Here is a 44,944-nt window from a genome sequence, read left to right on the forward strand (position 1 = left end):
GGAATTTGATACTTCATAACATCAAAAGATAGCCAGGATTTCAGGGTTAGAGATAGAGATTTTTCTCCAGCGAAAGTAGCTGAAGATTTTCTTTTTCTGTGAATATTATGAGTCCGTTTACGAACCTGCTATGGATATTGTCGTGTAATCGTCGGGAATAGCTGGGGAAACAGAGGTTAAGTTTTGGCAACTCCATTTAGTGGATAAAGTAGTAGTCAAAGTTGCCAAAACAATTAATTTCTGAGTTTGCCGAAGACCTTGCTATCCGTGGACATCAGTTGTCAAAATAATTAAAGTCCTCCACCAATTTGGCTCACCGCATAGTAACAAACTCCTCAGCGGAGGTTGGGTGAATGGCAACGGTGTCATCAAACTGAGCCTTGGTAGCTCCCATCTTTAAAGCCACAGCAAAACCCTGGAGCATTTCATCCGCACCGTGTCCAATCGCATGGATACCGACGATCTTTTCTTCTGCACCGACAGTTATCAGCTTCATTCGTGATGGCTGGCGATGACGGGTCAATGCGCTGTACATGGCCGTAAACTGGCTGGTATACACTTTGACATTATCATCACCATAAGCTTCACGGGCAGCCAGTTCCGTAAAACCCACTGTACCGATCGGGGGGTGGCTGAAGACAACCGTGGCCACGTTGTCGTAGTTCAAATGCTCATCCGGTTTATTATTGAACAGACGCTCTGACAGGCGACGACCCGCAGCAACAGCAACCGGGGTCAATTCAACCTTGCCGATGTTGTCACCCACGGCATAAATGCCAGCGACATTGGTATTCTGGTATTTATCAACCGGAATGTAACCCCGGGCGTCCACCGTAACACCTGCTGCATCAAGATTAATACCCGCAGTATGTGGCTTACGGCCTACAGCCCAGATCACCGTATCAACATTTAATAAGTTACCGTTTTCCAAATGAACGGTCAGACTTCCATCGTCTTCTTTTACCACTTCTTTTGGTACTGAATGGGTATGAAGCTGAGGACCTTCGGACGCCATCACTTCTACCAGCGTATCCGACAGCATCGCTTCAAAATTACGCAATGGCTTGTGTTTACGAACCAGCAAATGTGTTTCACTGCCCAGGGCGTGTAGCACACCGGCCAGTTCAACAGCTATGTAACCCGCACCCAATACAGCCACCCGGCCAGGGCGCTCAGTCAACTCAAAGAAGCCATCCGAGTCGATACCGTATTCGGCTCCGGGAACATCTGGGATCAGAGGCTCACCACCGGTTGCAATGGTGATATGGTCCGCTGTGTAATGCTCACCATTTACTTCTACTGTTCTGGCATCAACAAATCGTCCATAGCCGTTTATTACGGTAATTTCATTATTGCCCAGAACCCGTTCATAAGAAGCATGTATACGACTGATGTAAGCCTCTCGGCTGTCGACGAGCTTGCTCCAGCTAAATGACTGCAATTGCTGGTCAATGCTGATATCAAAGCCGTAGTCAGGCCCATAACGACAGGCATCAGCAATTTGCCCGGCAAACCACATGGCTTTCTTGGGAACACACCCTACGTTTACGCAGGTTCCTCCCAGATACTTAGCCTCTACCAGCGCCACTTTTTTACCGTACATAGCTGCACGATTTGCGGAAGCGATACCACCGCTTCCGCCGCCGATTACCAGATAATCAAAGTGGTTTGATGTCGTCATTTTATTGTCCTGATCATTGCAGAGCCGACACAAGCCTGCCCTGTGAAAGTCTCTGATTACTATAAGGTCAAACTGCCCGATTTAAAGTATTAATGTGCATTTGATACCTATGGCACAACATGAGCAACCTTATTCACCATCTGAAATGGCTGGCCAACTGAGCCAGTTCATATTTGTTACGTCTATTCCGAAGGTTACATCCAGGGGGTAAACGCAGTAACAGGAAAACTGCACCAGACATCTGGCGATACAATATGAATGGCCTGTTTACCCCTTATTTACCAAGGCCTGCAGAGATATTTATAAAAGCTGGCACACCACTTGTATTATGTCAGGCGAGAACAAAAATCGTCAGAACATAACAACAATAACAACGACGATTCCCAGCCTACAAAAATAATAATATCAGGCCGGGCCACTCAAGCAGACAGGTTTGCACGGTACCTTAAGGTAGCCGACAAACAGGGATAAGAAAGCCGAGAAGACTGACTGAGTCTGGTAACAGGCGACAAAAGGCAGCGCGGGCATTCGACAGGGAAGAAATAAAGAGCTTCTGCGTATCTGTAAACCTGTCTGTTTGTTTATTTTTTCATTCTATAAACTTCTCCCCCCCCCTTTACTTATTTAATTCTCTTCTTTACTCCCTGGAATCCAACCTGTGACAACTTGAAGCAGGTCGATATGTCGGGTTAGTGCTATCTTGTGAATTTTGGGTATCCACTCACAAACCATTGGCATCTCAAATTATGACCAACGATGAACAAATCGAAGCCGCCAGAGCCTATATTGCTCTGTCCAATGCGCACAGGCTGGACTGGATATCTCAAATGTTTGATGAAAGTGCCAGCTACTACTCTGCCTTTCTTGGTGACTTCCAGGGAAAGGCCGCGATTCTTGATATGATGACGGCTTTTTTTTCAAAAATCCCTGATGTGAACTGGCATGTTAACAGCTACCGCAGCCTGGATGGCTGTTGTGTAGAACTTGAGTTTGTCAGATCGGGCACTGATATTGCATCAGATGAATCTTTGAACGTACCAGGGGTAGAAAGGATTTTTTTCTCCAAAGAAGGTTTGATCAGTCGTATAGAAGTGCATAAACCCTGAACCATGTTCGTCTGTTACCCGGGTTACACTCTTCACAACCCAGTACTCAACAAGTAACAGTTCACCCTTTTTCCATGGCATGGCCTGAACGGTGCAGAAAAAATTTTCCCATTAAATATCAACAAGTTAAAAACTAACAAAGGTTATTGGCACACCCTTTGTATATGACCAGTCGCAAACCAAAAAATGCCAAATAATAACAACTAAATGGCAAATCCTGCCCACCAATAATAAAAACAACAGGTCGGTGATTAAAGCAGATAAGTTTGCAGGATACTGAAGGACATCAACTGGCAAATTGCTGGAATGTTAATAAGATTGCCGCAGATTTTTTAAAGACTGCAACACTAGGCAACGGAACATACCAGACATCTGTCAGTCAATAACAACAATAAAGATGCCTGGTAGTTTGTAAACTTATCTGCTTATCCTTTTCTACGCTGTAACGTAAATCCTGGTACTACTTTCAAGAATCAGACAGATGGACTCTGCAATATTCAGGGCTCCAGCGCTTGTTCCTGACTCTGGCTTCCAGTGTAGTTTGTTCACATTTAGGTGCCAGCCCCTCTTCCTGCGCCTTTCTGGCTACGGCAATCGCTATATCACAGGTCACCTGGTGAATACGGTTCAATTCAGGCAGAAGAGCAGCGTCCGGATTCATAACCGCTGGCGAGGCCATGGCCAGTGTTTCCACCGCCGCATCCAGCATGTTGTCAGATACTCTTTCAGCATCACTGGCCAGGACACCAAGACCCAGCCCCGGGAAGATATAGATATTGTTACATTGGGCGACAGGGTAACGGTTACCATTGTACTCAACCGGATCAAATGGGCTACCAGTAGCAATCAACGCCCGCCCCTTACTCCACTGAATAATATCGTTTGGCGTGGCTTCAACCTGGCTGATGGGGTTAGACAGTGGGAAGACAATGGGGCGCTCATGGTTCTCAGCCATTTTTTCAATGACTTCCCGGGTGAACAGGCCTGGCTGACCTGATACCCCAATGATAGCGTCTGGTCTGGCATGGGTGACGACGTCTGACAATCCGGGATTCTCATCACAACCCCATTGACGAAGTTCTTCACAACTTTGTACCAGCCTCTGCTGGAATGGCCGCAGGTCTGCCATCTGGTCATTCAGCACGCCATGGCGGTCAACCATGAAGATTCGCTGACGGGCTTCTTCTTCACTGAGTCCCCGGCCAACCATCAGGCGGATCAGCTGCTCGGCAATACCGCAACCGGCTGAGCCGGCACCAAGGAAGGCAATGGTCATCTCCTCAATGGACTTGCCTGCGGCTTTGGCCGCTGCCAGCAGTGATGCGGCAGTCACACCGGCTGTGCCCTGAATATCATCATTGAAAGAACAGAGTTCATCCCGGTATTTTTCCAGCAGTGGTGTTGCATGGTCGATGGCAAAGTCTTCAAACTGTAACAGTGCTTTTGGCCAGCGACGTTTCAGTGCACGAATAAAGTCGTCCACGAACGCATAGTATTCATCGTCTGCAATGCGCTCATGACGCCAGCCCAGGTAATTCGGGTCATTCAGCAACTGTCGGTTATTGGTGCCGCAATCCAGGACGATAGGCAGTGTTTTGTTCGGTGCGATGCCACCCACCGCACTGTAGAGAGACAGCTTGCCAATACAGATCCCCATACCGCCAATACCCTGGTCGCCCAGGCCCAGAATACGCTCACCATCCGTGACAACAATCACTTCAATATTGCGCTTGAAGTTGGCCAGCATGGCTGAGATATGTTCACGCTGGGGATAGGAAATGTAGATGCCTCTTGGTCGACGGTAGAGGTCACTGAAGCGCTGACAGGCCTGCCCTACAACCGGCGTGTAGATGATAGGCAGCATTTCCTGAAGATGACGTTGCAGGAGAGCATAAAACAGTGTTTCGTTGGTATCCTGCAATGCACGCAGGTAGATGTGCTTCAGTATCGGCGTAGGCTTGACGGAGAAAGACTTATAAGCTCGACGACATTGTTCTTCCATCGACTCTACCCTTGGCGGCAGAAGACCATGAAGATCCAGCTCACTCCGCTCCTCCATAGAAAAAGCGGTCCCTTTGTTCAACAGGGAGTTTTCCAGCAACAAACGGCCTGTGAGGCCAGTATGGATGCTTTGGTCGTGTTCGCTCATTGTTTTCCTACGTTTTTTCAGCCGATGTGTCAGCCGTTTTTTCAACAAAAGTGTAACCGGAACTGCTGATATAACAGTCAGTGTCAGCAGGGGCACAAAGGATAATCCTTAGTGCAGGAGTAGAACAAACGGAATAACCGAAATAATCAAACATGTATAACGTCGGCAGCAACTGTCTGAAAAACAGACTGTCTCAACGATTTGGTGGATTTTGCCCTGAGGCCAAGACTGGTATTTGTTACCTTGCGGGAGCATTGTCACATTTTGTGGGGGGCCAGGTAACAAATCACAACCGATGAACTGTGCATTATTTAATCATAAAAAAACACGCCATCATTCGGAAACTACGTACAGCAAGGCATAAGGGAATTATCTCTATTTTTGGCACAGCAGTTGTATTAGTTAAAGCAACAAGAACAAAACACCCACCATAAAAACAATAACAGGGTTTGGTGCCGACTCATCAGAGCGTTTTATAACAAGAACAATAAAGAGTCGGCAGTAACAAGCAGATGGGTTTACAAGGTGCTTTTTTGCGGACGCAGCACCAACAGGGATACCAGGGCGCTTAGAAGATCAGCTAAATCCGGAGTAATATCGGAAAGGCGGCCGGGCAAAACTGGAAATATGGAAGTTAAATAAAGCTATTTTCCACACAGCTTGCAAACCCATCTGTTTGTTTTCCTTTAATCCTTGGAGCGTCTAAGCTGCGACAGTAGCATCCCGGTCATCATCAGGCCGCACCCTGAAAAACCTCTCAGTCCAAGCTGCTCGTCCAGCAATAGCCAGCCTCCCAGTACCGCAAAAACAGCTTCCAGACTCATAATGATAGCCGCATGAGAAGAAGCTGCATCTCTCTGGGCTATGATTTGAATCGTAAAGGCGACACCGGTAGAAAGAACGCCGGCGAACAGCAGAGGCCCTGCACTTTTTAGAATGGCATCAAGGCTGATGGGTTCCAGATAAAGAGCAACCATCATGCTGCATAAAGCGGTCATAAAAAACTGTATTAATGACAGCCTCAGCGGATGAACATGCCGGGAAAGCCAGCCAATCAGCAGTATTTGAATGGCATACATAAGGGCAGAGCCTAACGTCAGCACGTCACCTTTATTGAAATTCAGGCCATCCTGTACGGTCAGGAAATACAGGCCCGCCAGCGCAATGGCTCCCCCCAGCCAGGTTGCAGGTCGGGTACTGTGCCCAAACCAGATCCCCAGTATTGGCACCAGAATGATATAAAAACCGGTGATAAAGCCAGAGTTACCCGCTGTGGTATACAACAGACCAACCTGTTGAAAGGATGAAGCAAGAAAAAGTACTACACCGGTCAACGGCCCCCATTTCAGCAGTAATTGACTGTCGTATTGCGTTTTATGGCCGGAGACTTTCTTTCCGGAGATGTTTTCCAATAGAAAATAAACCGGTAATAACGAGATAAAGCCCAGAGCAAAACGGCAGGCATTAAACAGAAATGGTCCAAGATGCTCCATGCCTTTGATCTGGGCAACAAAGGCAAATCCCCATATGGCAGACACCCCCAGTAGTAGAATATCTGCTCGAAGCGCTTTGGTTTTCACAGTGCATAACCCGGCTTGTTGTGGCCATCCTTTCGCCAGGCTGGCCCGATTATTATTGATGAAGGCTTATACCGCTATCAGCGGCTTATCATTGTCGCCTGCTTTTTTGCTGAGAGCATTTTGCCACCAGCAGCAAGGCTCGAAAAGTGTTTATCGACGGATGATGCAAACCCAGGAAAATAGACTATGCCCTCATGGCGCAATACCATTACCAATAATTATTTTCTTAAGGTTCGGACAAGCCTATGGTCGATATGCATCAAACCTGTTGTTCTCTGCTGCCTGAGCTGTCTGAACAGGACATGGGGCGACTGGCAAAAATTTTCCAGCTGCTGGGAGACACCAAAAGACTGCAGCTGGTCATTGCCTGTCTTGAAGAGCCACAGCCTGTATGCTGTCTATCGGAAATTTCGGGCATGTCGCAACCTTTAACCAGCCATCATCTGCGCAGTTTGCGGGAAGCCCGAATCCTGCGATCAACCCGCAAAGGAAAGCAGGTACTCTATGAGTTGGATGACCACCATATCCGTCATGTCATTCTCGATATGGCGAATCATGTTAAAGAGCGTTGATAAAATAGTACGGGTTATTGCTTGAGTTTATTTTCCTGGATGCTGAAAACCGCTTCGATATGAGGTCGAAGGATGGGTCTGTTTTCATGTAAAGCCATAGATAAGGCAATATCCACTTTGGAAAACTCACTGAGCTTGTTTTCCTGATTTTGCATCTCTTTGATGTGGTCGAATGCATTTTCAAGGTGGACTCTTGCCCCATGGGTAATTGCACCCTCGGCAGGGGTCGTATCCACGCAATGAAAGCCATAAAAATCGTATGCTTCCATTCTTTCACCACTGGCATGGTTTATAGAGTTGAAGGCAGATGTTACCGAGCTGCTGGCAGCAGTGGCAGGGTTTTTATTAGACGCGCCGTTTTGTACGCCATGCAAACTGAAAGCCTCAGAATCCTCTATCAATTTGCCAATCGTTTTTAAGTGGATCATTTCGTCAATTCTGGCCTGAAAATCATCCGCTGTGGCAATGTCTGAACTATGCTCTATCTTTCGCTCCGCCAGTGAGGTTGATGGTTTGGAGTTCTCCCCCGGGGCTTCTGGTATCTGCTTGATGGCCTCAGTGGTAGTCACCTGTTTATTGTCAGCGGTTTTACCCGGGGAATCGGACACAATGTCATTATTTGGAATAGTTGGTTGCGATGATGAAGGACCTGCGGGGATAGCGCTCATTATTCTTTCTCCTGATAACCATTCAGCCTGATTCAAAAATCCATTATTTCTGACATTCAGCTTAGCAGTGGATTTCTCCGCAGAGTGGTTACAGCAATACTCTTGGCAAATCGAACACGGGTGTAGGCTCCGGTTCATATTAAGAAAGTATTAATCGAACAGACCTTGATAATTGCACAATGCACTTAACAATATTCATTTTCATGGCTTGACGCGCCACAAATATAAAATTATTTTTATATAAACATTTTTTTATATTATTACGAGTGAAGCCATGTCATCCTGCTCAGCAACCCACAGTGACAGCCCACAGAGTGACACAATGAAAAGTAGCTGTGCTGCATCTTCGTGTTGCGGCAATAACACTCATTCAGAAGCTTCTACAATAGAAAGTCAGACTTCTTCGGTTTCCGGTAGTATGCAGCTAAGCTGGATCATCACTGGCATGGACTGCCCGGGCTGTGCCGCCAAAATTGAGAATGCCGTAAAGGGGCTGAACGGTGTTACTCAGGCTCGGGTCACCTTTGCAACGGAGCGCCTGCTGGTAGAGGGTGAAAATCGAGTCGGCATCAGTGATGACATCCTTAAGACTCTCAAAGAACTGGGCTTTTCAGTTAAGGACGACGCCGCTTCAGAAACGGCAGCTGACAGTATCCTGAAAAAATACTGGCGCATTATGTCACTGGCTACGTTTATGCTGGTCGCGGTATTGATTCAGGGCACCTTTCCCGTTGCTGGCAACGTGTTTTTTTACCTGGCGACACTCTGGGGGCTCTACCCTGTTGCGACCAAAGCATGGCAATTAACCAGAAGTGGCTCTCCCTTTTCCATCGAAACCCTGATGAGCATCGCGGCCATTGGTGCCCTGTTTCTGGGTGAAACCGTTGAAGCAGCCATGGTGCTTCTGCTGTTTATGATCGGTGAGCATCTGGAGGCATTTGCAGCAGGGCGGGCTCGACAGGGTGTCCAGAAGCTGATGGCGCTGACACCAGAAACGGCTTACCGTATTGACCGCAATGGGTATAAAACAGAGGTTTCTGCCCATACGCTGACACCCGGAGACATCATCGAAATATTACCGGGCAGCCGTCTGCCAGTTGATGGTGAACTCTTAACGCCTAACGTTAGCTTTGATGAAAGCGCACTGACCGGCGAATCCGTCCCTGTTGAACATAACCCCGGTGAGAGTGTGATGGCTGGCTCGTTATCTGTGGATCGGGTTGCCCGACTCAGGGTGATTTCAAAGCCCGGAGAAAGTGCGGTTGACCGTATCATCCGTCTGATCGAAGAAGCAGAAGAGCGAAAAGCGCCAGTTGAACGTTTTATTGATGCATTTAGCCGCTGGTACACACCATTAATGATGTTTCTGGCGGCACTGGTAGCTATTGTTCCGCCGCTGGTATTTGCCGGGTCCTGGGTAGAATGGATCTACAAGGCACTGGCACTGTTACTGATCGCCTGCCCATGTGCACTGGTGATTTCAACGCCTGCTGCTGTTACCTCGGCCCTGGCCAGAGCGTCTCGCAACGGTGCACTGGTCAAGGGTGGTGCAGCCCTTGAGCTATTGGGTTCGGTCACAACGGTCGCCTTTGATAAAACCGGCACACTGACGGAAGGAAAGCCTGCCGTCACTCACATAGCATCATTTGACCGCTCAACATTCAATCCAGAGCCCAACCCAGAGCAGGAACTCCTGCGACTGGCTGCAGCCGTCGAGTCAGGTTCAACACATCCACTGGCCAAAGCCATCGTCGCCAAGGCTGATGAGATGAATATCAAACTCCCTCCCGCCGCGGACATTGTGGCCAAAGCCGGACTGGGTGTGCAAGGTCAGGTTGAAGGCAAAGCGGTGGTCGTTGGCTCACCACGACACTTACAGGACAGTATTGATCTGATTACAGGCGCTCAACAAAAACTTGAACAGCTTGAAGAGCAGGGTAATACCATCGCAGTAGTGACGGTTGGAGGGCATTTGGTGGGTTTTATTGCCCTGCGGGATGAACCAAAAGCCGAGGCTCCGAATGCCATCGCAGCCCTTAAAGCCATGGGTATCAACAGTATCATGCTCACTGGTGATAACCCACGGGCTGCGAAAGCCGTCGCCAGCCAATTGGGAATGGAGTATCGTGCGGATCTCCTGCCCGGAGATAAATCTGCTGAAATAGAGTCGCTACGAAAACAAGGCCGGGTTGCCATGATCGGTGACGGCATCAATGACGCCCCTGCACTGAAGACGGCAGATATCGGCATTGCCATGGGATCGGGTGCCGACATTGCTCTTGAAACCGCCGACTGTGCGCTGACCCATAACCGTGTGGCAGAACTTGCGGACCTTATTGGTCTTTCCCGCGCCACCATGTCCATTATCCGCCAGAACATTTTTCTGGCCGTGGGCAGTAAAGCCTTCTTCCTGGTCACAACCCTGCTGGGCATAACCGGACTCTGGGTTGCTGTCCTTGCCGACACAGGTGCCACAGCCCTGGTCACCGCCAATGCCCTCAGGCTATTGCGAAATAAAAAAGTGAGCACGTTTATGAAATATCCGGGCTAAACCTTTAACCTATCCGGGCGACTCAGAATGAAACGAGTTTGTCCGGAGATTTCCACCTGTGCCACAGAAACAACGCCCATCATCGAAGTCTTCAGAACAGAAGTCTTCACCAAAAAAGAAGGTTTCAACAACGTCGGGTAACCACAACATTCTGGATACCGATGGGCTCAAAACCTCTGGCTTAAGAGCCAATAACAGCATTCTGGTCAACAAAGAGGTTGGCAAGTATCAGGTCCAACAGACATCAGGGCTGGCTTCTCAATTTGAGCAGGAAAAAGAGAAGGCTGCGCGGCAACGGGCATTGCTGGAAAGTCTTCACCCCGGATGGACCGCCCCGGATCAATCCGACTTCACAGGGCTATCTCTGAACCATCGGGATCTGGAGCGCATGCGCTTTAAAAACAGCCTGATGCAGCGCTGTAAATTCCGGTCCGGCAAACTGCGTGGCGTTTATTGGAAAAACTGTGACCTGCGTGGTGCCGATTTTCGCCATACCGATCTGCGGGACTGCATTCTGGATGGCTGTAATTTGAATGGGGCCGACCTTCGTCACGCCAACCTGGACAATGCCAGAGTCATTGACTCCGACCTCTCAGCAGCGAATTTTGATCATGCCATGCTGGATAAAGCGGTAATTGAGAACTGTGATATGACCGCACAAACCTTCCACAACAGCTCCTGCCGGGAAATACGTTTATACAACAGTCATATCATCCACGGATTCTTTGATAATACAGATTTCTCACAGGCAGAGATTGAGGATATGGAGTTTCGTCACTGTACCCTGACCAAAACCTCATTCAACAATGCGGCGATCCAAAACGCATCATTCAAAGGGTGTGAAAGTTTTGATGAAGGCCCCTCTTTTTCCGGGGCAACAATGAATGAAGTAACCATGGCTGACTGTGAACTACAGTCTGTGAGTCTGGCCAATACTGAAATATCTCAGTGTGTCTGGGAGCGTGTCAGCCTAACCAGCGCCCAATTGGATAATGCCGTATTCAACAAGGTCAGCTTCAATGAAGGCGTTTTCACCGACTGCTTCAGTGTGGAAAAGGCACCCACCTTTACCCACTGCCATCTGAATCATTTACTGATCGAGCATACCGACCTGACCGATGCACACTTCAGCCAGAGTTGTTTTATCGGAACCATTATCAAAGACTCAGATATTGAACAGTGGCAACTGCACAATACCCGAATCGCACCGGATACAATGATTGAGTAAGGCTGGAAATACCGCTGCTTCAGTGGCTATGATCACATCGGAAAACCAGCCTCATCCTGTTTATCTTTCTGTCAACGCATTCTGCTTGGCCCTGAGAATAGGCTTAAGCAGATAGGCCATCAGCGTCTTATCTCCGGTGATAATGTCCACATTGGTTCTCATACCGGGAATAATCATAAGCGGTTTATCTTCTGAGCCGACGAAGTTATTTTTGGTCCGGATTCGGACAATATAAAAGCTCTCGCCTTGCTCATCCTTGATGGTATCAGCACTGATGTGCTCAACCTCACCTTCAAGCCCACCATAAATCGCAAAGTCATAGGCCGTTAGCTTAACCACCGCTTTCATCCCCAGACGCAGAAAACCGATGTCTTTGGGCTGAATTTGCGCCTCAATCATCAGGTTATCTTCCAGTGGCACAATCTCCAGCAGACTCATGCCGGGCTGAACGACCCCACCCAGCGTGGTGATATGGATTTTCTTAACAATGCCATCCATGGGTGATTTGATCAGAGTCCGGTCTACCTGGTCTTCAAGGGCATGATTAGACTCACCTAACTGATCCAGATGAACTTCCGTTTCCTTGAGTTCCTGAACAATATCAGCACGGTATTCCTGAAAAACCTCTTCTTTACGGGACAGCGCCTCCTGATAGGCCGCCTGTAACTTTGGAATACTCAGCTCAGTTCTTCGCATTTGTGACTCAAGGTCATTCACCCGCTGTCTTAACTGAATCAGCTCAACCCTGGAGACAACACCCTGCTCTGCCAGAGGCACGGTCAATTCAAGTTCATCCTGTCCCAGTTCAAAGCTGGTGGTCAAAAATATCAGCTGATCTTCTGTGGTGGCTAACTCATGCTCAGCCTGGACAGCCTGCTCCCGGGCAACATTGAGCTCTGCAATGAAGCGGTCGGCACGCTGATAAAAAATTTCCCGCTCTCGCTCCATATAAGCCGGATAGTCGTCCAACTCAGCCGGGAAGTTCAATGTTTCCCCCGACAACTCGGCTCTCAGTCTGGCCGCTTTGGCAAGCTCGCTGTAATACTCAATGGCACTTTCCCGAAAGGTGGAAGAGAAACGGGTATCATCCAGCTGCATCAACGGTTGCCCGGAGTGCACCTGTTGACCTTCTGCAACAAAAATCTGTTCCAGAATCCCACCTTCCAGATTTTGCACCACCTGCAACCGCGAGGATGGAATGACGATCCCCAGGCCCCTGGTAATTTCATCCAGTCGGGCAACACTGGCCCAGACGATGGAAGAGAACAGCGCCAGCAGCATGGTGTATATCAGTAAACGGCCACCTTTTGGCGTTCTTATCAGCATGGCGACATTGGTATCAGAGATATATTCCATATCATCTGGTAGCACTGTGTCTTCTATCTTTTCTAAAGAGTTCTCTGAAGAGTTCTCTGAAGAAGTCTCTAAGGAGTTTTCCGGAGAATCCTCCCCTTTGCCATCCTCAGAAGCACTCTGCTCCTGGCCATCAGGAACATTAATTGCCTGGCCTGACACTTCCTGTTCTGACTCAGCCGACTCTGAAGCGTTCTCTGAAGAAGTCTCTAAAGAGTTCTCCGAAGAATCCACTCCTTTGCCATCCTCAGAAGCACTCTGCTCCTGGCCATCAGCAACACTAAATGCCAGGCTTGGCATCAACTGTTCTGACTCAGCCGACTTGGTAATGTGGCCTTCTGACGGTTCAGTCTGATTCACAGGAGCCTCTGTCGAGCCCTTTACGTCCTTATCATCGCTGCTACTCATTCCAGCCTATCCTATTTTGAGTTTGCCCTGCCTTAACGCCGCATGTACCTGATCCTTGGGTCCATCCGCAACAATACGTCCACTGTCCATTACGATCAGTCGATCCACCAGATCCAGCATTGAGGCCTTATGGGTAACCAATATCAACGTCTTGCCGCTGCACCGGGTCTTTAGCTGTTCCTTCATTCGCAGCTCTGTGGTGTTGTCCATAGAACTGGATGGCTCATCCATCACCAGAATCGGTGGATTCATCAGCAGGGCACGGGCCAGGGCAATACTTTGTCGCTGCCCCCCGGACAGGTTTTGTCCGCGCTCACCCACGATCATATCCAGCCCGTTAGGGTGCTTATTGGCAAACTCCGTTACTCCGGCAATCTCAGCAGCCTCAAGCAACTGGCTGTCGTCAACATGGTTTGCCCCCAAGGTGATATTGTCTTTAATGGAGCCATAAAACAGTGTGATATCCTGGCTAACGCAGCCAATACTGGAGCGCAGGTCAGTGGGATTGATCTGTCGTAAATCAACACCGTCAACCCGAACTGCACCTTCTCCCGGTTCATAAAGTCCCAGTATCAGCTTTTCGATGGTTGTCTTGCCGGAACCAATTCGCCCGATAATCCCAACCTTTTCACCGGCTTTAATACTCAGGCTGACATCTCTTAAGGCCTGAATTTCCTGCTCGGGATAGGAAAAGTGAACCCCATCAAAGTCAATACTGCCTTTCAGGTCCGGACGATTAACGTAATCCCTGTCTTCATGACGTTCGGTTGGCATGTCCATAATCTGATTCAGGCCATCCAGAGCCGATTTGGCCTGGTTATAGCGAGTTGCCAGCCCGGCAATCTGAGCCATGGGTGCCAGACAGCGGCCAGACAGCATGACCGAGGCAATCAGCCCCCCCATACTCAACTCACCTTCAGCGATCAGATAAACCCCAAGAATAACCATGCCTATATTGGCCATTTGTTGAACATAGGCGCTGAAACTGGTGGCAGAAGAAGTGAGCAGTTTGGTTTTAATGCTCCAGGTGGCAATATGGCTAACGGCTTTTTCCCAACGGTACTGAATATCACTCTCGGCCTGGGCAATTTTCAGGGCTTCCATGCCTGAGAGGCTTTCAATCAATGTGGCATTTTTCTGCTGACTGGAACGGAGTGTTTTTTCAACGGAATTTTTGAGAGGCTCCTGAATAAAGAAACTGTAGAGGCCAATGATGAGCATGGCGACCAAAGGTACAACTGCCGTCGGCCCACCGAGCATAAATATCACGAAAAGAATGATACAGGTGAACGGCAGGTCAACCAGCGCAGTAACCGTTGAAGAGGTAATAAATTCCCGAATACTTTCGAAGTCCTGAAGGTTTTTCGCGAAGGAACCCACTGAAGCGGGCCTGGCCTTCATGCTCAACCCCAGAACCTGCTCCATGATGGCAGAAGAGAGCAGAATATCGGACTTTTTACCGGCCAGATCAATAAAATAGCTGCGCACCATTTTCAGAATAAAATCAAAACTGAAAACAATAAACGCACCAACGGCCAGAACCCAGAGTGTATCAAACGCCTGGTTGGGAACCACCCGGTCATACACATTCATGACAAACAGCGGGCTGGCAACGACAAAGATGTTGATCAACAGTGATGCCAATAAAACATCACGGTAAATTCTCCATGAACCGAGAATAGTTCCCCAGAACCAGTGTCTGGATTTAACCGTTAATTTCTGCGGGGTCCGACGATCATAACGATGCTTTTCACGGACATAGATAACATAGCCACTGTAAAATTCATTTAATTCTTCAATACTGATTGTTGTCGTGCCCTCACCGGTTTCCGGCATAATAATCCGGGCAGTGCCTTTTGCATGGTCAATATCCGACAAAATGCAGGCTTTGCGTTTATTCAGTAACAACACGGCAGGAACAACCAGTGAAGATATTTCGGCAATCTCCCGCTTATGAACTTTACAGGCCAGACCCGCTCTTTCGGACGATCGAATAAATACTTCTGCAGTAAATTTGCCTTTCTCAAGGGGCATTCCAGCTTTTAAAGATTCCCGTGAATACGGATTACCATAATGGCGGGTTAACAAGGCGAGGCATTCAAGAAGGTCATCGCTGCTGACGGGGTGTTCATCAGGGATATCCCAGCCGTCATGAAGGGTACTGGAGTAATTCATAGCTACCTGCTGATTGTTTCATCCGTGTTTTCTTACAAGAGATTGATTCAGAAACAAACAGCGTGATTGCCTGAAAGGTATTAATAACTAAAGATTAGCGCAAAATACCAAACAGCTAATTGAAAAATAAAAAATTGAAAACCACATCTTTAAATGTGTGTTCATATCAGAAATAAAAAAACGGGGAATTGAATTCCCCTAAACCATTTCGATTAAATTAAAAGACAGTACTTTTTCAATCATCCAGCTGCTGATCAAACACCTCTTCCTGCATCCGTTTAAGACCAATGTGTCTGACATCCTTGCCCTTGACCAGATAAATAACGTACTCGGCAATATTTCTGGCATGATCACCAATCCGCTCCAGGGAGCGTAATACCCACATAATATTCAACACCCGGGTAATGGAGCGGGGATCTTCCATCATATAAGTCACCAGTTCACGGGTGGCACTTTTGTATTCCCGATCCACCGCTTTATCCTCTTTGGCCACCGCAAGGGCCTGCTCTGCATCAAACCGGGCAAAGGCATTCAGGGCATCCTGAGTCATCTGCCGGACATGGCTGCCAATATGACGGGTTTCAATATAGCCTTTGGGGGCTTCCCCCTGTTCTGACAATTTTATGGCAAATCGGGCAATTTTGGCCGCTTCATCACCAATGCGCTCCAGGTCCGTGGCCACTTTGGTGCATGCCAGAACCAGACGCAAGTCGCTGGCCGCAGGCTGGCGGCGGGCCAGAATTCTGGAACACTCCTGATCAATGGACGTTTCCATAAAGTTGATGTCGGTGTCTTTTTCACAAACAACGATGGCCAGGTCACTGTCGGCATTGATCAGTGACTCAATGGCATCACTGACCTGCTTCTCAACCATGCCGCCCATGGACAACAGGTTATTGCGCAGCTCTTCCAGTTCATGGTTGAACTGCTGGGAAATATGGTGGGTCAGCAAATCGCTTTGGTTAGGCATGGATAATCCTTGGAGGCTGCCAGAAGCTGTTGAGATTCAGGAAAGCATTTCAGCCATAACGGCCAGTAATGTAGTCTTCAGTCTGTTTCTTGCGGGGGTTGGTGAACAGTCTGTCGGTGTCGCCATACTCAATCATCCGCCCCATATACATAAATGCGGTGTAATCCGACACCCGTGCCGCCTGCTGCATGTTATGGGTGACAATCACAATGGTAAATCTGGACTTCAACTCATTGATCAACTCTTCAATCTTCAAAGTGGAGATAGGGTCGAGTGCGGATGCAGGCTCATCCAGAAGCAATACTTCGGGTTCCACCGCAATGGTCCGGGCAATAACCAGACGCTGCTGCTGCCCACCGGACAGGCCCAGTGCGCTTTCATGGAGGCGATCCTTCACTTCATTCCAGAGCGCAGCCCCTTTCAGCGCCCACTCCACAACGTCATCCAGTACCCGCTTTTTATTGATGCCCTGAATTCTCAGGCCATAGGCAACATTTTCATAAATACTTTTTGGGAATGGGTTCGGCTTTTGGAACACCATCCCTACCCGACGACGAAGATCAGCCACATTGACGGATTTCTCGTAGATATTTTGCTGCACACCGGAAGTATCCGTGAGCCGTATCTGCCCATCCACACGACAGCCATCCACCAGATCATTCATCCGGTTCATACTGCGCAGCAGCGTGGATTTACCACAGCCCGAAGGTCCGATAAACGCTGTTACCCGCTGTTGCGGTATCTTCATGGAGATATCAAACAGTGCCTGTTTTTCGCCATAGAACAGGTTCAGCCCAGACACCTCCATACTGGTCGTTTCAAGCTCAAGGTTCAGTACAGAACGACCACGCCCAAGGGACTCAGGATTAACAGCGCCGTAAAATGCAGAGGGCGGTTCAGCACGACCATCAGCGGTAACACTGGCGTACTTCTCAGGGCTGTTTTCAGGATACGTTATGGCGGTTTTCACAGTAAGAGCCTCACTCAAAGTCTTGTTCAGGCTTTCATCCTTTTTTTCATCCCCTTCCGGCTTTCTATCGATGACGTTATAAAGCTCTTCCGCAGACATCGTGTTCAGTCCTCAAGGCTCTTGTATTTTTCCCGTAACCGGTTGCGAATCGCAACGGCGGACAGATTCAGCACAGCAATAACCATCACCAGCAGCAACGCAGTGGCATACACCAGCGGCCTGGCGGCTTCCACGTTCGGGCTCTGGAAACCCACATCAAAAATATGAAAGCCCAGATGCATGAACTTCTGATCAAGATGCAGATAGGGGTAGTTGCCATCCAGCGGCAAGCTGGGAGCCAGCTTAACAACCCCCACCAGCATCAGTGGTGCTACTTCCCCTGCCGCACGGGCAACCGCCAGAATCAAACCGGTCATCATGGCCGGGCTGGCCATGGGCAGCACCACCCGCCACAACGTTTCCGCCTTGGTGGCACCGAGAGCCAGACTCCCTTCCCGAACGGAGCGGGGAATACGGGACAGCCCCTCTTCCGTGGCGACAATCACCACCGGCAGGGTCAACAGAGCCAGGGTGATGGATGCCCACAGCAGCCCCGGAGTACCAAAGGTGGGTGATGGCAGGGCTTCGGCAAAAAACAGATTATCGATTTTTGCCCCGGCAAAGTAGATGAAAAAACCAAGACCAAAAACCCCGTAAACGATGGAGGGAACCCCCGCCAGGTTATTAACTGCCACCCGGATAGCCCGGGTCATCCAGCCCTGACTGGCGTACTCTCGCAGATAGACGGCAGCGATAACACCGAAAGGGGTCACCATAATGGACATCAGAATTACCATCATCACTGTGCCAAAGATGGCGGGGAAGACACCGCCTTCGGTATTGGCCTCCCTGGGATCATCAAGAATGAACTCACCGACCTTGTCAAAGTAGAAACCTATTTTATCGGTCAGTGACAGGGTATTGGGCTGATAGGCACGAACCACCTTACTGATTGGCTGTTCCAGGGTTTGACCCGCAACGGTTCTGGCCACAAAGCTGTCACGGTTGAACGCCCGGTAAAGATCGCCCAGCTGGGTTTCCAGTTGCTGATATTCCTGATTCAGCTGTTTTCGCTCAGCCTGAATCTCTGCCTGACGGACAGGGTCCCTATCACCGCTCAGCTCCAGACGACGCTCGGCCAGTCGCAGCTGCTCTATTGCGGCGTTTATTGAGCCAATGTCGTGCTTTTCAATCTGGTAGATTGCCTGATAAATCGTGAGTGCCCGATCCAAACGCTCATTGAAAACGATCCAGGCCGATTCACCACTGGCAACGGTGATACCATCTTCCTGAACAGACTCCAGGAAGCCGTAGAAATTGCCCCATTCACGACGCTCAAGCACCATGATGTCTTCAGGGTACTGCCGGTTACTCAGCCATTCATCGACGATCCAGACAAAGTCAGCACCACTCAGATCCCGATTGCCCTGCTTCAACAGATCACGGGTATATAGCTCCTGGCCGTTGACCACCTCAAGGCCGGACGACTCCAAACGAGCCGCAGGGACTTCTTCACTGTCAGTAATCTCTCCGGCAACCATTCGGACGGCCTGCCCCGGAGGCTGGTAATCGGCCACCATAATCTGGCCCGGCCAGAAGTGCCCCAGCCCGCGCACAGCGATCAACCCCAGCAGCCCGATCACCAGAACCAGACTGATGGCAACCGCACCGGCATTTAGCCAGACCCAGGGAGCACCGCTGTTAATCCATGCACCGACAGAGCGTTTTCCGGGGCTTTGAAGGGAATTATTCATAGTCATTTCTTATCCTCTTTCCCTTCTTAGAGCGAGCTGTATTTCTTACGAAGTCGATGACGCACCATCTCCGCCGCCGTGTTCACCACAAAGGTAAACAGGAACAGCACCAGGGCGGCCAGAAAGAGAATTCGGTAATGGCTACTGCCCACTTCAGACTCTGGCATTTCAACCGCAATATTGGCCGCCAGCGTCCGCATACCCTCAAAGATATTGGCATCCATAATGGGCGTATTCCCGGTGGCCATCAGCACGATCATGGTTTCACCTACTGCCCTTCCCATACCGATCATCAGCGCAGAGAAAATACCCGGGCTGGCGGTCAGAAGAACCACCCGGATCAGGGTCTGCCAGGGTGTTGCTCCCAGCGCCAGAGAACCATAGGTCAGGTGCCTGGGTACGCTGAATATCGCATCCTCCGCGATGGAAAATATGGTTGGAATAACGGCAAAACCCATGGCCAGTCCTACCACCAGGGCATTACGCTGGTCGTAGGGAATGCCCAGCTCGGTGGTCAACCAGGTGCGCATATCACCGTCAAACAGCCAGAGTTCCAGACTGGAACTGAGCGACATGGCCAGGGCACCACTGAGCAACACCACGGGCACCAGCAATCCGGCCTGCATACCGTCAGGAATCCGGTGACGTATCGTTGCAGGCAAGCCATCCCAGGCAAAAGCAAACATCAGGATGCCCGCTGGCACAAAGAGCAACAGGGCAAAAATACCCACCAGCTGATTTTCAATCAGCGGGGCCAGCCAGAGCCCGGCAAGAAAACCAAGAATGACCGTAGGCAGAGCCTCCATCAGCTCGATCACCGGCTTTACCTTTCTGCGCATGCCCGGAGCCATAAAGTAGGCGGTGTAAATAGCCGCACAAATGGCCAGTGGCGCTGCCAGCAACATGGCGTAAAACGCCGCCTTGAGCGTCCCGAACGACAGTGGCATCAGGCTCAGCTTGGGCTCGAAATCATTGTTTGATGCCGAGGACTGCCAGATGTAATCCGGCTGATGGTAAGACTCATACCAGACTTTACCCCACAGGGCAGACCAGGATATTTCCGGGTGCTCATTGTCGATTTTCAGGAATTGCGTCTCACCCTGGCTGGCCAGAATCAGATAATTGCCTCTTGGCGCTACGGCCATTTGATCTATTCGACCCGCAGCCAATGGCTCCACCAGCAGAGAACGGTTTGCCGTGGTGTAATACAGACCGACCTGCCCCTTCACATCCGACGCCAGAAAGCCCTTGCGCCGATGCTCCGGAACAATCTTGTCGATGGGATCATTGCCGAGGCTGAAAGAACGAATATTGTGCAAATTCAGACGGCCATCTTCACGAACCATAAACCACTGGGCGATATTGCCTTCTGAGTCACCCACCAGCAGGGACACCCCGCCCAAAAGAAACGTCATCGCGGTAACGTCTACTCCCTTAGCGGTCAGGTTGAGCGTCTCATGGATATAGGGACGGTCAATATCGCTGATATTGATCACCGTCAGTTGATTGCTGCCACTGAGGACATAAAGCCAGGTTTGTTCCGGATCAATCAGCAACTGGCGGATATCCAGGCCACCCTGCGCAGAAAGTCCGCTGATCACCGGCAGGGCGACGGACTGCTGCTCAACAGTGACGGACTCGGTTAAAAAATCCGCTTCCTTATGAACAACCTCCATCACCAGCTGGTTATTGCTGCTGGCAGCCATCAACAGCTTTTCCTCACCGTCACTGATGGCCAGTTGCGCAACCGGAGCCGAAAAGTCCTTGATGGCAAAGGGCTGCCGCTCATAGGGGTAGCTGACTTCCGGTGTGATCTTCCTGCGGTCATCTGGCCAGGTAATCCTATAGCCCTGATCGAACAGTATGACCTCACCGTTGGTAAGACCGGCCGCCATCAGATTGGAACCAGCAGCATCCCTGACCACCCTGACCACCTCACTGCCCGCAGGTATTGGCAGCAACTCATTCTGTAACCATTCACCGGTTTGGGAGGAGAAAAAACGCAGATTACCGGAAGCCTCTGATTGCATGGCCACTTCGGCCTGCTCTTCAACAGCGAGAAATATCGGTGCTTTTTTCGTAGCAACTGGCTCATCAACAAAAGTCAGGGCCGATGGGTATGAAGCAACCCGGGTAATCTCAGCGCGGTTAAATAGCGGCAGGACCTCATAGAGGAGGTAAAAGAAAATCAGAAGAATCGCCACAATCACGCCAAGACCTCCGGAGGCAACCCCCCAACGGGCGAGACGGTCTTTCAAGAAGCGCAGGGAACGATATTTTTTTAGTGCCGGTGTATTGAAATCAATACCCGGGCTGTTATCCATCGAATTTTGATACATGGCGCAAGTCTGATTAAATCATGCCCGTAACTTACAGAATCAATATGACAGTAATGTGACACCGGGAAAAAATCATTGCCCGGACCGACAGATCATTGTAATTTAGTGGCTGCCAATGACGGCTGTAAGCCTGAATTGCCACGCTTACAGACCTGTTGAAAGTGCATCATGATCAGAGAAAATAACGATGTTACCCAGAAACCTGCTAACAATACCCGGTACTGACACCCAATCAGAACAATGCAGCTCTGCCCTTTCCATGATCCCTTCCCTGCATGCCCACCGACACCATCATCACCATTGAACGACTGATTCGACCCTGATCGAATACATTTACTTTTATCGCCTGAGCTTCTAGCCTCAATGTGTAATATATTAATTTACAACTAGAAAAAAGAGCTCAAGGCACAACCAACCAATGAATGCGACAGCTCCTGACGAGCTCTGCACTGATCTGCTATAGACTGATCTGTTATAGATCGTGCTTTGGATAATGCTGTGGATTGAAGTATCGCAAACCGCTTATAACTCAAAAGAACACAAACTGGATTATTATGAACGCTGTCATTTTGGCTGTTGCCATCATGCTGACCTTGAGTGTCTTGCGTGTAAACGTTGTACTTGCCCTTTTTATAGGGGCTACTGGTGGAGGTCTTGCCGGTGGACTGGGGTTTGATGCAACACTGTCCGCTTTTGCCGAAGGATTGGGGGGTGGTGCCAGCATCGCCATCAGCTACGGTATGCTGGGTGCCTTTGCCATGGCTATATCCGCATCCGGGATTCCCCAGTGGCTGGCCGATCGAATTATTCAGAGGGTAGCCCGGACCCACAAAACTGCTGGCCTGAGGATCTCGATCCTGGGAAGCATTCTGCTGATGGCCTCTGCCTCCCAGAATGTAGTCCCCGTCCATATCGCCTTTATTCCTATTCTGATCCCACCGCTACTGGGTGTTTTCAGCTCTTTACAGCTGGACCGCAGGGCGGTAGCAAGCACTCTGTCGTTTGGTCTGATCGCCACCTATATGCTGGTTCCCATTGGTTTCGGCAATATCTACCTGACCCAGATCCTGGCGGGCAACCTCAACGATAATGGCTTGAACATTGACCCTGACCTGATGCCATCGGCCATGGCTCTACCGGTACTGGGCATGTTTATTGGTCTGCTGGTGGCTGTGTTCTGGACTTACCGTAAGCCCCGCCACTACCACATTGCAGAGAGCGCCCTGAAAACCGCTAAGGAAGAGCAGCCATCCATGGAGCCAAAGGCCGTGCTGATTACCCTGGTATCCATTGCGGCGGCACTCGGCGTGCAACTGTTCACCGACTCCATGGCCATGGGTGCAGCCACAGGCTTTATGATGATGATCCTCGGCGGCATTGTACACTGGCGGGAAGCGGATGATGTCTTTGCCCGGGGTGTAAGAATGATGGCCCTGTGTGGATTTATCATGATCTCTGCCTCTGGCTTTGCCGAAGTACTCAGGACAACCGGGGATATTCCTGTCCTGGTGGCCATGGTTGAAGAGCTGGTTTATGGCAGCAAGGCACTGGCCGCATTTCTGATGCTGGCTGTTGGATTGATGATCACCATGGGCATTGGTTCTTCCTTCTCAACCATTCCCATTATTGCCACACTTTATGTCCCACTGGCGCTGGCCCTTGGCTTTTCACCTCTGGCAACCGCAGCGCTTGTTGGTGCATCCGGCGCGCTGGGTGATGCAGGCTCTCCAGCCTCCGACTCCACCATTGGCCCAACCGCCGGGCTGGATGTGGATGGCCAGCACGACCATATCCGTGACACCGTTATTCCAACGTTTATGCACTACAACATTCCCATGATCCTGTTTGCCTGGATCGCGGCGATGATCCTGTAGTCAAGAATCAAGGCCAGTAAAGCCACTGAAGACAGTGGCTTTATCTCCACTCAGCAATCACATTACTTGCTGGCAATCGTCGTATTATCCAGTCCGAGCTTAGCCAGGTATTTATCAACCACCTTGCCTGGCAGTGGGATATAGCCATCCTTCACAACCACTTCCTGCCCCTGTTTCGAGAGCAGCAACTTAACAAATTCGCGCTCAAGGGGAGACAGTGGCTTGTTAGGCTGCTTGTTCACATACACGTACAGAAAACGTGACAGAGGATAGCTGCCATCAACCGCATTCAGTGGCGTCGCCTCAACAAAAGACTGGCCTTCTTTCTTCGCCAGTGCAACGGTTCTCACACTGGAGGTTTTGTAACCAATACCGGAATAGCCAATACCGTTCAGCGATGCAGAAACCGACTGAACCACCGAGGCGGAACCTGGCTGCTCATTTACACTGTTTTTAAAGTCCCCCTTGCACAGAGCCTTCTTCTTGAAGTAGCCATAAGTGCCGGATACCGAGTTACGTCCGTACAGCTGCACAGAGCGGTTCTGCCAGGATCCACTCAGGCCAATATCACCCCAGGTCTTCACTTCACTGTCTGCGCCACACTTGCGGGTTGACGAGAAAATCGCATCCACTTCGGCCATGGTCAGGCCTTTGATGGGATTATCTTTGTTAACAAAGACTGCCAGCGCATCAATCGCCACAGGAATGGCCGTTGGCTTGTAACCATGCCTTTTCTCAAATGCTTCCAGCTCCTTGTCCTTCATTTTCCGACTCATGGGTCCGAAGTTTGAGGTACTTTCGGTCAGAGCGGGAGGTGCAGTAGAAGAACCCGCCGCCTGAATCTGAACATTCACATTGGGATAAATACGCTTGAAATCTTCAGCCCAGAGCGTCATCAGATTTGCCAGCGTGTCTGAACCCACGGAGGACAGGTTACCGGACACGCCACTGGACTTACTGTACTTTGGCAGGGATGGATCCAGCTGGCTGGCCATGGCAGAACCACTGGCCAACGCCAGCGCTGCGGTAGCAGACACAGCCAGGACTCGCTTAAATGCCGTTACGTGTGTTGTTATTTTCATCATTTGCTCTCCAGGATTTACGCGCCCTGTTCGATTAACAGCACCTTCTCATCATTAAGGGCTATCAAAGGTTGATCTGAGGCGTGAGCCTCCTTGCTTGACTTCCGGGAATCAAATATAGAGCTTGAATATGACAATTCTATGAAAAGAAAAAGGGAAAAGAAAAAGGACACCCACTTTTTAAAAAGTGAAGAGAGCAAACCGTGGCCGGGTCTTTCATTTTTTAAGAGGTTTAAGACGGTAGCTTTACGGGGAGCAGGAGGCGTTCCTCAGTCACTCCCAACTTGCTCCTTTACCAGCGTGGTGACGATGGATAAAGCCCCCAGCTTTTTGCGGCTTTCAAAGCTGTAGAGCGTTTGGGTGCCTTTGCTGGTGGCACGTCGGGCAATCAGACAATCAGAGAAATCCACTTTGGGAGTTTCGCTGTAATCCATAAGCGCGCTCTGCAGGGCACTCCAGTCTTCAAAAATGAACCGGGTGTTACTGGCGAGCTGTTTGAGAACGGAGTGTATTTCTGCTTTGGTTAATTCAAAGACGGTTTCCAGCACCCACTCGGTTTCGGCCAGGACAATGTCTGAGAGGTAAACGGAGTCAGCAGAATTAATGGTTTCAGCCGCCACTCTCGCTTGCCAGGGCGGGTTACGGGCATCGACCGGCGCTATCAGATAACGCAACAGCACATTTGTATCAACAGCAATCATGATTCGCCCGCGAATTTTCTGGCGGTTTTGTTTTTGATGGCCTTCCTGGTGTCCTCTCGCGTTAGGTCTTGATGGGTATCACCAGGTAATTTGATGGTGCCAGAAAGGTCATCGGAGGTCATCTTTACCAAATGTGCCACACCATCGCGCTCGAAAACCTGTATAAAGTCGCCGGGTTTTAGCCCGAGCTTTTGGCAGATACTTTGAGGAATAGTCACTTGCCTTTTGGTCGTTAATTTATGCACGTCACACCTCTTTCTGTATTACTATATTGAAATAGTAATACTATCGTAGGCAAAGGTTGTACACAGGGCAAGAAAGGTTGTGGCTAAACTGCCAAAGCGGTTTTCGGTCAGCCTCCCAGACGAACATTCCGATTGCTGTGAACTTTTGCCCGGCAACCCCATCCAAGATATCTGAGTGGCAACCACCTGAAGATCACAATTCACAATGGAACCTCCCATTACCGTTAACACCAGCGGCAATTATGGCGATAACCCGGACTGCGCCGGAGTAACACCTGAGATATCCCGTTATGTGTGGAACAGCAACGGTATGTCGGTTGTACCCTGCCAGGACCAATGTTCATTACTGCATTTGCCTGAGCCTCCCTTGCTCAGGTTGTTGGGCTATTTATCTTTCCGGGAGATACTCGCCACCGCAAAAACGTGTACGTATTTAAACCAGGTAATCACCGATGAACATCTGCTGGCCAGATCGTGGTTTGCAAAATTGGCAACACACCAGCAGAACCAGTTCAAGGAGATTGCCCGTGACATCAGTGATCGTGACCTGCAGCACTGGCTGAGGCAATTTACCCCGGATACAACGCTAGCCGGTAAGCTTTGCAGCCAATACCTTGCAGAGCAAACAACAGACGACGGTCGTAAAACCGGTGAAACACAAAAAAAGAAATACTTCCCCCAGGTCCTGTTTTACACGGTGAGTAAACTGATGGCTGACTGTCGACAATTTAAACCGGTTCTGGCAAAGGAAATTCTTGATACTCCTGGTTATGCCATCAGCTTGAGCACCCATGGCGACCATTTAGTGATCTTGAGCAACCATCATACCGGGACAATCTTTGGCTGCACAGCAAACAGCCCATGGCATAAACAAGCCAGTTTTAGCTTCGATTACTGGCTCACCGCAGATCTTCCTATCTCCAACTTTGAGACCCACGGCCGTCATGTGTTGGCCTGTGATAAACATACCGCAACAATCTTGGCATATAACGCAGATAACAGCTGCACGGAGCAACTCACCATTTTCCATGAAGGCAGGATCAGCTCAGCTGATTTAAGTTGTGATGGTCATCAGGCAGTCATTACCTGTGATGATGGCAGCGCCAGAATCCACAGCTGGAACGACGCTGGTCACTGGACGCTGGCAGCGGATATTACTGATGTCAGGCGGCGCTTGAAGGCTCGCTTCAGCCCGGATGGCAGCCGGGTATTGACCCACTCAAACTCGTGCACAAAAATCCACAGACGGAACGAGGAGGGTGGCTGGACATTAGAGGCCACCAGTGACTTCTATGCCGAATCAGTCACCTTCAGTCCCGATGGCAGCCATGTGCTGATGTACAGTTGCTATCGGGGGATCATCGCAAAGATCGCAAAAATCCTCAGCCTGAACAAAGATGGCGGCTGGCTGGAGAGTGCACCCCTCACTCACAACGAAGGCTCGGTCATACGGGTTATAGCCAGCCCCGATGGTCGCCATGTCATTACCTTCAACCGGAAAGACGGTGAAACTGACAGCATAACCATGAAAATCCTCAGTCGTGACAGCAACAGCGACTGGACAGAGACAACTGACAATATCCCAATTATTCTCCCCAATGATACCCGACTATGGCCCAAATTCAGCCCCGATGGCTGTCATGTGATGATTAGCAAGAGTGATTCTAACCTTGAAATCCTCAGCTGTGACAAACGCGGCAACTGGATGCCGACCTCTATTCCCTGTCTGGAAGAGAGTAAAAGAGCCTTCTTCAGTCCCGATAGCAGACATGCGGCGATCATTGGCGCTGGTTATCGCACTACCATAATATACAGTTATGATGAAGCCAGAGTCTGGACAGAAAGCGGCATCATTCCCCATGACCTTGACGGGCCATACACTGACGCCAGCTTCAGTTCTGATAGCAGCCATATTGTGACTTTCTGTTGGTACCCAGTTACCCTTTGGAACGACAACATTCGTAGCAAATTCAAGGTAAAAATCTACGGTTACAATGGGTACGGCAAGTGGCTGCCAAAAGCCTTTATTCGCCATGCCGGCCCGATCTATTCCGCACGTTTCAACGCCGATAGCACCCATCTGGTAACCGCAAGCCAGGATGGTACTGCAGTAGTCTCTGGCCGCTGTGCCAACGGCAGCTGGGTGAATAAGGTCATTCTGAGACATACCCGCCGGGTCAAATTTGCCTTCTTCAGTGTCGATAGCAGACAGGTGGTGACCGTAAGTGGCTCGCACAATGTGAAAATCTGGCGCCTTGTCGCTGCTGGCATGGTTCTGGACAATCCGCCCGGAACCCCACAGGCTGCGACTGGCCAGGGTGTTGTTCTGCATGCTGGCAACCAAAAGCCGGAAGCAAACAGACAGAATTGAGAAACATGTCGGGTCGGTCTATCGACCCATTCACAGAACGCACGGGAAGATTAATCAGGTTTATTCGAATGCCTTGAACTTTTACCCGGCAACCCCATCCAAGACATCTGATTGGCAGTCACCTGACGATGACAATTAACAATGAAACCTCCCGTTACCGTGAACACCAGCGGCAGTTATGTCAGCAGCCAGGACTGCGCGGGAGTTACGCCTGAGGCCCCCCATTGTGTGGGGAGTGCAGGGAGCAGTAACGGTATATCGGTTGTGCCCAAAGACCAATGTTCATTACTGAACTTGCCACAGCTTCCCATACTCAAGCTGCTGGGCTACTTATCTTTCCGGGAGATACTCGCCACCGCAAAAACGTGTACGTATTTAAACCAGGTAATCACCAATGCAAATCTGCTGGCCAGAAGGTGGTTTGCAACATTGGCAGCACACCAGCAAAACCAGTTCAAAGAGATTGCCCGGGACATCAGTGATCCTGACCTGCAGTACTGGCTGGGACAATTTACCATGGATACAACGGTAGCCGATAAGCTTTATAGCCAATGCCCTGGAAAGCAAACAACAGACGACGATCTTAAAACCTGTGAAGCACAAAAAAGGAAATACTTCCCCCAGGTCCTGTTTTACACGGTGGGTCAACTGATGGCTAACTGTCGACAATTCAAACCGGTTCTGACAAAGAGCATTCTTAATAACCCTGATGTAAATACCGTCAGCTTTAGCACCCATGGCGACCATTTAGTGATCTTCAGAAACAATCATACCTGGACAATATTTGGCTTCACAGCGTACTGCCAATGGAATGAACAAGCGGGTTTCAGCTATCATTCCTGGGTCAACCCTCCTTCCCCCACCGTCGAGACCAGCTTCATGACCAGCGGCCATCATGTCTTGGCCTGGGATGGATACCATGTCGCAAAAATCTTCGGCTATAACGCCGATAACAGCTGCACAGAACAACTCTCCATTGTCCATAAAGACAGGATCATATCAGCTGACTTAAGTGACGATGGTCATCAGGTAGTTATTACCTGTAATGATGGCAGTGCCAAAATCCACAGCTGGAACGTCGCTGGTCACTGGACGTTAGCTGCGGACATTGCCGATGGCGGGCGGGGCTTGAGGGCTTGCTTCAGTCCCGATGGCAGTCGGGTACTGACCCACTCAGACTCATGCACAAAAATCCACAGGCGGAACGGGGAAGGTGGCTGGACATTGGAGGCCACTAGTAACTTCGATGCCAAATCTGTCACCTTCAGCCCAGATGGTAACCAGGTTCTGATGTTCGGTGTCAGGGGGATGGCAAAAATCCTCAGCCTGAACAAAGATGGCGGCAGGCTCGATAGCTCTATACTCGGTAACAACAAAAACTGGATCATACGGGCTACAATCAGCCCCGATGGTTGCCATGTCATTACCGTCAACCACCAAAACGCTAAAACTGACAGCATAACCCTAAAAATCTTCAGTCGTGACAGCAACGGCAACTGGACAGAGAAAACCGGCAATATCCCCATTATTAACCCCCTTGACCCTGACCTGCCCCCCAAGTTCAGCCCCGATGGCTGCCATGTGATGGCTGCCAAAGATCTTTCTAACCTTGAAATCCTCAGCTGTGACAAACACGGCAACTGGATGCAGAACTCTATTCCCTTGAGGGGAAAAATTAAAAGAGCCTTCTTCAGTCCCGACAGCAGCCATGCGGTAGTAATCGTCCCAGGTCATGGCTCCGCCAGCATATACGGCTTTAACGCAGCCAGAGGCTGGATTGAAAAAAACATCATTCGCCATGACCACAACAGGCCACAAATTGACGCCAGCTTCAGTACTGATGGGCGTCATATTGTCACTTTCTGTTGTGGCTGTTGTTGCCGAGCCCATGGCAGTGCCAAATATTACGCAAAAATCTATGGTCGTACTGGGAACGGTAATTGGCGAGAAAGAGCCATTATCACCCATACTGGCCCGATCCGTTCAGCACGCTTCAACGCCGATGGCAGCCATATAGTAACCGCAAGCGCGGATGGTACTGCAGTAATCCTGGGCCGGTATGCCGACGGCAGCTGGGTATATAAGGCCATTCTGAAGCATAGCTTTGCGGTCCGATCTGCCATCTTCAGTGTTGATAGCAGGCAGGTGGTCACCGTAAGTGGCAAACACATTGTGAATATCTGGCGTCTTGTCAATGCGGGCAGGTCTTTGAACGAAACTATGCAAGCCGAATTCAGTCCATAGCGATATTTCGGGCCGGAATCTGCGCCCTGTTCCATCAAGAAAGATCATGAGGGACCGTTGGCGCGTGAAAATATTTTTCACGGCAAAGTGGCAAAGTATTGAGAGAACAAACCTGACACTCCGTACCCGCCTCAAACGATTAACCCGCAGAACGATATGTTTTTCTCGTTCCGAGGAGTTGCATGACAAGGCGATTGGGGAGTTCATTTCAGCGTGAGCCTCCTTGCTTGACTTCCAGGAATCAAATATAGAGCTCAAATATGACAATTCTATGAAGGCGGAATTGGTGCTATACGATCATTCCGTTTGCTGTGAACTTTTGCCCGGCAACCCCATCCAAGATATCTGAATGGCAACCACCTGAAGATCACAATTCACAATGGAACCTCCCATTACCGTTAACACCAGCGGCAATTATGGCGATAACCCGGACTGCGCCGGAGTAACACCTGAGATATCCCGTTATGTGTGGAACAGCAACGGTATGTCGGTTGTGCCCTGCCAGGACCAGTTTTCGTTACTGTATTTGCCTGAGCCTCCCATGCTCAGGCTGTTGGGTTATTTATCTTTCCGGGAGATACTCGCCACCGCAAAAACGTGTACGTATTTAAACCAGGTAATCACCGATGAACATCTGCTGGCCAGATCGTGGTTTGCAAAATTGGCAACACACCAGCAGAACCAGTTTAAAGAGATTGCCCGTGACATCAGTGATCGTGACCTGCAGCACTGGCTGAGGCAATTTACCACCGATACAGCGGTAGTCGGTAAACTTTACAGGCAATACCCTGAAGAGCAGACAACAAACGATGGTCTTAAAACATGTAAAGCACAAAGAAGGAAATACTTCCCCCAGGTCCTGTTTTACACGGTGAGCAAACTGATGGCTGACTGTCGACAATTCGAACCGGTTCTGGCAACGAAAATTCTTGGTGCTTATGGTAATACCCTCAGCTTGAACACCCATGGCGACCAGTTAGTGATCTTGAAAAACTATCGTACCGGGCTAATTTTTGGCTACACAGCGAACAGCTCATGGCATAAACAAGCCAGATTTAACTTTGATTACGAGAGCAACACAAGTCGTCCTCTCTACAACTTTGAGAGCAACAGCCGTCATGTGCTGGCCTGTAGAAAACATACCGCAAAAATCTTCGCATATAACGCCGACAAGCGCTGTACTGAGCAACTCGACATTTGTCATGGAGGCAGGATCCGCTCAGCTGATTTAAGTTACGATGGTCATCATGCCGTCATTATCTGTGATGATGGCAGCGCCAGAATTCACAGCTGGAACGACACTGGTCACTGGACGCTGGCAGCGGATATTACCGATTTCAGGCGGCCCTTGAAGGCTCGCTTCAGCCCGGATGGCAGCCGGGTACTGACCCACTCAAACTCGTGCACAAAAATCCACAGACGGAACGAGGAGGGTGGCTGGACATTAGAGGCCACCAGTGACTTCTCTGCCGAATCAGTCACCTTCAGTCCCGATGGCAGCCATGTGCTGATGTACAGTGATTATGAGGGGATCAACGCACAGATCGCAAAAATCCTCAGCCTGAACAAAGATGGCGGCTGGCTGGAGAGTGCCCCCCTCACTGACAACGGAGGCTCGGTCATACGGGTTATCGCCAGCCCCGATGGTCGCCATGTCATTACCGTCAACCGGAAAGACGGTGAACCTGACAGCATTACCATGAAAATCCTCAGTCATGACAGCAACAGCGACTGGACAGAGAAAACCGGCAATATTCCGATTATTATCCACAATGATGCCCGGTATTGGCCCAAATTCAGCCCCGATAGCCGTCATGTGATGGTTAGCAGAAATACATCAAACCTTGAAATCCTCAGTTGTGACCAACGCGGCAACTGGATACCGACCTCTATTCCCTGTCTGGAAAAGAGAAAAAGAGCCTTCTTCAGTCCCGATAGCAGACATGCTGCGATCATTAGCACTGATTATCTCTCTACCAGAATATACAGTTATGATGAAGCCAGAGGCTGGACAGAAAGCGGCACCATTCCCCATGAATTTCAAGGGCCAGACAATAACGCCAGCTTCAGCCCTGATAGCAGACATATTGCCACTTTCTGTTGGCATCCGGTTAGCCTTTGGAACGACAACATTCCTGGCAAATTCAAGGTAAAAATCTACAGTTACGATGGGCACGGCAAGTGGCTGCCAAAAGCTCTTATCAGACATGCCGGTCCGATCTATTCCGCACGTTTCAACGCCGATAGCACCCATCTGGTAACCGCAAGCCAGGATGGTACTGCAGTAGTCTCTGGCCGTTGTGCCAACGGCAGCTGGGTGAATAAGGTCATTCTGAGACATGACTACCCGATCAATTCTGCCTTCTTCAGTGTCGATAGCAGACAGGTGGTGACCATAACTGGCTCGAACAATGTGAAAATCTGGTGCCTTTTTGCTGCTGGCATGGTTCTGGACAATCCGGCCGAAACTCCATCCTGCCTTCTACAGAGTCGATAGCAGACAGATCTTGTCTAAACGATCATTCCAAACACCTTGAGCTTTTGAACTTTTGACCAACTTTCCCATCCAAGGTAACTGACCGGCAATCACACCAGACGAGGGCAATTAACCATGGCACTTCCCATTACCGAGAACAACAACGGCAGTTATGGTAGCAGTCCGGAATGTGCCGGAGTAACACCTGAGGCGTCCCGCTGTATGTGGCGCAGCAGCGGTATCTCGATTGTTCCCGACGAAGACCAGAGTGCATTGCTGACATTGCCACGAATTCCCATGTGCACGCTGCTGGGCTGCTTACCTTCCCGGGATATACTCGTCATCGCAAAAACGTGTAAGTTTTTTCATCAGGTAATCACCACGGAACATCTGCTAGCCAGAAGGTGGTTTGCAACATTGGCAGAACACCAGCAAAACCAGTTCAAAGAGATTGCCCAGGGCATCAGTGATCATGACCTGCTGAACTGGCTGGAACAATTTACCACGAATGCAACAGCAGCCGATGAACTCCTCAGCCAATTCCTTCCAGAGCAAACAACAGACCATGGTCTTAAAACCGGTGAATCACAAAAAAAGAAATACTTCCCCCATGCCCTGTTTTACAAGTTGGGTCAACTCATGGCTGGCTGTCAACAATTCGAACCGGTTCTGGAAAAGCGCATTGTTGAAAAGCTGGAAGTCAATGACGTCAGCTTTAGCACCCATGGCAACCATTTAGTGATCTTCAGAAGCAGCAATACCGCAACAATCCTTGGCTGCACAGGTAACGGCCAATGGCATGAACAAGCTGGTTTCAGCTATCACTCCTGGCGCAACCCCGAAGAACCGGCTTCAACCACTCGCATGACCAGCTTCATTGCCCGTGGCCGTCATGTATTGACCTGGGATGCAGGCCATACTGCAAAAATCTTTGCATACAACCCCGATCACAGCTGCACAGAGCAACTCACTACAGTCCATGAAGACAGGATCATATCAGCTGACCTGAGTTACGATGGTCATCAGGCAGTCATTACCTGTGATGATGGCAGTATCAAAATCCACAGCTGGAACGACACTGCTCACTGGACGTTAACAGCGGACATGGCCGATGACATGTGCTGGAAGGCCTGCTTCAACTCCGATGGCAGCCAGGTACTGGCCCGTCCATTATCCCCCTGGGCCCCCGGCCCGTGCGCAAAAATCCTCAGTCGGAATGAGGAGGGTGGCTGGACATCAGAAACCATTGGCGACCCCAGTGCCAAATGCGTCAGGTTTAACCCCAATGGCAACCCGTTACTGATGTTCGGTTCCAGGGAGATGGCAAAAATCCTTCGCCTGAACAAAAAAGATGGCAACACGATGGAAAGCATCAGACTCGATAACAATGACTACAGTATCATGCATGCTACAGCCAGCCCCGATGGTCGCCATGTCTTTACCGTCAACCATAAACCCGGTACCAGGAGCAAAACCCTAACCATCTTCAGTCATGACGGCATCGACAACTGGACTGGGAAAACTCAACATATTCCCATTTATGAAGACAATCATCCTGACCTATCCCCCCAATTCAGCCCCGATAGCTGCCATGTGATGGCTACCGAAGATCTTTTTAGCCTGGACATCCACAGCTATGACGAACACGGCAACTGGATAAATAAATCTATTCCCTTGAAGCAAAAAATGAAAAAAGCTTTTTTCAGTCCCGACAGCAGCCATGTGGCAGTCACCATCCCTGATTATGGTGCCTGCTGCTGCATATACGGTTATAACAGAGCCACAGGCTGGATAAAAAAAGCCATCATTAGCCCTAAACATGTCCATGGCTCGGAATTGCCAAAAATTGAGGCCAGTTTCAGTGCTGATAGCCGTCATATTGTCTCTTTCTGTTGCTACGAAAAGAACCTGGATACCGAATATCAGGCAGAAATCTTCGGTCGCGATGAGCATGGCAATTGGCGACCAAAAGCCACTATCACCCATAATGGCCCGATCAACTCCGCACGCTTCAACGCCAATGCCAGCCTTTTAGTGACCGCAAGCGCGGATGGCACTGCAATCATCCTGGGCCGGAATCCCAAAGGCGACTGGGAGAAGAAGACCGTTCTGCAGCATGCCGACCCGGTTCAGTATGCCGACTTCAGTGTTGATAGCAGGCAGGTGGTGACCGTAAGTGGCAAGTACACCGTGGAAATCTGGCGTCTTGTCGCTGCTGGCCTGGACGACACTATCTCTGGACGACACTATGCAAGTTGAATTCAGCCCATAGCGATATTTCGGGTCGGCATCTGCGCCCGGTTCCATCAAGAAAGATCATGAGCGGCCGTGAGAGATAGTGAAATTGCTCAACCCTCATGGGAAAGCCTATAATGGCATCGCTTAACGTGTTCTGTTTACTGCACTTTTTTAATCAAGCATCAAAAATGCCCCTTTCAGGGTCTGGTAATGGAACACTGAAAAATAATGATAATAACAAGCAGCCAAGCATTGAATGCGTTGGCTGTCGGGGGAAAGACAGTATGAATCCCACCTGGAAACTTGCCAGGTCGGTGGTGGCCGCCATCGACCAATTCACAGAACACACCGGAAGATTGATCAGCTGGCTGACATTACTGCTGGTATTCGTCGTCTGTACCGTGGTGGTTTTGCGCTACTTGCTCAATATCGGCTCCATCGCCATGCAGGAATCGGCCATGTATCTGCATGCCATGGTCTTCCTGGGTGCCAGCGCCTACACACTCAAGCACAATGGCCATGTCCGGGTTGATGTCTTCTATCGAACCATGAGCCCACGGAAGCAGGCACTGGTCAACAGTCTGGGCACCGTGTTCCTGTTGCTACCGGTCTGTCTGTTTATTGGTGTGATGAGCTGGGATTACATCGCACGTTCCTGGCACATTCTGGAACAGTCCCAGGATCCCGGAGGGCTGCCTTTTATCTATCTGCTGAAAAGCCTGCTCCTGGTAATGGTGGTTACCCTTCTGCTTCAGGGCGTTGCCGAACTGATGCGTTCTCTGATGATCCTTTCCGGTGCAAGCCGCCAGGAGGGCAGATCATGATGGACGCCATCCCTTTTCTGATGTTTGCCACCGTCTGCCTGGTGCTGCTGGCTGGTTATCCCGTGGCGTTTTCCCTGGCAGGTACCGCCTTGCTGTTTGCCGGAGCCGGATCACTGTTTGGCGTATTTGATTTCTCGCTGATGAACGCCCTGCCCAGCCGACTGTTTGGTGTTATCACCAACCAGACCTTAATTGCTGTGCCACTGTTTGTCTTTATGGGCGTGATGCTGGAAAAATCCAAAGTGGCAGAGAGCCTGCTGGAAAGCATGGCCCGACTGTTTGGCAAAACCCGGGGCGGCCTTGGTCTTTCGGTGATTGTGGTGGGCATGCTGCTGGCCGCCAGCACCGGCATTGTCGGAGCCACGGTGGTCACTATGGGTTTATTATCCCTGCCCACCATGCTGCGCCGGGGCTATTCCCCGGCACTGGCAACCGGTACGATCTGTGCCACGGGGAGCCTTGGGCAGATTATCCCCCCCTCCATTGCCCTGGTGCTGCTGGGCGATGTGTTATCCAGTGCCTACCAGCAGTCACAGATAAAGATGGGTGTCTTCTCGCCGGATACGGTGTCGGTTGGCGATCTGTTTGTGGGTGCCATCATTCCCGGCTTGCTGCTGGTTTTCTGTTATGTCGTCTATCTGGTGGTGGTTGCCCGCGTTAAACCGGATGCGGCACCGGCACTGACCGATGACGATCTGGCGTCCATGGGCAGTAACCGTTCCCTGTTATCCTGCCTGTTGCCACCGCTGGTGTTAATTGTCGCGGTGCTGGGCTCGATCCTGGCGGGTGCCGCAACACCAACCGAAGCGGCCAGTGTCGGTGCGGTTGGTGCCATCCTGCTGGCGATTCTGCGCCGACAGCTCAGTATCAAAACGCTGAGAGAAGTGGTTCGCTCAACGACACAGGTCACCTGCATGGTGTTCATGATTTTGATTGGAGCTTCCATTTTTTCCCTGGTATTTCGTGGCTTCAATGGTGAAGAGTTGATTCACAGCTATTTTGAAGCCATGCCCGGCGGGGTGTTTACCGCCGTACTGATTGTCATGCTGGTGATGTTTTTGCTGGGCTTTATTCTCGATTTTATCGAGATTACCTTTGTCGTCGTACCCATGGTTGCCCCTGTGCTGCTGGCCATGGGGCTGGATCCGGTTTGGTTGGGGATTATGATTGCAGTCAATCTGCAAACCTCATTCCTGACGCCACCTTTTGGTTTTGCCCTTTTCTATTTACGGGGGGTTGCACCGCCAGAAGTGGCGACAGCCGACATCTACAAAGGGGTGATTCCCTTCATCATCATTCAACTGATGGTATTGTGTGCGTTAGCGATATGGCCAGAACTGGCAACCTGGTTGCCGGATAAGGTTTATAACTAGTATTTGATTTCGTATAAACCCCTAGGAGGCTGTCCGAGAATAGACTGCCCTACTGCGGCGACAGCAAATTGGTCTAAAAATCCGCTTTTGTTCGGCAAATAGCCCCGCTATTCACCTCACAAAACCGAATTTTTATCCTCAATTTTCTGTCGTCCTCGCTACGGGCGCTATTCTCGGACAGCCTCCTAGGTCATCAGTCATAGGCTTTTGCTTAACTGATACAATGGCACTTTTCACTGGTACTCAAACCTATGTTATTAAAAATTATTCGTAATGTATTAGGCTACGGTATTGCGGCAGCGGATAAGCTGACCCGCCCCAAAGCGATGGCACGTTCACCGGAGCAGCAGGCCCGGGTGGATGCACAAACCGCCAATATGTCGCTCTACCAGTTCACGGCCTGCCCTTTCTGTATCAAAACCCGCAGGGCCATTCACATACTGGGCCTGAATATCCAGACCCTGGATGCCATGAACGATACCGAGGCCCGTAATGCGCTGCAACAGATGGGCGGCAAGGTTCAGGTACCCTGCTTACGTATTCAGGAAGCGGGCAAAGACGATATCTGGATGTATGAGTCCGGCGATATTATCCAATATCTGCAAAAGAGCTTTGGCTAATCCCGAAATGGTCTACCAGCTCCGCCCCTATCAAAAAGATGCCGTTCACAGTGTGATACGGCATTTTCGCAAATCCAATGACCCGGCCCTGCTGGTGCTGCCCACAGGCGCTGGCAAGAGTCTGGTTATCTCCGAGCTGGCTCGCATTGCCCGTGGCCGCGTTCTGGTTCTGGCCCATGTGAAAGAGCTGGTGGAGCAGAACCACGGCAAATACCAAAGCTATGGATTGCAAGCCTCCATCTTCAGTGCCGGACTTGGCCAGAAAGAAGCCTCTGAACAGGTGATATTTGGCAGTGTGCAAAGTGTTGTCAGAAATCTTGAACAGTTCCAGAACGCACCGGACCAGAAAGCATTTACCCTGCTGGTTATTGATGAGTGCCACCGGGTATCCATGGAGAAAACCTCCAGTTACCACAAGGTCATTGACCACTTTAAAGGTCTGAATCCAAACCTTAAGGTTCTCGGTCTGACAGCAACCCCCTATCGCCTGGGGATGGGCTGGCTGTACCAGTATTATCAAAGCGCTGACAATAAGGGGTCGGTCAGAACCGAAGAGCCTCGCTTTTTCAAAGAGTGCCTGTTTGAGCTACCACTGTCTTACATGGTTGATAATGGTTATCTCACGACACCCGAGGTGGTTGATGCACCCATTGTGTTCTACGACTTCAGCCAACTATCCCGGGATAGCTTTGGACGATATGGCGAACAGGAACTGAATCAGCTATTGAAAGGGAAAACCCGGGCCACCCGGGAAATCATCACTCAGGTAAAAAAAGAAGCTGCTACCCGTAAAGGTGTCATGGTGTTTGCCTCAACAGTAGACCATGCCCGTGAGATTATGGGTTACCTGCCAGACGATGAGAGCGCCCTGATTATTGGCGATACGCCCGCAAAAGAGCGGGACCGCCTGATTACCGCGTTCAAACAGCAGCAGCTTAAATTCCTGGTGAATGTGTCAGTGCTCACCACCGGTTTTGATGCCCCCCATGTAGACCTGATCGCCATACTGCGGCCAACAGAGTCCGTCAGCCTTTATCAGCAGATCGCTGGCCGGGGACTGCGCCTGGCACCGGACAAAAAAGAGTGCCTGATTATTGATTATGCGGGCAACCGCTTCAGTTTATACAGCCCGGAAGTGGGCGAACCCAAACCGGATTCCAAAGCGGTGCCCGTCACGGTGCCCTGTCCTGCCTGTGGCCACGAGAATCATTTCTGGGGAGTGGTCGATAGCGATGGCGATCTGGTGGAACACTACGGTCGACGCTGTCAGGGCTTTGCAACGTTTTTGGCTGACAACGGCAGCGAAGTGAAAGAACAATGTGAGTTCCGCTACCGCTTTAAAGAGTGTGACCAGTGCGGAGCTGAAAACGATATAGCCGCCAGAAAGTGTCACAGTTGCCAGAATGGACTGGTTGACCCGGATAAAAAACTTCGAGAGGCTCTGAACCTGAAAAACTGCCTGGTGATTCGGTGTTCTGGTATGGAAATGAATGCGGATAAAGACACTCAGGGCAAACAGCGCATCAGGATCACCTACCACGATGAAGATGGTGCCGAAGTCAATGAGTTCTTCAGGCTGGATACCCCCTCACAGCAAGGTGCGTTCTATCATCATTTTGGCAAGCATGCCCTGATTAATCGTGCTGAGCCATTCCGGGCGTCAACGGTGGATAATGTTATCCACAGCCGCAAGAAATTTCGCAAACCTGACTTTGTGATAGCGCAGAAGGAAAAGCATTACTGGAAAATCATTGATAAGCTGTTCGACTACGATGGCAAATACCGCAAGGCCGAAGCGCTCTGATGCACGTCACTTATCACATAACCGGGCAAACCCAGAACCGCATCAATCAGTTGATGATTAAATACAGTCCGAAGCATACGCTGGTCATCTGGGTTGCCTCACTGGCCTGTTTACTGATGCCGCTGCTGGTCTTTCGGAACAGCCTGAGCAACATTCTGCTTTCCGGACTCTTTGGCTCTGCCTTAATTACTTTCCTGATACTGAATCTTGGCCTCAGGTATGCCGTGCATAAACGCTTTGGTCTTCATTACCAGCCGGACCTTGACCTGGAAACCCGCACTCTGTGCCTTGAGGAACATGGCATCAGCATCCGTTCATCATTACTGAAACCGGCTTTTCGCCCCTACAAGCAGGTAAAGATGATCACGGTAGAAGACAATATTATTGTCATCGCAGGAAAAAGCGGCTGGCTGGAGATGATCCCCCGGGATCAGGTTACAGAAGGCAACTGTGGATTATTGCTGGATACGCTCTGCCAGAGAGCCGGGAAAAAAATAAAAAGTTCCAGCTGAGACAATGAAAATAATCTAGAATTTTGTCAGGTAAACAGCACTGCACGGTTTGAATAGCGATGTGCAAGCTCCCCGTTATTACTCTGTTATTGGTTACCTTATTATCTGCCTGCATCACAGAAAATCCTGTGTATGGCAATAAATATGCTGGTAAAAAGAGCGCCAGCGGCTGGCTGGAAATACCACCAAACCCTGAGATGCTGAATATGGCAAAATTTGCGGCCAGGGACTTACAAAACGACTCGGTACTGAAAGTAACAGAAGCAAAACGCCAGAATATCCTTGGCACCTGTTATCTGCTTGCTTTTCAAATGAGCAGTGGTACACAGTGGCAAGCGGAACTTTACCAAGACCCTTACGGTAAACTGACTCTGCTTGAATTGTTAAACCCATTTCCCGCAAGAAAATGAACGATAGCCTCGCCTGCCTGAGCCCGGTCGTCAGGCAATCCAACCGCTCCCAACGCCTTATCAATTAATCGATCACCCACCATGGTGCGCAGCCTTTCACACACATCCATAAAAAATCCGTCGACAAATTCAGGATGCGCCTGCCAGGTCAGGATGGAAGACCCCCGTCGAGTAATGGCGTTCTCGCAGAAATCCGAGGTTGCCAGCACGGCAAAGCCCGGAGCCACATGGTCCACCTGATCCTGATGCACAGCCAGAACGCGAATAATGCTACCGGACTTAAAACGCCCGAAATCACACAGCGCTTTCACCGGATAAGCACCTAAACCCCATCCTCCGGGAAACTTACGAACACTGCCTCCCAGGGACTGATGAATAATCTGATGACCAAAACAGATGCCCACCAGCAATGCATCACTCCTGGCAAGGTCGATAATCAACAGCCTGAGTTTCAGGATCCACGGCTCTGAGTCATAAGCAGAAGACTTGCTGCCACTGATAATCCACGCGTCACATTGGTCAACGGAGGATGGAAAGCTGCCTTGATAACAACGCCAGACAGAATACTGCCACTGACCGGGCATCACCCGGTCAACCATCATTTTGTAATCATTATCAAAGGTGCCAAAACGCTTAATAGAGTCTGGATGATGTTCATCGCACAATAAAATACCCAGTCGCCTGTTCAATGCCAGCTTCCCCGAAACCTGTCTTCTGCATTAGTACAGTCTATATCGACAAGAAGACCATTGAGGATACAGAACGAACCGAACCTCTCAGAGCTTGCTGTACAAGAACCCCCATAGTTGCCTCTACAGCTTCAAAAGGCTCATATCCCTCGCCCTCATCCTCAGGCCATAACAAGCTTGAACAAATAATTAATTTTTTTTCATCCGGAACTTGCGTTATCCACAAACCCAACATTATAATGAGAATCGTTATCATTAAGATTAAAGATGTTACATATCGGCTCAACCTGACTCTCCCCAAGCCTTTGTTGAGCCACCCAAGCACCTGTTGACTTATGGAGGGACTGCCATCGAACGAAATTTCAGACCTGACTAACTGGCAAATGCCAGTGATTCGCAAATCCTCATCTTTAGGGCCTGAATTTCAGGCCTTTTTTTGTTGTTTCCTGATCCGATCCTGTCCATTATTGATAAGCTGAAAAAATTGCATGTTAAGTGTGCAGCAAGATATTGGCTATCAAGCACCTTTCGGATGGCAACCCTGCTGCATTGGTCCAATCAGAAAAAGAGCCGCTACCGATGGAACTACAGAAGTACAAAATGCCCTTGCTTGGCGGGGAAATGAAAGAACTCGCTGACTATGAGAACAAGGTCATTTTAATCGTCAATACTGCCAGTAAATGTGGCTTCACTCCCCAGTACCAAACCCTTGAAGAGCTATACAACAAATACAAGGACCAGGGGCTGGTCATCCTGGGCTTCCCCTGCAATCAATTTGGTCGTCAGGAACCCGGGGGCAGTGAAGAGATTGGTGCTTTCTGTCAGAAGAACTACGGGGTTACCTTCCCGATGTTTGAGAAAATTGAGGTGAATGGTGATCATGCCGCGCCACTCTATAAAGATTTAAAATCCGAAGCGCCCGGACTGCTGGGTACTCAGAAGATAAAATGGAACTTTACCAAGTTCCTGGTCGGTCGTAAGGGTGAGATCATTGACCGCTATGCCCCCACCACCAAGCCGGAAGATATCGAAGAAGACATCTGCAAAGCATTAAGAGAGAGCTGAGCGAGCCGACAAACTAAGAGTCTCAACAACCCGACACTCTTATACCGTGGATATTAACAAAGCACTCTCCCTGCTGGCTGATCGCAACGGTTCAGAACTGTTTCTGACGGTCGGCTACCCCCCCTGTTTGAAAATCAATGACCAATTGGTACCGATAGCCAACACCTCGCTGACCAGCAAGCAGGCCCACCATAGTTTTGCAACCATGATGGGCGAAGAGCGCTTTAAAGAGTTCTGTGAGACCCGTGAAAGTAATTACGCGATACAGAACCCGGAGTCCGGTCGTTTTCGTATCAGTGCGTTCTTCCAAAGAGGGGAACCCGGAATGGTGATCCGGCGCATTCACCACCATATTCCTTCCCCCCGGGAGCTTGGCCTGCCGGATATTTTCTGCGACCTGATTCTTCAGGAGAGAGGTTTGATCCTGATTACCGGGCCTGCAGGTGCCGGTAAAACAACCGCGATGGCATCACTGGTAAACCATCGCAACACTACGGGTAAAGGGCATATCATCACCATTGAAGACCCTGTTGAATTTATCCACAGCCATAGGCAATGCATCGTCACCCAGCGAGAAGTTGGACTGGACACCCAATCTTATGAAGAAGGTCTGTCGAATGCCCTGCGTCAGGCACCCGACCTGGTGGTTATTGGTGAGATCCGCACCCCCGAGGTGATGAGACATACCATTGAGTTTGTGCAAACGGGTCACCTCTGTATCGCAACCCTGCATGCCAATACCGCCTATCAGGCGCTGGAGCGGATCATTCACTTTTTCCCCCGGGAACAACATGAAGAGGTTCTTCTGGATTTATCACTGAGCTTGCAGGGAATCCTCGGGCAACAGCTGCTCAGCTCTGAAGATGGTACGGCAGCCTATCCTTCCCATGAAATCCTGTTAAATACACCGGCGCTGGCCGATCTCATCAAAAAGGGCAAAGTGGATGAAATCCATGACCTGATGGAGCGCTCCAAAGACTCGGGTATGCAAACCATTGACCAATCCATATTCAAGCTGTTTGAGGCTGGAAAAATCACCGCCCAGCAAGCTATCCAGCATGCTGACTCCTCCAATAACATGCGCCTGCTCATAAAGATGCATGGTCATCAGGGAGGGGACGATAATTCCCTGTCACACTTGACCATTTCCACGGATTGAAGCAGCAGCCTGAGAATAACACGGTGCAACAGGTATTTATCTGCTGCACAACTACTCACCCATGCTCTTCTATTAATGAACGCTGCCAGATGGATGTATCAATAATCTGATCAAACTTAACACCACAGCGCTCCATCACTCCCACCTTTCTATACCCCAGTTTCTGATGCAATGCCTCGCTGCGCTGATTGGGCAGGGCAATCACGCTAATCATTTCCCGAATACCCAACGCTTTTGCCGCACTGAATAACGCCTGATACAACAAGGTACCCATGCCACGTCCACCAGCACCATCGCGCAAATATATGGAACCTTCCGCCGTATACCGATAGGCGGCCCGAGCATGATAATGGGCAGCATAGGCATAGCCGAGCACCTCACCCTTTTGTTCATAGACCAGAAAACAGTGTGCTTTCTCCAGCCTTTTCCCGATCTCTTCAGGGGTCACAGGATTAACTTCAAAAGTAACCGTACTGTGCAAAACATAGGTGTTGTAGATATCCGCTATCTGGGCACAATCATCTGGTTTGGCGGTTCTTATCATCAATGTACTGCCTGTCCATCACAAAATTATGTGAATGCAGCATATTTGAAATAACCATGGAAATCACTGCAAACCGACATGATTGTGTCAGCACCACTGACCGGCCTGTTATCACCTTTGCAGGGAACTAAAGGTACGATCTTTCTATCAAACTCCCTGAACAGACTATTGAGGATCATACCCATGACAAGAAAAACACACTTAAGCATATTCTTTGCAACACTTCTCTGTATTAGCTTTTTCAGCTTTGCGGAACCTGCTCAACCATGGAAAACGGGGAACATAAAGTTGTATGGCTTGCTAATACCAGTAATCCAGGTAGAAGAAGGAGACATCAATGGCTTTATTGCCTGTTATTCACATGACATGGAAATGCCATCTTACCCCGTAGAAGAAGACATTTACGTAAAAGGCTTTGTCGCTATGGAAGGGCAGTACAAAGGACGCATTTTTCATCCCGAAGGGTATTTAGATATGGATATCAGCCCTGTATATACAACACCCAGCACTATATGCCAGGAGTATATACCCTCCTGCCAAGATGAGAACACTGAATGCTGGGCAGGCGGTGATACCGGCGGCTACTTTGGTCACCTTCTTCGGGCAATTAATGTCGAGTGATATTCTTTCGCTACAATGCAAAAGCCCCGATAGATTGCTCTATCGGGGTTTACAACCTTGAGAAAACTCAAGGTAAAAATGGTGCCTGGCGATGACCTACTCTCACATGGGGAGACCCCACACTACCATCGGCGATCGGTCATTTCACTGCTGAGTTCGGGATGGGATCAGGTGGTTCTAACCTTCTATGGTCGCCAGGCTAAACTTTTTAGCCGGAAGCTTTAAGCTGTAGGCTATAAGCTGTCCTTGCTCTGGAATCCAGTATTTAAGCTTTCTTGCTGTACACTCTTGCGTATGGCTCCAACTGACAACTGGTCACTGACCACCGTCAACTGATTCGCAAATCGCTTTGGCGTTATATGGTCAAGCCGCACGAGTCATTAGTATTGGTTAGCTCAACGCCTCACAGCGCTTACACACCCAACCTATCAACGTCATCGTCTTTAACGGCTCTTCAGGGAGATCATGTCTCCAGGGAAGTCTCATCTTGAAGGGGGCTTCCCGCTTAGATGCTTTCAGCGGTTATCCCGTCCGAACATAGCTACCGGG

32 protein-coding genes, 2 rRNA genes and 1 pseudogene are annotated in these 44,944 nt (G+C 49.9%); 18 read left to right on the forward strand and 17 right to left on the reverse strand.

All coding sequences use genetic code 11. The annotated features are described in order from the left end of the window. Nucleotides 1-313: 313 nt before the first annotated feature. The gene (gene gorA / locus CX664_RS15145) at nt 314-1,681 is read right to left on the reverse strand and encodes a glutathione-disulfide reductase (protein WP_101747552.1); all 1,368 of its coding nucleotides are present in this window, start codon (nt 1,679-1,681) and stop codon (nt 314-316) included. 746 nt (nt 1,682-2,427) lie between these two features. On the opposite strand from gorA, the gene CX664_RS15150 reads away from it, so the two are divergent. After that, a complete protein-coding gene (locus tag CX664_RS15150; RefSeq protein ID WP_101747553.1) occupies nt 2,428-2,787 on the forward strand; it encodes a nuclear transport factor 2 family protein in 360 nt (119 codons plus the stop codon). A 466-nt stretch (nt 2,788-3,253) separates the two neighbouring features. Here CX664_RS15150 and CX664_RS15155 read toward each other — a convergent pair whose 3' ends face one another. Both CX664_RS15155 and CX664_RS15160 read right to left on the reverse strand, forming a co-directional pair. Next, nucleotides 3,254-4,936: an NAD-dependent malic enzyme gene (locus CX664_RS15155; protein WP_101747580.1), complete on the reverse strand. Its 1,683-nt coding sequence runs from the start codon at nt 4,934-4,936 to the stop codon at nt 3,254-3,256. 686 nt (nt 4,937-5,622) lie between these two features. Continuing rightward, nucleotides 5,623-6,516, reverse strand: coding sequence for a DMT family transporter (locus CX664_RS15160; protein WP_101747554.1), 894 nt, complete (start codon nt 6,514-6,516; stop codon nt 5,623-5,625). Between the two features lie 245 nt (nt 6,517-6,761). Here CX664_RS15160 and CX664_RS15165 point away from each other — a divergent pair, with 245 nt between their 5' ends. Then, a complete protein-coding gene (locus CX664_RS15165; protein ID WP_101747555.1) occupies nt 6,762-7,088 on the forward strand; it encodes an ArsR/SmtB family transcription factor in 327 nt (108 codons plus the stop codon). Nucleotides 7,089-7,102: 14 nt separating this feature from the next. Here the strand turns inward: CX664_RS15165 and CX664_RS15170 are convergent, their stop codons facing one another. After that, a complete protein-coding gene (locus CX664_RS15170; RefSeq protein WP_101747556.1) occupies nt 7,103-7,756 on the reverse strand; it encodes a hypothetical protein in 654 nt (217 codons plus the stop codon). 322 nt (nt 7,757-8,078) lie between these two features. Between CX664_RS15170 and CX664_RS15175 the strand changes: the two genes are divergently transcribed. Then, nucleotides 8,079-10,307 carry a zinc/cadmium/mercury/lead-transporting ATPase gene (locus CX664_RS15175; RefSeq protein ID WP_146000038.1) on the forward strand — a complete coding sequence of 743 codons (2,229 nt, stop codon included), beginning with the start codon at nt 8,079-8,081 and terminating at the stop codon, nt 10,305-10,307. A gap of 58 nt (nt 10,308-10,365) precedes the next feature. After that, nucleotides 10,366-11,535, forward strand: a complete 1,170-nt coding sequence (locus CX664_RS15180) for a pentapeptide repeat-containing protein (RefSeq protein ID WP_101747558.1) — start codon at nt 10,366-10,368, stop codon at nt 11,533-11,535. A 60-nt stretch (nt 11,536-11,595) separates the two neighbouring features. On the opposite strand, the gene CX664_RS15185 is transcribed toward CX664_RS15180, so the two are convergent. The 6 genes from CX664_RS15185 to CX664_RS15210 all read right to left on the reverse strand — a co-directional run bounded on the left by CX664_RS15185 (nt 11,596) and on the right by CX664_RS15210 (nt 21,543). After that, nucleotides 11,596-13,296 (reverse strand): HlyD family type I secretion periplasmic adaptor subunit, encoded by a 1,701-nt coding sequence (locus CX664_RS15185; RefSeq protein WP_244910673.1) that lies wholly within the window; start codon nt 13,294-13,296, stop codon nt 11,596-11,598. Nucleotides 13,297-13,302: 6 nt separating this feature from the next. Then, nucleotides 13,303-15,471 (reverse strand): type I secretion system permease/ATPase, encoded by a 2,169-nt coding sequence (locus CX664_RS15190; RefSeq protein ID WP_101747559.1) that lies wholly within the window; start codon nt 15,469-15,471, stop codon nt 13,303-13,305. Nucleotides 15,472-15,706: 235 nt separating this feature from the next. Then, nucleotides 15,707-16,441 carry a phosphate signaling complex protein PhoU gene (gene phoU / locus CX664_RS15195; RefSeq protein WP_101747560.1) on the reverse strand — a complete coding sequence of 245 codons (735 nt, stop codon included), beginning with the start codon at nt 16,439-16,441 and terminating at the stop codon, nt 15,707-15,709. Nucleotides 16,442-16,490: 49 nt separating this feature from the next. Further along, a complete protein-coding gene (pstB, locus tag CX664_RS15200) occupies nt 16,491-17,510 on the reverse strand; it encodes a phosphate ABC transporter ATP-binding protein PstB (RefSeq protein WP_174783931.1) in 1,020 nt (339 codons plus the stop codon). Between the two features lie 5 nt (nt 17,511-17,515). Continuing rightward, nucleotides 17,516-19,204: a phosphate ABC transporter permease PstA gene (gene pstA, locus CX664_RS15205; protein ID WP_101747561.1), complete on the reverse strand. Its 1,689-nt coding sequence runs from the start codon at nt 19,202-19,204 to the stop codon at nt 17,516-17,518. Between the two features lie 26 nt (nt 19,205-19,230). Further along, complete coding sequence (locus CX664_RS15210) at nt 19,231-21,543, reverse strand: ABC transporter permease subunit (protein WP_101747562.1); 2,313 nt, start codon at nt 21,541-21,543, stop codon at nt 19,231-19,233. A 554-nt stretch (nt 21,544-22,097) separates the two neighbouring features. On the opposite strand from CX664_RS15210, the gene CX664_RS15215 reads away from it, so the two are divergent. Further along, nucleotides 22,098-23,417 (forward strand): Na+/H+ antiporter family protein, encoded by a 1,320-nt coding sequence (locus tag CX664_RS15215; RefSeq protein WP_101747563.1) that lies wholly within the window; start codon nt 22,098-22,100, stop codon nt 23,415-23,417. Nucleotides 23,418-23,479: 62 nt separating this feature from the next. On the opposite strand, the gene CX664_RS15220 is transcribed toward CX664_RS15215, so the two are convergent. From CX664_RS15220 to CX664_RS15230, 3 genes are all read right to left on the reverse strand, one after another. Then, nucleotides 23,480-24,499 (reverse strand): PstS family phosphate ABC transporter substrate-binding protein, encoded by a 1,020-nt coding sequence (locus tag CX664_RS15220; protein ID WP_276328494.1) that lies wholly within the window; start codon nt 24,497-24,499, stop codon nt 23,480-23,482. 269 nt (nt 24,500-24,768) lie between these two features. Then, complete coding sequence (locus tag CX664_RS15225; protein WP_101747564.1) at nt 24,769-25,200, reverse strand: PIN domain-containing protein; 432 nt, start codon at nt 25,198-25,200, stop codon at nt 24,769-24,771. Beyond that, nucleotides 25,197-25,445 (reverse strand): AbrB/MazE/SpoVT family DNA-binding domain-containing protein, encoded by a 249-nt coding sequence (locus CX664_RS15230; RefSeq protein WP_101747565.1) that lies wholly within the window; start codon nt 25,443-25,445, stop codon nt 25,197-25,199. Before CX664_RS15230 ends, CX664_RS15225 begins: the two co-directional genes overlap by 4 nt. 205 nt (nt 25,446-25,650) lie before the next feature. Between CX664_RS15230 and CX664_RS15235 the strand changes: the two genes are divergently transcribed. From CX664_RS15235 to CX664_RS15280, 10 genes and pseudogenes are all read left to right on the forward strand, one after another. Beyond that, nucleotides 25,651-27,816 carry a WD40 repeat domain-containing protein gene (locus tag CX664_RS15235; RefSeq protein WP_101747566.1) on the forward strand — a complete coding sequence of 722 codons (2,166 nt, stop codon included), beginning with the start codon at nt 25,651-25,653 and terminating at the stop codon, nt 27,814-27,816. Nucleotides 27,817-27,957: 141 nt separating this feature from the next. Further along, complete coding sequence (locus tag CX664_RS28455) at nt 27,958-30,060, forward strand: F-box/WD repeat-containing protein (protein WP_101747567.1); 2,103 nt, start codon at nt 27,958-27,960, stop codon at nt 30,058-30,060. 55 nt (nt 30,061-30,115) lie between these two features. Beyond that, nucleotides 30,116-30,277 (forward strand): annotated as a pseudogene (locus CX664_RS15245) (IS1 family transposase); the annotation flags it as partial. Between the two features lie 162 nt (nt 30,278-30,439). Then, nucleotides 30,440-32,557: an F-box/WD repeat-containing protein gene (locus CX664_RS15250; protein WP_101747568.1), complete on the forward strand. Its 2,118-nt coding sequence runs from the start codon at nt 30,440-30,442 to the stop codon at nt 32,555-32,557. Between the two features lie 114 nt (nt 32,558-32,671). Beyond that, nucleotides 32,672-34,795: a WD40 repeat domain-containing protein gene (locus tag CX664_RS15255; RefSeq protein WP_101747569.1), complete on the forward strand. Its 2,124-nt coding sequence runs from the start codon at nt 32,672-32,674 to the stop codon at nt 34,793-34,795. Between the two features lie 263 nt (nt 34,796-35,058). After that, nucleotides 35,059-35,598 carry a TRAP transporter small permease subunit gene (locus CX664_RS15260; RefSeq protein WP_244910674.1) on the forward strand — a complete coding sequence of 180 codons (540 nt, stop codon included), beginning with the start codon at nt 35,059-35,061 and terminating at the stop codon, nt 35,596-35,598. Beyond that, nucleotides 35,595-36,971, forward strand: a complete 1,377-nt coding sequence (locus CX664_RS15265; RefSeq protein ID WP_101747570.1) for a TRAP transporter large permease — start codon at nt 35,595-35,597, stop codon at nt 36,969-36,971. Before CX664_RS15260 ends, CX664_RS15265 begins: the two co-directional genes overlap by 4 nt. A 251-nt stretch (nt 36,972-37,222) precedes the next feature. Next, the gene (locus CX664_RS15270; protein WP_101747571.1) at nt 37,223-37,591 is read left to right on the forward strand and encodes a glutaredoxin family protein; all 369 of its coding nucleotides are present in this window, start codon (nt 37,223-37,225) and stop codon (nt 37,589-37,591) included. A 7-nt stretch (nt 37,592-37,598) separates the two neighbouring features. Next, nucleotides 37,599-39,395, forward strand: a complete 1,797-nt coding sequence (gene radD / locus CX664_RS15275; protein WP_101747572.1) for a DNA repair helicase RadD — start codon at nt 37,599-37,601, stop codon at nt 39,393-39,395. Further along, the gene (locus tag CX664_RS15280; protein WP_101747573.1) at nt 39,395-39,907 is read left to right on the forward strand and encodes a hypothetical protein; all 513 of its coding nucleotides are present in this window, start codon (nt 39,395-39,397) and stop codon (nt 39,905-39,907) included. Before radD ends, CX664_RS15280 begins: the two co-directional genes overlap by 1 nt. Before the next feature lie 355 nt (nt 39,908-40,262). Here CX664_RS15280 and CX664_RS15290 read toward each other — a convergent pair whose 3' ends face one another. Beyond that, nucleotides 40,263-41,006: a type 1 glutamine amidotransferase gene (locus CX664_RS15290; RefSeq protein ID WP_241693434.1), complete on the reverse strand. Its 744-nt coding sequence runs from the start codon at nt 41,004-41,006 to the stop codon at nt 40,263-40,265. Between the two features lie 579 nt (nt 41,007-41,585). Between CX664_RS15290 and CX664_RS15300 the strand changes: the two genes are divergently transcribed. Continuing rightward, a complete protein-coding gene (locus tag CX664_RS15300) occupies nt 41,586-42,071 on the forward strand; it encodes a glutathione peroxidase (RefSeq protein ID WP_101747585.1) in 486 nt (161 codons plus the stop codon). Nucleotides 42,072-42,117: 46 nt separating this feature from the next. Then, nucleotides 42,118-43,230 (forward strand): PilT/PilU family type 4a pilus ATPase, encoded by a 1,113-nt coding sequence (locus CX664_RS15305; RefSeq protein WP_101747577.1) that lies wholly within the window; start codon nt 42,118-42,120, stop codon nt 43,228-43,230. Nucleotides 43,231-43,285: 55 nt separating this feature from the next. On the opposite strand, the gene CX664_RS15310 is transcribed toward CX664_RS15305, so the two are convergent. After that, nucleotides 43,286-43,774, reverse strand: coding sequence for a GNAT family N-acetyltransferase (locus CX664_RS15310; protein ID WP_101747578.1), 489 nt, complete (start codon nt 43,772-43,774; stop codon nt 43,286-43,288). Nucleotides 43,775-43,957: 183 nt separating this feature from the next. Between CX664_RS15310 and CX664_RS15315 the strand changes: the two genes are divergently transcribed. Beyond that, nucleotides 43,958-44,395, forward strand: coding sequence for a hypothetical protein (locus tag CX664_RS15315; protein ID WP_101747579.1), 438 nt, complete (start codon nt 43,958-43,960; stop codon nt 44,393-44,395). Nucleotides 44,396-44,478: 83 nt separating this feature from the next. Here the strand turns inward: CX664_RS15315 and rrf are convergent. Together rrf and CX664_RS15325 are read right to left on the reverse strand one after the other, a co-directional pair. After that, a 5S ribosomal RNA gene (gene rrf, locus CX664_RS15320) occupies nt 44,479-44,594 on the reverse strand. A gap of 160 nt (nt 44,595-44,754) precedes the next feature. After that, nucleotides 44,755-44,944 (reverse strand): 23S ribosomal RNA (locus CX664_RS15325); the annotation flags it as partial.

The sequence above is a fragment of the Endozoicomonas acroporae genome, assembly GCF_002864045.1.
GTDB lineage: Bacteria > Pseudomonadota > Gammaproteobacteria > Pseudomonadales > Endozoicomonadaceae > Endozoicomonas > Endozoicomonas acroporae.

Bases quoted from the DNA above. Each gene is read 5' to 3' on its own strand.
- gorA (WP_101747552.1), bottom strand. From the start codon at position 1,681: ATGACGACATCAAACCACTTTGATTATCTGGTAATCGGCGGCGGAAGC.
- CX664_RS15150 (WP_101747553.1), top strand. From the start codon at position 2,428: ATGACCAACGATGAACAAATCGAAGCCGCCAGAGCCTATATTGCTCTG.
- CX664_RS15155 (WP_101747580.1), bottom strand. From the start codon at position 4,936: ATGAGCGAACACGACCAAAGCATCCATACTGGCCTCACAGGCCGTTTG.
- CX664_RS15165 (WP_101747555.1), top strand. From the start codon at position 6,762: ATGGTCGATATGCATCAAACCTGTTGTTCTCTGCTGCCTGAGCTGTCT.
- CX664_RS15170 (WP_101747556.1), bottom strand. From the start codon at position 7,756: ATGAGCGCTATCCCCGCAGGTCCTTCATCATCGCAACCAACTATTCCA.
- CX664_RS15175 (WP_146000038.1), top strand. From the start codon at position 8,079: ATGAAAAGTAGCTGTGCTGCATCTTCGTGTTGCGGCAATAACACTCAT.
- CX664_RS15185 (WP_244910673.1), bottom strand. From the start codon at position 13,296: ATGAGTAGCAGCGATGATAAGGACGTAAAGGGCTCGACAGAGGCTCCT.
- CX664_RS15190 (WP_101747559.1), bottom strand. From the start codon at position 15,471: ATGAATTACTCCAGTACCCTTCATGACGGCTGGGATATCCCTGATGAA.
- phoU (WP_101747560.1), bottom strand. From the start codon at position 16,441: ATGCCTAACCAAAGCGATTTGCTGACCCACCATATTTCCCAGCAGTTC.
- pstB (WP_174783931.1), bottom strand. From the start codon at position 17,510: ATGTCTGCGGAAGAGCTTTATAACGTCATCGATAGAAAGCCGGAAGGG.
- pstA (WP_101747561.1), bottom strand. From the start codon at position 19,204: ATGAATAATTCCCTTCAAAGCCCCGGAAAACGCTCTGTCGGTGCATGG.
- CX664_RS15210 (WP_101747562.1), bottom strand. From the start codon at position 21,543: ATGTATCAAAATTCGATGGATAACAGCCCGGGTATTGATTTCAATACA.
- CX664_RS15215 (WP_101747563.1), top strand. From the start codon at position 22,098: ATGAACGCTGTCATTTTGGCTGTTGCCATCATGCTGACCTTGAGTGTC.
- CX664_RS15220 (WP_276328494.1), bottom strand. From the start codon at position 24,499: ATGAAAATAACAACACACGTAACGGCATTTAAGCGAGTCCTGGCTGTG.
- CX664_RS15225 (WP_101747564.1), bottom strand. From the start codon at position 25,200: ATGATTGCTGTTGATACAAATGTGCTGTTGCGTTATCTGATAGCGCCG.
- CX664_RS15235 (WP_101747566.1), top strand. From the start codon at position 25,651: ATGGAACCTCCCATTACCGTTAACACCAGCGGCAATTATGGCGATAAC.
- CX664_RS28455 (WP_101747567.1), top strand. From the start codon at position 27,958: ATGAAACCTCCCGTTACCGTGAACACCAGCGGCAGTTATGTCAGCAGC.
- CX664_RS15250 (WP_101747568.1), top strand. From the start codon at position 30,440: ATGGAACCTCCCATTACCGTTAACACCAGCGGCAATTATGGCGATAAC.
- CX664_RS15255 (WP_101747569.1), top strand. From the start codon at position 32,672: ATGGCACTTCCCATTACCGAGAACAACAACGGCAGTTATGGTAGCAGT.
- CX664_RS15260 (WP_244910674.1), top strand. From the start codon at position 35,059: ATGAATCCCACCTGGAAACTTGCCAGGTCGGTGGTGGCCGCCATCGAC.
- CX664_RS15265 (WP_101747570.1), top strand. From the start codon at position 35,595: ATGATGGACGCCATCCCTTTTCTGATGTTTGCCACCGTCTGCCTGGTG.
- CX664_RS15270 (WP_101747571.1), top strand. From the start codon at position 37,223: ATGTTATTAAAAATTATTCGTAATGTATTAGGCTACGGTATTGCGGCA.
- radD (WP_101747572.1), top strand. From the start codon at position 37,599: ATGGTCTACCAGCTCCGCCCCTATCAAAAAGATGCCGTTCACAGTGTG.
- CX664_RS15280 (WP_101747573.1), top strand. From the start codon at position 39,395: ATGCACGTCACTTATCACATAACCGGGCAAACCCAGAACCGCATCAAT.
- CX664_RS15300 (WP_101747585.1), top strand. From the start codon at position 41,586: ATGGAACTACAGAAGTACAAAATGCCCTTGCTTGGCGGGGAAATGAAA.
- CX664_RS15310 (WP_101747578.1), bottom strand. From the start codon at position 43,774: ATGATAAGAACCGCCAAACCAGATGATTGTGCCCAGATAGCGGATATC.
- CX664_RS15315 (WP_101747579.1), top strand. From the start codon at position 43,958: ATGACAAGAAAAACACACTTAAGCATATTCTTTGCAACACTTCTCTGT.